The sequence below is a fragment of the Streptomyces sp. NPDC003691 genome (assembly GCF_053981115.1).
In genome coordinates this window covers 1-57,671 of sequence record NZ_JBSFNQ010000031.1, presented here as the reverse complement: position 1 = coordinate 57,671, position 57,671 = coordinate 1, and the positions used below count along the sequence as shown (strand labels likewise).

Genomic DNA, 57,671 nt, shown 5'->3' with positions numbered 1-57,671 from the left:
AGGCGGAGAGTGCCGCCTCGTACGAGACCAGTTCGGTGATGGTCACAGGAGAAACTTTCCCTCTCAGCCCAGCAGGACGTCGTCGTCGCCGAGGCGCTTCAGCTCGCGCACCAGCAGGGCGATGCCCGTGACGATGGCGGCACCGGTGATCACGGCGTCGACGAGCCGCAGCGTGTCGTGCTCGTCGCGGGCGCTCCGGACCTGCTTGTAGACACTGAGCGCGCCGAACGCGGTCGTGCCGATGGACAGGTAGGTGCCCGCCTTCGACTTCTTGAAGCCCTTGGCCTTACTGAACGCGCTCACAGCGACGGTGCCTCCTCCAGCAGTGGGTGTCCCCACTTTTCCACGAACGCGGCCTCGACGGCGGCGCCGACCTTGTAGAGGCGCTCGTCCTTCATGGCCGGGGCGATGATCTGGAGGCCGACCGGCAGGCCGTCCTCGGGCGCGAGTCCGCAGGGCAGCGACATCGCGGCGTTCCCGGCCAGGTTGGTCGGAATGGTGCACAGGTCGGCCAGGTACATGGCCATCGGGTCGTCGGCGCGCTCCCCGATGGGGAACGCGGTGGTCGGCGTGGTCGGCGAGACGATCACGTCGACCTGCTCGAACGCCTTCTCGAAGTCCTGGGTGATCAGCGTCCGGACCTTCTGCGCGCTGCCGTAGTAGGCGTCGTAGTAGCCGGAGCTGAGCGCGTACGTACCGAGGATGATCCGCCGCTTGACCTCGTCGCCGAAGCCGGCCTCACGGGTGAGGGCGGTGACCTCCTCGGCGGACTTCGTGCCGTCGTCGCCGACCCGCAGGCCGTAGCGCATGGCGTCGAAGCGGGCCAGGTTGGAGGAGCACTCGGAGGGCGCGATCAGGTAGTACGCGGAGAGCGCCAGGTCGAAGGAGGGGCAGTCCAGCTCGACGATCTCGGCGCCCAGCTCCCGGAGGAGGACGACGGACTCGTCGAAGCGCTGGAGGACCCCGGCCTGGTAGCCGTCGCCGCGGAACTGCTTGACGACACCGACCCGCATCCCCGCGACGCTGCCGTTGCGGGCGGCCTCGACGACCGGCGGGACCGGGGCGTCGATAGAGGTGGAGTCCAGCGGGTCGTGGCCGGCGATCACCTCGTGGAGCAGGGCCGCGTCCAGCACCGTACGGGCGCAGGGGCCGCCCTGGTCCAGCGAGGAGGAGAAGGCGACCATGCCGTAGCGGGAGACCCCGCCGTAGGTGGGCTTGACGCCGACCGTGCCGGTGACGGCGGCGGGCTGGCGGATCGAGCCGCCGGTGTCCGTGCCGATGGCCAGCGGGGCCTGGTAGGCGGCGAGGGCGGCGCTGGAGCCGCCGCCGGAGCCGCCGGGGATCCGGGTCAGGTCCCACGGGTTGCCGGTGGGGCCGTAGGCGCTGTTCTCGGTCGACGACCCCATGGCGAACTCGTCCATGTTCGTCTTGCCGAGGATGACGACGTCCGCCTCCTTCAGCCTGCGCGTCAGGGTGGCGTCGTACGGCGGGATCCAGCCTTCGAGGATCTTGGAACCGACGGTGGTCGGGATGCCCTCGGTGGTGAAGATGTCCTTCAGGGCGAGCGGTACGCCCGCGAGGGGGCCGAGCTTCTCGCCGGCCGCGCGCTTGGCGTCGACCGCGCGGGCCTGGGCGAGCGCGCCCTCCCGGTCCACGTGGAGGAAGGCGTTGACCTTCTCGTCGACCGCGTCGATCCGGGCCAGGTGGGCCTCGGTGACCTCGACGGCCGTCAGTTCGCCGGAGGCGATCTTCGCGGCGATCTCGGCCGCGGTGAGCTTGATGATGTCCGTCATGACGTTCTTAGTCCTCCCCCAGGATCTGCGGCACCTTGAAACGCTGCTGCTCCTGGGCGGGGGCGCCGGAGAGCGCCTGCGCGGGCGTGAGCGACGGACGGACCTCGTCCGCGCGCATGACGTTCGTCAGCGGCAGCGGGTGGGAGGTCGGGGGTACGTCCTGGTCGGCGACCTCGGCGACACGGGCTACCGCGCCGATGATGTCGTCGAGCTGACCTGCGAAGTGGTCGAGTTCTTCGCCGGACAACTCCAGACGTGCCAGCCGGGCGAGGTGGGCGACCTCCTCGCGCGTGATGCCAGGCATGCGGAGATCCTCATCAGGGTGAGTGTGGGTGTTTGGCCCAATCCTATGGGGCGGCGCCCGGTGCTCACGAAACGGTTTGGCGTCCACGGGGTGACCCGGCTGTTTCGCACCCCGCCCGGCGGCCCGCTCAGGACCGCGCCCTCCCGCCCCGCCCGGCAGGGGCACGGCACGCGCGGGCACGGCGGGAGTACGGGCGGTACGGGTACGGACCCCGCGCCCGGCCGGGGCGCGGGCGCCGGGCGGAGACACCGGGCAGGGCACCGGGCGCCGGGCGAGGCAGCCCCCGGGGCGGCCCGCTCTACCGGTGCGCCCCGCGGGGGAAGGGCGGGCGTCTCCGTCCGTGCGCCCCGCAGGGGATCGCGCGCCCCGCAGGGGCAGGGCGTCAGGTGGGCAGCGGGTCGCCCGGGCGGTGGCCCGCGTTCGCGGCGGCCGGGCGCTCCACGGCGGGCTGGGCGGGCGGCGGGGGTACCGGCTCCGGTGCGGCATGGGCCGCCGTGTCGTCCTGGCGGTGCCAGCCGCGCTCACCGCGGGCCCGCAGCCAGGCCGTCGTCTCGTGCGGCGGCATCGCCGCGGCCACCAGCCACCCCTGCACGGCGTCGCAGCCCAGGTCCCGCAGCCGCTCCCAGGTCTCGTCGTCCTCGACGCCCTCGGCGACCACCAGCAGCCCGAGGGAGTGCGCCAGGTCGACCGTGCAGCGGACGATCTCCGCGTCCTGGGTGTCGACGGCGAGCCGGGCCACGAACGAGCGGTCGATCTTCAGCTCGCTCACCGGGAGCCTGCGCAGATGGACCAGGGAGGAGTAGCCGGTGCCGAAGTCGTCGAGGGACATCCGCACCCCGTGGTCGGTCAGCCCGGCCAGGGTGTCGGCGGCCTGCTGCGGGTCCTCCAGCAGCACATGCTCCGTTATCTCCAGCTGGAGCGCGCCGGCGGGTACCCCGTGGCGCGCGAGGCGCGCGGCGACGAAGCCCGCGAACCCGGGAGTGTGGACGTCGCGCGGCGAGACGTTGACGGCGACCGGGACGTTCAGCCCCTGGGCGCGCCATTTGGCGACCTGCCCGAGCGCGGTGTCGAGTACGTACTCCGTGAGGAGCGGCATCAGACCGGAGGACTCGGCGATCGCGATGAACTCGTCGGGCGGCACCCGACCCCGGTCCGGGTGGACCCAGCGGACCAGCGCCTCCAGACCGGCGACATGGCCGTCGAAGCGGACCTTGGGCTGGTAGTGCAGCTCCACCTCCCTGGCGTCCAGGGCCCGGCGGAGGTCCCCGAGGAGCCCCAGCCGGTCGGGCGTGTTGCTGTCCCGCTTGGACTCGTACACCTCGACGCCGGTCCGGTCCCGCTTGGCCTGGTACATCGCGACGTCGGCGCGGCGCAGCAGCCCCTCCGCGTCCTGCGCGTGCTCGGGGAAGACGGCGACCCCGGCGCTCGCCTCCAGGACCAGCGTGAGCCCGTCGAGGTCGAGCGGGGAGGACAGCTCGGCGGCCAGCTGCCGGGCGACCCGCTGGGCGCTGGTGATGGAGTCCGTCGTCGGCAGCAGCACCGCGAACTCGTCGCCGCCGAGCCGGGCCGCCTCGGCCCCGCGGGGCAGCGCGGGCCGCAGCCGCTGCGCTATCTGGAGGAGCAGCCGGTCACCGGCGAGATGGCCGAGGGTGTCGTTGACGGAGCGGAAGCGGTCGAGGTCGATCAGGACGAGGGCGGCGCGCGAGCCGCCGGCCTCCGCGTCCTCCAGGGCGGTCCAGGTGCGCTCCAGCAGCCACTGCCGGTTGGGCAGTCCGGTCAGCGGGTCCCGGAGCTGTTCCTCGGCCCGCAGCCGGGCGATCCGGAGCGTGGAGTCCAGGGCGATCAGCGGTACCGCGAACAGCGGCAGCAGCAGCGGCCGGGAGACGGCGACCACACAGATCAGGGGGGCGATGCCCAGCAGGGCGACGGCGACCAGGCCCTGGCGCACCAGCGCGGTCCGGGCGATGGTGGGCACTCCCTGGGGCTGCGGGGTCCGCACGTACCACAGCAGCAGCCGGGTGACCGCGAGGTACGCCGCGGCCGCGAGGACCACTTCCACCGCGGCCCCGATCCCCCAGTCCAGTGGTGACCAGGGGTTCTCCACGCTGGGCGTGCGGCCGGACAGGGAGAGCACCAGGCCCGCGGCGCCGACGCCGAGGACATCGGCGGAGCCGTGGAGCAGTCCGCTCCGCCGCCGGTTGCGCCGGACGGCGCCGACCAGACCGACGACGGCGATGCTGACCAGGGCGGCCGGGACCCAGCCGTAGAGCAGCAGGACGGCGAGGGTGAGCGCGGCGCCGGAGCCGGTACCGCCCCACCAGCGGTCCCGGCCGAGGGCGACCAGATGGCCGACGACGATCCCGGTGAGGACGGCGAGGGACCAGCCGGTGGTGGCGTCGGGGAAGAGCGCCCGGCCGTCCGCCACCGCCGCGGCGACCCCGGCCCCGACGGTGATCGCGGCGGCGGCCGTCGTGGCGGCGGGCAGTCCGGGCGCCAGGCCCGCAAGTCCGCCTGTCAGGGCCGCGATCCCCCGCAGCCTCGGGACCGGGGCGGCGCTCTCGGTGGGTTCCATTCCCGTCCCTCTCACAGCCGGCAGTGCCGATCGTTCCGCGATGGTTCCGGTGATTCCCGTGGTTCCCGTTCTCATGCCACCACGACTGAAATCCCATCACTCGGCCGTGCACGACAGGGCGCACGCCTCAACAGTAGGCCGCGGCGCGCTCCGACGAGCGGCGCTCTACTGCTCTTGCCCGAATGCGACCCGGTCACCCTTATCCATCTGCTATGCGCTGAACGGGTGACTGTTACCGGTCGTTCCGTCCCCGGGCGGAACGTCTTGTTCCCGCCCTGTACAGCCGGTGCGTACGAGGAGCGGGCGCCGGGCGCGCGCCCGGCGCCCACCCCCGTATCACGCCTCTGCCGGCACTGCCGCCTCACGCGCCGCTTCGGGCCCCTGCTCCAGCAGGACGACGAAGCCGCTCTCGTCCAGGACGGGCACCTTGAGCTGCATCGCCTTGTCGTACTTGGAACCGGGGTTCTCCCCGACCACCACGAACCCCGTCTTCTTCGAAACGGATCCGGTCACTTTCGCGCCGAGGCTCTGGAGGGCTTCTTTCGCGCCATCCCTGGTGTAGTTCTCCAGGGTTCCGGTGACGACGACCGTCAGGCCCTCCAGGGGACGCGGGCCCTGCTCCTCGTCGGCGCCCTCCTCCTCCATCCGCACCCCGGCCGCCCGCCACTTGCGCAGGATCTCCTGGTGCCACTCCTCGGCGAACCACTGCTTGAGGGAGGCCGCGATGATCGCCCCGACGCCTTCGGTGGCCGCCAGCTCCGCTTCGTCCGCCTGCTCGATCCGGTCGATCGACCGGAACTCCCGGGCCAGCGCCTCCGCCGCGACCGGGCCGACATGGCGGATCGACAGACCGGTGAGGATCCGCGCCAGCGGCCGCTGCTTGGCCGCCTCGATGCTCTCCAGCAGCGCCAGGGTGTTCTTCTTGGCCTCGCCCTGCTGGTTGGCGAAGACGGTCGCCGTCTTCTCCTCGCCCGTCTTCGGGTCCCGCTTGGGCAGTCCGCTGTCCTGGTCCAGGACGTACGCCACGATGGGCAGCAGCTGCTCCACGGTGAGGCCGAACAGGTCGCCCTCGTCCTTCAGCGGCGGTTCGGCCGGCTCCAGGGGTCTGGTGAGGGCGGCTGCCGTGACATAGCCGAAGTGGTCGATGTCGAGGCATTTGCGGCCCGCGAGATAGAAGAGCCGCTCCCGCAGCTGCGCCGGGCAGGACCGGGCGTTGGGGCAGCGCAGGTCGACGTCGCCCTCCTTCATCGGGCGCAGCGGCGTACCGCACTCGGGGCACTCGGCGGGCATCGCGAACTCCCGCTCGGTGCCGTCCCGCAGGTCCACGACCGGGCCGAGGATCTCCGGAATGACATCACCGGCCTTGCGGAGCACCACCGTGTCACCGATGAGAACACCCTTGGCGCGGACCACGTCCTGGTTGTGGAGGGTGGCGAACTCGACCTCGGAGCCCGCCACCTTCACCGGCTCGACCTGGGCGTACGGCGTGACCCGGCCGGTGCGGCCGACCCCGACCCGGATATTGACCAGCTTGGTGTTGACCTCCTCCGGCGGGTACTTCCAGGCGATCGCCCACCGGGGGGCGCGGGAGGTGGAGCCCAGCCGCCCCTGGAGCGGGATCTCGTCGAGCTTGACGACGACACCGTCGATCTCGTGCTCCATCGAGTGGCGGTTCTTCCCGTAGTACGCGATGAACTCGCGGACGCCGTCGAGGGAGTCGACCACCTTGTTGTGGCGGGCGGTCGGCAGCCCCCACTCGTGCAGCAGCTCGTAGGCGTGGGAGAGGCAGTCGATGGTGAAGCCGTCGCGGGCGCCGATGCCGTGGACCACCATGTGCAGCGGGAGGGTCGCGGTGACCCGGGGGTCCTTCTGGCGGAGCGAACCGGAGGCGGAGTTCCGGGGGTTGGCGTAGGGCTGCTCCCCGGCGGCGACGCGGCGGGCGTTCAGCTCCTCGAAGGCGTCCATCGGGAAGTAGACCTCGCCGCGGATCTCCACCAGATCGGGGACCCGGTCGCCGGAGAGCCGCTCCGGGATATCGGCGATGGTGCGGATATTGGGGGTGATGTCCTCGCCGACCCGGCCGTCGCCGCGGGTCGCCGCGCGGACCAGCCGGCCCTTCTCGTACGTCAGGTTGACGGCCAGGCCGTCGACCTTCAGCTCGCACAGGAAGTGGAAGCCGGGGGTGCCGACGTCCCGGGCGACCCGCTCGGCCCAGGCCGCCAGCTCCTCCTCGTCGAAGGCGTTGTCGAGGGAGAGCATCCGCTCGCGGTGCTCCACCTTCGCCAGGTCGGTCTCATAGGCGCCGGCCACCTTCTGGGTCGGCGAGTCGGGGGTCCGCAGGGCCGGATACCGCTCCTCCAGCTCCTCCAGGGACCTCATCAGCGCGTCGAACTCCCCGTCGCTGACGACGGGCTGGTCCTTCACGTAGTACCGGAAGCGGTGCTCCTCGATCTCCCCGGCGAGCCGCGCGTGGTCCTCGCGCGCCTGCGGGGGCAGATCGGCGCCGGCCTGCGCCGCCGCCAGGTCCGTACCCTCCCGCGGGGCGTCCTCCGCGCCGCCGTCCGCGGGCTGTTGCGTCCGCTCGATGCCCGTCACCGTCGTGTCCTCCTGATTCGCCGGCTCTGGCCGGTCACCCGTCACGCTGCGCCCGCCGCCCCCACTACCACCCCGAGTGGTTACTCAGGGTTGTCCGCGAGCGAACGTGCGGCCCGGACGCAGTGGGCGAGTGCGGCCCGGGCGTACGCCGGTGAGGCACCCGCCAGCCCACAGGTCGGGGTAATGACCACGGAACCGCTCAGCGTCCCCGGATTCAGCCCCAGCCTGCGCCACAGCGTCCTGACACCCATGACGCTACCTGCCGGGTCCGACAATCCGGTGTCGGTGGAGGGCACGACTCCCGCGAAGAGTGTCGTCCCGCCTTCCACCGCTTCCCCGATCGCCTCCTCGTCACGCTCGGTGAGGAGTCCGAAGTCCAGCGAGATGCCCGCGGCCCCGGCCCGGCGCAGCAGGGCGACGGGCACGTCCGGCGCACAGGAGTGGACGAGGACGGTCCGGTCGCCGATCACCTCGCGCAGCGCCGCCTCCACCACCTGCCGGTCCACCGCCCGGTGGGTGCGGTAGCCGCTCGCGGTGCGGACCTGTCCGCGCAGTACGGCGGTGAGGGAGGGCTCGTCGAGCTGGAGGACGACCCGGGCGCCCGGGACCCGCCGCCGTACCTCGGCCAGATGCGTACGGAGCCCCTCGGTCAGGGAGGCGGTGATGTCGCGGCAGGCGCCGGGGTCGCCGAGCGCGGACTCCCCGGTGCGCAGTTCCAGCGAGGCGGCGAGCGTCCAGGGGCCGACCGCCTGGACCTTCAGCACTCCCTCGTAGCCCTGGGTGAACTCCTCCAGGGCGTCCAGGTCCTCGCCCAGCCAGGAGCGGGCCCGGCGGGTGTCCCGGCCGGGCCGGTCGCTCACCCGCCAGCCGCTGGGCTCGACATGGGCGTACATCTCGACGAGCAGGCCGAGGGTCCGCCCGATCATGTCGGCGCCGGGGCCGCGGGCGGGCAGCTCCGGGAGATGGGGGAAGGCCTCGAAGGACCCGGTGACGGTCTTCGCCGCCTCACGGGCGTCGCCGCCGGGCAGGGATCCCACTCCGGTGGCCGCGCCCCGGGGGAAGTCGCTCTTCTCGCTCACCCCGGAAGGGTACGTGCCCGCCCGGGCCCGCCCCGCTCCGGACCTGCGCCGGGGCGGAGGCGGGGGCGGGCCTGGGACGGGGACGGGCGGGGCGGCGGGCGGCGCTCAGCGGCCGGGGCGCACGCTGAGGTCGTTGATCTCGGCGTCCCGGGGCAGGTCGATCGCGGTCAGCACCGCCGTAGCGACCGATTCCGGGGCGATCCAGCGGTCGGGGTCGTACTCCCGGCCCTCCTGGGAATGGACCTTGGCCTGCATGGGGCTGCTGGTACGGCCGGGGTAGACGGAGGTCACCCGGACACCGTTGGCGTGCTCCTCGCCGCGGAGCGAGTCGGCCAGGGCCTTGAGCCCGTGCTTGGAGGCGGCGTACGCGCTCCATTCGGGGTGGGCGTTGAGCCCGGCGCCGGAGTTCACGAAGACGACGTGCCCCTGGGTGACGCGCAGTTGCGGCAGGAAGAGCCGGGTCAGCTCGGCGGGGGCGATCAGATTGGTGTTGAGCTGGTGGTGCCAGGCCTTGGGGGTCAGCTCGCCGACCGGGCCGAGGTCGACGACGCCCGCGCTGTGCACCAGCGTGTCGATCCGGTCCGGCACCTGCTGGTGCGACAGGGCCCAGGAGATCCGGTCGGGCTCGGCGAGATCGGCCACGAGGGTGCGGGCGCCGGGGTACCGGGCCGCGATCTCGCGGGCGCGCCCGGCGTCGCGGGCCAGCAGGACGAGTTCGTCGCCGCGGTCGTGGAGCCGCCGGGCGACGGCGGCGCCGATGCCCGAGCCGGCCCCGGTGATCAGGTGCGTGGTCATGACGGCCATGCTCGCACTCCGCGCCGGGCCCGGGCCACCGGGTGCCGGGGCGGTCGCGTATCCGGGCCACCGGGTGCCGCCGGGGCGCGCGCCGCGGCGGCCCGCTCCGGCGGTGCGGTCAGCGGCCGAGGGCCTCTTCCAGGTACAGCAGCGCCGGAAGCGGCTCGTCGGCGAAGAACACCAGATCGGCCAGGGGGACCGGAAGGAAGCCCTCCGCGTCCATCCGCCGGAACTGGGTCTTCAGCCCGTCGTAGAAGCCCGCGGTGTTGAGCAGCACCACCGGCTTGTCCGTATGGCCGTGCTTCTTCAACTCCAGGATCTCGGTGGCCTCGTCGAGCGTTCCGGTACCGCCCACCATCACCACCACGGCGTCGGCCTTCGCCAGCAGCAGTGCCTTCCGCTCCGCCAGGTCCCGGGCGACCACCATCTCGTCGGCGTCGGCGCGTGCGGAGGCGGAGAGAAAGTCCACCGAGACCCCGACGAGCCGGCCGCCCGTCTCCCGTACCCCGTCGGCGACGACCTTCATCAGCCCGCTCTCGGAACCGCCCCACACCAGGGTGTGACCCCCCTTGCCGAGCAGTTCGGCGAACTCCCGGGCGGGACGGGTGTACCGCTCGTCGAGGTCGGCGGCGGAGAGGAAGACACAGATTCTCATGGCGCCACCGTACGGGACGCCCTACCGCTCCGACCAGCGGAAACAGGGCCGGAGCACGGGTCGGGCGGGGCGCGCGGGCGGCCTGAACGGGGTACGGCACGGGGGGGCGGCGACCGGGAAAGGGCAGCAGCGGGGCGGCCGTTCGGGCGCCCGGAAAGGACGTGCCGGAAGCCGGCCCGGAAAATTTTTCCGCGCAGCGATGAGTCGGGCACCGCGGGCCGGTCAGCACTCGCATGGAGAAGACGATCCGGACTCTCGAACGGGTACGGTCCGCGGACGGGACGCCCCTCGCGTACGAGCGGCGCGGCGACGGCCCCCCGCTGGTCCTGGTGGGCGGTGCCCTGGCGACGGCCGCGAGCGACGCGGCGCTGGCCGGCCTGCTCGCGGCGCGCTTCACCGTGTTCACCTACGACCGGCGCGGGCGGGGCGGCAGCGGTGACCGCGCCGGATACGCCGTGGAGCGCGAGATCGAGGATCTGGCCGCCGTCGTCGGCGCGGCGGGCGGCCGGGCCCGGGTGCACGGTACGGCGTCGGGCGGCGCGCTGGCGCTGCGGGCGGCGGCCGCCGGCGTACCCGTCGCGCATCTGTCGGTCTACGAGCCTCCGTACGATCCGGCGCTGCGGCCGGGGCGCGCGCCCGGGGCGCATGTGGCGCGCACCCGGGAGCTGGTGGCCCGGGGGCGGCCGGGGGACGCGCTGGCGCTCCACCTGCGCCGGATCGGGACGCCCGACGAGCTGGTGATGCGGATGCGCCGCTCGCCGGTCTGGCCCGGTCTGGAGGCGGTGGCGCACACCCTGCCGTACGACGACGCGGTCACCGGTGACGGTTCGGTCCCGCTACGGCTGCTGCACGAGGTGCCGGTACGGGTGATGGTCACGGACGGCGGGGCCAGTCCCGCGGCGGTGCGCGAGGCGGCGAAGCTGGTGGCCGACGCGCTGCCGCGGGGCAGGCACCGGACCCTGACGGGGCAGACGCACGAGCCGTCGCCGTATGTCCTCGCGCCCGTCCTGGAGACGTTCTTCGCGCCCTGAGCCGCCCGGCCCGCGTCCGGCCCCGTCCCGGTGGCTTCCCGGGGCCGCGGGGCGCCCTGAGCCGCCCGGTCCCGGCGCTTCCCCAGGAGTCCGGGGCCGGGTGTCCGCCCGGGGTGTCCGCCGACCCGGACCGTTGTCGGGGCCGGGTACGGGCACTCGCTCCGGCGGGGCCGCCGGCCGACGCGGACGGCCCTCCCGGGGTGTCCGTCGCGGCCCCGGGGGCTCAGCCCGCCGGTGCGGCGGACGCGGCCGGGGCGGCGGCCCGCCGGGTGGCGGAGATGGTGGCCGATCCGACGACGCGGGTGCCGTCGTAGAGGACGATCGCCTGCCCGGGGGCGACGCCCCGCACCGGCTCGGCGAAGACGACCCGCAGCTCGCCGCCGGTCACGACGGCCGTCACCGGGGTCTCGCCGCCGTGGGCGCGCAGCTGCGCGGTGTACTCCCCCGGCCCTTCGGGGGCCGCGCCGCACCAGCGGGGGCGGATCGCGGTCAGCTCCGTGACGTCCAGTGCCTCGGCGGGACCGACGGTCACGGTGTTGTTCACGGGCGAGATGTCGAGGACGTACCGCGGCTTGCCGTCCGGTGCCGGACGGCCGATCCGCAGGCCCTTGCGCTGGCCGATGGTGAAGCCGAAGGCTCCGTCGTGGGTGCCCAGCCGGGTGCCGGACTCGTCGACGATGTCGCCCTCGGCCCGGCCCAGGCGGTCGGCGAGGAAGCCCTGGGTGTCGCCGTCGGCGATAAAACAGATGTCGTGGCTGTCGGGCTTCTTCGCCACGGCCAGCCCGCGGCGTTCGGCCTCGGCGCGGATCTCGTCCTTGGTGGTGAGGGTGTCCCCGAGCGGGAACAGCGCATGGGCGAGCTGGCGCTCGTCCAGCACCCCGAGGACGTACGACTGGTCCTTGGCCATATCGCTGGCGCGGTGCAGCTCCCGGCCGCCGTCCGCGGTGAGCACGACGGTGGCGTAGTGGCCGGTGCAGACCGCGTCGAAGCCGAGGGCCAGCGCCTTGTCGAGCAGCGCGGCGAACTTGATCTTCTCGTTGCAGCGCAGACACGGGTTGGGGGTGCGGCCCGCCTCGTACTCGGCGATGAAGTCCTCGACCACGTCCTCGCGGAAACGTTCGGCGAGGTCCCAGACGTAGAAGGGGATACCGATCACATCGGCGGCACGGCGCGCGTCGCGCGAGTCCTCGATGGTGCAGCAGCCGCGGGCGCCGGTACGGAAGGACTGCGGGTTCGCCGAGAGCGCGAGGTGCACTCCGGTCACGTCGTGGCCCGCCTCGACGGCGCGGGCGGCGGCGACGGCGGAGTCCACGCCGCCCGACATGGCGGCGAGCACCCGGAGGGGGCGCTGGGGAGTCGTCTGAGTCATAGCTCTACAAGGGTACGGTCCTCGTGAAACGAGAGCTCGCGAGTATGCGTCGTAGGAGACATGGAGAACGAAGCGGAGCCGGAGAACGGGCGTCCCAGCAGTACCGGTGGGGGCGGTGGTGACCGTGGTCACAGCGGTACGGGCCACGGCGAAGCGCCGGGGGCATCGGACGGACGGGGTGGCGGGGACGGACGGGACGGACGGGACGGTGCCGGCGGGAGCCGGGGCACCGGTCACGGCCGGGGGCGCCGCAGGCGTACGGAGGAGGGCAGGGGCGGTGCGGACGGCCGCGGCGGCCGCCGGATCGGCCGGCGGGGGCTGCTGCTGGGAAGCGCGGCCGTGCTGGTCGGCGGCGGTGTGCTGGCCCGGGAGTCGCTGACGAGCATGTGGTGGCGGGTGCCGGGGATGTCCAAACCGCGCAAGGAGGGGGAGCTGGACTACGCGGGTGCGGAGTGGACCCCGGCGGCACGGGCGAACTGGCGGCTGGCCGACCGCCCAGACGACTACCGCATCGACCGCGTGATCATCCATGTGGTGCAGGGGAGCTTCCCCTCGGCCGTGCGGGTCTTCAAGAACCCCGGCCACGGGGCCGCCACGCACTACATCGTGGGGAAGGACGGCCGGGTGGCCCAGATGATCCGCGAGCTGGATGTGGCCTTCCATGCGGGAAATCGTTCCTTCAACGAGCGCAGCATCGGTATCGAGCACGAGGGTTTCGTCCACCGGAAGAAGGACTTCACGGACGCGATGTACGCGTCGTCGGCGAAGCTGACGGCGGGGATCTGTGTCCGGTACGACCTGCCCGCGGACCGGGAGCACATCATCGGGCATGTGGAGGTGCCGGGGACGGACCATACCGACCCGGGGCCGCACTGGGACTGGGACCGCTATATAGCGCTGGTGCGGGCGGCTCTGCCGGGGGCCCGCGCGGCGGCCGAGAAGGCGGCGGCGGGGGCGGTGAAGTCCTAGGGCGTGGTACGCCGGGGGGGCCGTGGCCCGGGGCCGGGGCGGTTCTCCGGCTCCGGGCCCGGGCCTCGTTCCGGGCCCGGAAAGGACGTACCGGTCAGCGGGGGCGGGGGTTCCTGTTCCGGTTGTGGCGTGTTGTCGCCAGGGGGAGCTGAACGGCCGCCGGACGGGGGATGCTCAGCTCAGACCCGCCGTCCGGGCCCGGTCGACCGCCGGCCCGATCGCCTTCGCAAGCGCCTCCACATCCGCCGTGGTGGAGGTGCGGCCGAGGGTGAAGCGAAGGGTCCCTCGCGCCAGGTCGGGGTCGGTGCCGGTGGCGAGGAGGACATGGCTGGGCTGGGCCACCCCGGCCGTACAGGCCGACCCCGTGGAGCACTCGATGCCCTGTGCGTCCAGGAGCAGCAGCAGCGAGTCGCCCTCGCAACCGGGAAAGGAGAAATGCGCATTGGCCGGGAGCCGGTCCTTGGGGTCGCCGCCGAGGACCGCGTCCGGCACCGCGTCGAGTACGGACCGGACCAGCTGGTCCCGGAGGGAGCCGATCCTGCGGGCGAACTCCGGGCGGCGTTCGGCGGCCAGCCGGCCGGCCACGGCGAAGGAGGCGATGGCGGGGACATCCAGGGTCCCGGAGCGGACATGGCGCTCCTGGCCGCCCCCGTGCAGGACGGGGACGGGGGCGTAGTCGCGGCCCAGGAGCAGCGCGCCGATGCCGTAGGGCCCGCCGATCTTGTGGCCGGAGACCGTCATGGCCGCAAGTCCGGAGTCGGCGAAGCTCACTTCGAGCTGGCCGAATGCCTGGACCGCGTCCGCGTGCATCGGGATGCCGTACTCACGGGCCACGGCGGCGAGTTCGGCGACCGGCATGATCGTGCCGATCTCGTTGTTGGCCCACATCACGGTCACCAGGGCGATGTCGTCGGGGTTGCGCTCGACGGCTTCGCGGAGGGCCTCGGGGTGCACCCGGCCGTAGGCGTCGACCGGCAGGTACTCGACGGTCGCGCCCTCGTGCTCGCCGAGCCAGTCGACGGCGTCGAGGACGGCGTGGTGCTCGACGGGGCTCGCCAGGACCCGGGTCCTGGCGGGGTCCGCGTCGCGGCGCTGCCAGTAGAGGCCCTTGACGGCGAGGTTGTCCGCCTCGGTGCCGCCCGAGGTGAACACCACCTCGCTCGGGCGGCCGCCGAGGGCGTCGGCGAGGGCCTCGCGGGCCTCTTCGACGGTACGGCGGGCCCGCCGTCCGGCGGCGTGGAGCGCGGACGCGTTGCCGAACGCGCCGAGCTGGACAGTCATCGCCTCGATGGCCTCCGGCAGCATCGGAGTGGTCGCGGCGTGGTCGAGGTAGGCCATGGTGGCCTTGATTCTACGAGGCAGGGAGGGGGTGCATCTGCGGCGCGTGGGGGTAAGCCCGGCGACCGGACCCGCCGGGGTGCGGTACGGCGGGCGCACCGGGGCGGGGCGGCCGCCCTCCACGGGGTGCGACCGCGCTCAGCGGGGCGCCTTCGCCAGCTGGCGGGACTGGGCCACCAGCCGGTCCGCGCTGTCCCAGACCTCGGCGTCCTCCTCCAGGAAGCCTCCGGCGAGGTTGCGGGTGGAGATCGCCACCCGGAGCGGCCCGGGGGCGGGGCGGCAGCGGATATGGGCGGTGAGTTCGACGGTCGGGGTCCAGCCCGGCAGGCCGAGGTCGAAGGAGGTGGGCGGGAAGAAGTCGACGGTGGCGAGGGCGGAGAGGGGGTCCGGGTCACGGCCGTCGGCCAGGGCGAACCAGCCTCGGACCTGACCCTTGCCGGAGGGGGCGCCGAGGGCCCAGCCGACGGTGGCGGGGTCCAGCCGGATATCGAGGCGGCCCAGGATCGCCCAGGTGCGGGAGAGGTCGAGGCCGGGGGCGTCGGCGGGGCCCAGGCACTGCTCCCGGGGCGGCAGCGCGGGCGGGACGGCGGAGGTGCGGATGTCGCCGGAGAGCCCGTCGAGGTCGCCGTAGGTGGCGAGCACCCTGATGCGTTCGACCTCCCGGCCGTCCTCGTCCGGCTGGAAGAGCGAGGCCTGCCCGGTGGAGAGGGTGCCGCCGGCCCGGACGGTCTGGGTGCGGATCACCGCGGGGCCGGGGGTGCAGGCGCTGACGAAGTGGGCGGAGAGGGTGAAGGGGTCGGGGTGGGGCAGGGCGTCCCCGAGGGCACGGCCGAGCAGCCCGAGCAGATAGCCGCCGTTGACGGCATGGAGGATCGTCCAGCCCGCCGAGAGACTGGCGTCGTAGACACCGGGTTCCCGCCGGACCACGGCGGTATCGCGGTCGAACTCGCTGTTGCCTATCTGCGCCTGAGCTGCCTGTGCCATGGCCGCACCGTACAACAGGGAAATACTAAGCGGTAGCTTTTGGAGTCGGGGATCTCCGGGACAGGGATCTCCGGGCGGGCCGTGCGGCCGGGCCGGTACGACCGGGCCGGTACGACCGGGCCGGGGAGGATCGGCGCCGAGGCACCGGCATCAGCACCCGGCCTCCCTGCCGCTGCCTCCCGCGTGCCGCACCCCCCGGCCGTGCCGGTCCGGCAGGCGGCCCGTGCGCCCGGCCGCTCAGACCTCCTCGACCGCGGTGGAGCGGCGGTTCCAGGCGCGGGGCGCCCGCCAGTGGAAGCGCATCGCCAGCAGCCGGATGGCGAAGGCGGTCAGCGCGGCCAGTGAGCTGGTCACGGCGTTGAGGGTGTCGAATTGGATGAAGAGGGCGACCATCGTCGCGCCCACGATCGCGGGGACCGCGTACAGATCGCGGTCCCAGCGCAGCAGCGAGGGCACCTCGTTCGCCAGTACGTCCCGCAGTACACCGCCGCCCGCCGCGGTGGCCACGCCGAGCACGGCGGAGGAGGTGAGGCCGAGTCCGTATTCGTACGCCTTGGTGGTGCCGGTGACACAGAAGAGGCCGAGTCCGGCGGCGTCGAAGACATTGACCCCCGACTGGATGCGCTCCACAACGGGGTGGAGGAAGAAGACGAGGGCCGTGGCGACCAGCGGCATCAGGAAGTACCCGAGATCGGTGAAGGCCGCCGGCGGGACGGCCCCGATGATCAGATCGCGGAGCAGCCCCCCGCCCAGCGCGGTGACCTCGGCCAGGACCGCCATTCCGAAGACGTCGAAGTTCTTGCGGACGGCGAGCAGGGCGCCGGAGATCGCGAAGACGAAGATTCCGGCGAGGTCGAGCGCATGCTGGACGGAGGGCGTGAAGAATTCTTGGAGCACCGGACGATTGTGCCGCTTCGTCCGGCCCCCGCTCCGTTCCCCGGCCGCGGACCAGGTCGTCTCTCTCGGATCTTGCCGGGCTCGATCCGAAAGAAACTCCCTACTTCCCGGTGTCCTCCGGGCCCGCCGGGGCACCGGTCTCGCCGCCGGTCTCCGGAGCGCTCTCCGGGGACTCCCCGGCCGGTTCCTCCGCCGCCTTCGGCACCGCGGTGACGATCTCGACCGCCTCCCGCGCCGATGCCAGGGCGGTATCGCCCGGCGCCCGGTCCTCGGCGTTCTCCGGGTGGTGGCAGGCGACCTGCTGCCCCGGGCGCAGCTCGACCAGCGGGGGCTCCTGCGTCCGGCACAGCTCCGTCGCCTTCCAGCAGCGGGTGTGGAAGCGGCAGCCCGGCGGCGGTGCGATCGGCGAGGGGACATCGCCCTTGAGCAGGATCCGGTCGCTCTTGGCCCCGCGCCGCCGCGGGTCCGGCACCGGCACGGCCGACAGCAGCGCCTTGGTGTACGGATGCATCGGCGTCTCGTAGAGCGACTTGCGGTCCGCCAGCTCGACGATCTTGCCGAGGTACATCACCGCGATCCGGTCCGAGACATGGCGGATCACGGAGAGGTCGTGCGCGATGATCACATAGGTGAGGCCCAGCTCGTCCTGGAGGTCGTCGAGCAGATTGACCACCTGCGCCTGGATCGACACGTCCAGCGCCGACACCGGCTCGTCCGCGACCACCAGCTTGGGCTTTAGGGCCAGCGCCCGGGCGATACCGACGCGCTGGCGCTGGCCGCCGGAGAACTCGTGCGGATAGCGGTTGTAGTGCTCGGGGTTGAGACCGACGAGCCCCAGCAGCCGCTGGACCTCCTTCTTCACGCCCCCTTCCGGTTCGATCTTCTGGAGCCGGAAAGGCGCCGAGACGATGGTGCCGATGGTGTGCCGGGGGTTCAGCGAGGAATAGGGGTCCTGGAAGATCATCTGGACGTCCCGGCGCAGCGGGCGCATCCCCGCCGTCCCGAGATGGGTGATGTCGTGCCCCTGGAACTCGATCCGCCCGCCGGTCGGCTCCAGCAGCCGGGTGATCAGCCGTCCCATGGTCGACTTGCCGCAGCCGGACTCGCCGACCACGCCCAGGGTCTCGCCGGGACGGACGTCGAAGGTCAGTCCGTCGACCGCCTGGACGGCCCCGGTCTGCCGCCGCAGCAGCCCCTCGCGGATCGGGAAGTGCTTGACCAGGCCCTCGACCTTGAGCAGCGCCTCGGGCCGGTCGTCCGTACCGGACCGGTCGGCCTGCTGGGGAATCTTCACGTTGTCAGTCACAGCTTGGGCGCAATCTCTTCGGTCCAGATCCGCGTCCGCTCCTCCTCGGCCATGTGGCAGGCGGAGAAGTGCCGGCCGCCCACCTCCTGGAGTTCGGGACGGACGGTGCGCGTCACATTGTCCTTGGGCACGTCGGCGTACGGGCACCGCGGGTTGAAGGCGCAGCCGTCGGGGATGTTGATCAGGCTGGGCGGGGAGCCCTTGACCGGGATCAGCCGCTCGGTCTGGTCGCGGTCGATCCTCGGCATGGAGCCCAGCAGGCCCCAGGTGTAGGGGTGCTGGGGCTCGTAGAAGACCTTCTCGGCCGGGCCGCGCTCGACACAGCGTCCGCCGTACATCACCAGGATGTCGTCCGCGAGTTCGGCGACCACGCCGAGGTCGTGGGTGATGATGACGACCGCGGAGCCGAACTCCTTCTGGAGGTCGCGCATCAGGTCGAGGATCTGGGCCTGGACGGTCACGTCGAGCGCGGTGGTCGGCTCGTCGGCGATCAGCAGCTCGGGGTTGTTGACCAGCGACATCGCGATCATCGCCCGCTGGCGCATCCCGCCGGAGAACTCGTGCGGATAGCTGTCGACACGCTTGTCGGGCTGCGGGATGCCGACCCGGTCCAGCATTTCGATCGCCCGGGTCCTGGCGACCTTCTTGTCGACGTCGTGGTGGACCCGGTAGGCCTCCACGATCTGCCGGCCGATGGTGTAGTACGGGTGCAGCGCGGAGAGCGGGTCCTGGAAGATCATCGCCATCTGCCGGCCGCGGAGCTTGCGCACCTCGTCCGGGTCGGAGCCGAGGAGTTCCCGGCCGTCCAGCCAGATCTCGCCCGAGATCCGGGCCCTGCCGCGGCCGTGCTGCCCGGCGGTGTGCAGGCCCATGATCCCCAACGAGGTCACGGACTTGCCGGAGCCCGACTCGCCGACGATGCCGAGGGTCTTGCCCTTCTCCAGCCGGAAGCTCAGCCCGTCGACGGACTTGACCAGGCCGTCGTCGGTCGGGAAGTGCACGCGCAGATCGCGGACCTCCAGAAACGCGGTCGGCGCGGGGGACCCGGCAGGGGCGACCTCGCCGGGCGCGGTGGCCGGGGCCTCCGCGGCCCCGGGCTTCTTCGACTCGGTCATCCGATCCTCACTCGCGGGTCGACGACGGCGTACAGCATGTCCACGACGAGGTTCGCGACACAGATGAACAGGGCGGCGATCAGGGTGACACCGAGGATCAGCGGAAGGTCCTTGGAGCTGATCGACTCGATGGCGAGCTTGCCGAGCCCGGGCAGGTTGTAGGTGGACTCCGTCAGCACGGCGCCGCCGAGCAGCGCGCCGAGGTCCAGCCCGAGGAGGGTGAGCACGGGGGTCCAGGTGGAGCGCATGGCGTGCCGTCCGATGACGACCCGCTCGGTGAGCCCCTTGGCCCGGGCGGTCCGGATGTAGTCCTCGCCCATGATCTCCAGCATGGTGGCGCGGGTGAGCCGGGCGTACATCGCGGCGTACAGGAAGGCCAGGGTGATCCACGGCAGGATCAGGCTCTGGAACCACTGGGCGGGGTCGTCCGCCAAGGCCGAGTACTCGCCGCTGACCCAGTCGAGCTGCCAGCTGAAGACGGCCAGCGAGATCAGACCGGTGAAGTAGATGGGGAGCGAGACACCGGCCAGGGCGACCGTCATCGCGGCCCGGTCCCAGATGGTGCCGCGGCGCAGCGCGGAGACCACACCGGCGGAGACACCGCCGACGACCCAGAGCAGACAGGCGCCGCCCGCCAGCGACAGGGTGACCGGGATCGCCTCGGTCAGCTGCGGCCAGACGGCCTGTTCGGTACGGAAGGAGTAGCCGAAGCAGGGGGCAGGGCACTTGGTGACGTCGGTGCCGTTGGCGTACTCCCGGCCGGTGACGATGCCCTGGACGAAGTTCCAGAACTGCACCAGTACCGGATCGGCGAGACCCAGCTTCTTCCGGATGCCCTCGATCGCGGCGGGGTCGGCCTGCTTCCCGGCGAAGAGGTACGCCGGATCGGAACCGGCCCACTTGGGGAGCACGAAGAAGATGACGAAGGTCGTCAGGGTCACGACCAACAGCATCATGGCGACGGCGAACAATCGCCGGATGACATAAGCAAGCACTGTGCGCGGCCCGGCGGCGGCCGCGGAGTCCGGGTCACGGACTCCGCGGCCGCCGCCCGAGGCCATCACCTGCCCTTCGGGACTGGCGGGTTGGGCGATGGTGGGGTGGTGCCGGTGGTGACCCGCGCCGTCGGGCTGCGGGTCACCACCGGGATCCTCGGGAGCGGCGGACTACTTGACGACGCCGAGGGTGACGTAGTCGTAGCGACCGCTGTATGCCGCGGTGGAGTAGGCGTTGGTCAGCCGCGAGCTGCGCCAGGTGATGTTCTTCTCGTAGACGAGCGGCATCTGGACGGCGAGGTCCGAGACGGCGTGGTTCATCTTCTTGTAGATCTCACCGGCCTTGTTGGGGTCGGTCTCCAGCAGCGCGTCGTCGAAGAACTTGTTGATCTTCGGGTCGTTCGTCTGCGACATGTTGTAGTTCGCGTTGTCCGCGATGAAGCGGCCGTCGATGATCGGCTGCGAGAAGCCCTGGCCGGTCGGGAAGTCCGGGCCCCAGCCGGTCATGATCAGACCGAGGTTGCGCTGCTTGACGACCGCGGGCGAGCCGGTGATGCTCGACGACTCGGCGCCGTCGATCGGGTCGACCTGGGTCTTGATGCCGACCGCGGACAGCGACTCCTGGAGCGCCTCGGCGGCCTGGACCTCACCCGGGTTGTTGCTGCGGGCGCTGATGTTGGTGGAGAAGCCGCCCGGCTTGCCGCACTTGGTGAGTGCTTCCTTGGCCTTGGCGGTGTCCGGCTTGCCCTTGCGCGCCAGCACGCCGAACGGGTCGTAGTCGTCGGCGCCCTTGACGTCCTTCGGCAGCATGTTGGGGGCGATGTCGCCACCGGCCTGCGGGCCGCCGCGGACCTGCTGGATGGAGGCGAAGTCGGTCGCGTAGATGACCGCCTTGCGGCACTCGATGTTGTCGAACGGCGCGAGGGTGCTGACGATGTCCACGTAGCGGACGAAGGACGTCGTCATGTTGTCGACGTTGTCCTTGTGCTCCTTGAGCGCCTTGGTACGGCCGGCCTGGCCCATGCCCGTGGCGTTCAGGTCGAGGTCGTACTCGCCCTTGATGAGCAGCTCGTCGATGGCCTCGATGTTGGAGTTGATGGTGACCGTGATCTTGTCCGGCAGGGCCGGGCGGATCGGGTCGGACGCCTTCGCCCACTTGTCGTTGCGGACCAGGCTGATGCTCTTCTTCGGCTCGTACTTCTCGAACTTGTACGGGCCCGAGGAGAACGGCTTCAGCTGGTACTGCGCGCCGGTGTCCTTCTCCTTCTTCACCGGCGAGCCGGCCGGCATGGCGAGCATCTGCTCGAAGTCGCCGTTGGCCTTGGGCAGGTTGAAGACGATGGTCTTGTCGTCCGGCGTCTGGATGGCCTTCAGGCCGAGCTTGTCCGGGGTGGTGTCCTTGTACGGGCCCTTGTACGTGTTGGCCGGGTCGAGGACCTGGCGCAGGTAGGCGGGGCCGCCGGGCAGGACGTCCGTCGCCCAGACGCGCTGGATGCCGTACTTGATGTCCTTGGACGTGATCGGGGAGCCGTCCTCCCAGGTGATCCCGTCACGCAGCTTGTACGTGTAGGTCTTGCCGCCGTTGGTGATGACGGCCTTGCCGGCGGCCAGGTCGGGCACCAGCTCGGCACCGGCGGCGCCCGGCTTGGTGGCGTAGCTGACCAGCTGACGCGAGTAGAACCGGGAGAAGTCCCAGGCCATGCCGTAGTACTGGCGGGTCGGGTCGGCGGAGTCCAGGTCCTGCTTGCCGATGAACTTCAGGGTGCCGCCCGTCTTGGTGGACGCGTTGGCGATGCCCTTGGCACCGGCGTTGAAGCCGGCGCCCTTGCCGCCTGCCTTGTCGTCGTCGCCACCGCCACCACACGCCGCGGTGCCCGTGAGGGCGGCCACAACGAGGGCCGCCACGGCGATACGCCCGGGCCTCGACGAACGTTGGGGAGTCATGGTTGTTGCAACCTCCGGAGTAGCGCGGTCCCTGCTCGACGCCGGGAAACCATCGGGGAGCCGCCTGACAGGTCTGGCAGGGGCACGTTCAGTTGTCTGCGGCGGCCGGGCGGGGCCGCCGGGGGTGCTCACCGGGTGCCCTTGGGGTCGAGCGCGTCCCGCACGCCGTCGCCGAAGAGGTTGAAGGCCAGCACCGTGATGAAGATCGCCAGTCCGGGGATCACCATGAAGGTCGGGTCGGACTCGTAGGTCTTGACCGCGGTGGAGAGCATCTGGCCCCAGGACGCGGTCGGCGGCCGGACCCCGGCCCCGAGGAAGCTGAGCGCGGCCTCGGTGAGGATGTTGGTGGGGATCATCAGGGTGGCGTAGACGGTGATCGGGGCCACCAGGTTGGGCAGCAGCTCCTTGAAGAGGACGTAGCGGCGGCCCGCGCCCAGGCTGCGGGCGGCCTCGACGTACTCCTTCTCCCGCAGCGAGAGGGTCTGGCCGCGCACGATGCGTCCGACGTACGGCCAGCCGAAGAAGCCGATCACCGCGACCAGGATCGTGATTCTGACGCTGGAGCCGGTCAGTCCGAAGAGATCGTTGGGCAGCACCGCGACCAGCGAGATGATGAAGAGCAGCTGCGGGAAGGAGAGCAGCATGTCCATCACCCGGCTGATGACCGCGTCCACCCAGCCGCCGAAGTAGCCGGCGACGATGCCGAAGATCGTGCCGAGGGCCACGGCGACGACGGCCGCGAGGAAGGCCACCAGCAGCGAGATCCGGGCCCCGTAGACCACCCGGCTGAAGACGTCGCGGCCGGTGTTCGGCTCGACGCCCAGCAGGTGTTCGGAGCTGATGCCGCCGAAGTCACCCTTGGGGGTGTTGAAGAGCGGGTCCAGCTTGTCCTGGTGGAACTTGTTCGGCGGATGGCCGAAGAGATCGACGATCAGCGGGGCGAAGACCGCGACGAGCACGAGGAAGATGACAACGATGCCGCCTGCCAGCGCCAGCTTGTCCCGCTTCAGGCGGGACCAGGCGATCTGCCTTAGCGACCGCCCTTCGACCGACTTCTTGACTACAGCCGCCGCGACATCGGCGGTCGCGGTCTTCTCCGCGTCCGCGCTCGTGTCGTGCATTGGTGCCGTCATCGTGGTGGGGACCCCTCTCGGCCGGAGGTGACCGGCCCGTACCCGCCGCTGTAGCGGCTTCTTTCACAACATCTGGTGCGCGTGGAGCAGTTGGTACGAGACGTACGTTTGGCCCGGCGGCACGCGGGGACGAATGACCCCTTGGTGCGGGAGTCTTCAACGGTCGCGCGATCACTCGCCAGACCTCCCGGCCAATGGTTGCCCAAACGTGATGCATGGTGAGGGGATCCGTTATCCGGACGGATTCGGCGGCTGAGCGGGACGTCATCTTCCGTGACACCGAGGACAGTTGAGCCAGTTTCCGATTATCGGACAGTTGTCGCCCTGCGATTCGAAGGAACATCGAGGCGGACACTCGATCATTCATCTACCTGAACATGATCTTGACGGGAAACCTTTGGCGGAATAGATCATTCCGAGAATTGCCGAACAGGTGCACGACATTCGGCCGTCCGTCGGCCGGTCAGGGTGTACCGACCACCCGTCCACCGGCCGGAACCCTCCTCGGAATGCTGGATTCCGGGCGAGGGGGCGGTCGTGGGGTGACAGTCCGTCACCACGGGCCCCGGGCCGCGGCGGTCATGGGCGGAGGCCCCGGGGGTGGTTCCGGGCGGTACGGGAGACGGTCCGGCAGGCAGGGTGACGGCCGGGCGGGCGGCCCCGGGGGCGACGGCCTCCGGTCAGCGGCCGGCCGGCGGATAGCCGTAGCCGTCGGCGCCGGGCGCGGCATGCACCTCTCGGTCGTAGAACGGCCGGGCATGGGCCAGCAGCCACATCCCCACGGGGTCGTACTCGTCCGAGAGGGCGACCGTGGACACCGGCAGCCCGTCGGGAACCGCCGCGATGGACTGCTGCATCATCGCCCGCACCGCGTCCACCGAGGGACGGCTGGTGTCGTACAGGTCCAGCCCGATGGCCAGATACGGCGCGCCGAGCGCGGGCTGCACCCAGGCGCGGCGCAGGGAGCGGACGGCCGGGGTGTGATGGGCGTTGCGCGCCAGCAGGGCGTAGAACTGGGGGATGTCCAGCGCCGGTTCGGAGAGCCTGAGCGGGCCCGCGGGCATCCGGTCGAGCCCGGTCGCGATCCGCCGGAGATCCGTCCAGGGGATGCCGACCCCGCCGCCGGGAGCGTGCGGATTGAGCCAGATCCCCCAGCGGTCGGGGTAGAGGGCGCGGGCGATGTCGAGCCCGCTGGCCACCTCGTGGGCGCGGTTCCAGTGGGAGGCGGACAGCTCCTGTGCCGAGGTGACGGCGGGCGCGTAGCCGAAGCCGTCGACCTCCAGATTGCCGTACTGGGCGTCCGGGGAGCCGGGGCGGCCGTTCCACAGGAGCATCCAGACCCGTCCGGCGGCGGGATCGGCGAGGGCGGCGAGCAGTGCCTCGTACGCGTCGTAGCGCCCCGGGGTCACCTGGCGGAGCATGTGCTCGATCTGCCCGGCCGCGGCCGTGCCTGACGCGCTCACCCTGTTCCGCCCCTCTGGTGCTCTGGTCCCGACTGTCGTCCGTACCCCCGGGCCCGCGGGCCGGACCGCCCCCAGCTTACGGCGCGCCCCTTCGTTTGGTGATGTCCTCGGGGGACGAGGCGGGGCGGACGGGCGGTTCCCCGCGGACCGGACGGAGGGCCCGTGGCATACGGGGCCGGGCCCGGCCGACCGGCCGGCGACGGGCCCGTTCACGGACCGGTGGCGGACCGGTGGCGGAGGGTCCGGGCGTACGGGCCGGGCCCTCCGCTGCTCCGGTGCCAAGGCCGTGTCCGCGGAGCCCCGCCCGGCCCGCGACGCCCTCCGGGCGGACGGCGCTACTGTCCGGACCCGGCCTGTCCGCCGGTGCGTGCGCCGCCGCGAAGCCGCAGCTCGCCCTCGAAGAAGGGCCGTACCGCGGTACGGAGCCAGTCGGCCAGCGGGTCCTCGGTCAGGTCCAGGAAGACCAGGTTCACCGGCCAGCGGACCGCACTGCGGCCCAGGGCGCGGCCGAGGGCGTCGAGGGCGGTCTCCGGGGTTCCGGCGGGGAAGAGCTGGACGCCGACGAAGAGGGCGGGGTCGTCGCCCTCGACGGAGGCCAGCGCCCGGCGCGCGGTGGCCACCACACCGGTCGCCGCGAACTCCGCCGAGGCGGCGGCCAGGAAGTCCACCGGATCGTCCTGCCAGTCGGGTTCGAAGAGCCGGACCCGGCCGCCGGCCGCCGGGCCGTCCAGCGGGGTGTGCCCGGACCGGCACAGCTCGGCGACCGCGGGCGGCGGCAGCGGGATCCCGGCGGTCCCGTCCAGGTTGAGCGCGATGCCCACCTGGGGCGGGAGTCCGCGGGCGAACTCGCGGGCGGGCGCGACGGTGTACGAGACATGGTCGCCGACGCAGGCGCGGTACTGCTCCTCGGAGCTGAACACCGGGACGTACGCCGCCCCGTCGATCTCGACCATCGGCAGGTCGAGCTCGCGGCTGTCGGGCCCGCCCCCGTTGGGCAGGGGTATCCAGACCCGGCTGCGGCCGAGCACCTCGACCAGCCGGGCGCCCGCGGCCGGGTCGCCCACGGCGGCGGCCAGGGTCTGCTCCAGCTCGTTGACCGGCCAGGCCGGGTAGGGGCCGCCGTACGGGGGCGGCTGGGCCCCTCCGTAAGGCTGCGGGTCCAGTTGCTCCGGCACGTTCATCCCTGTTCTCGCCCTCTCCCCCGGCCCGCCGGGTCCCCGCTCGGTGTGCGCGACGACTCTAGTGGTGCCGGGCGGGTCGGGGGCGGGGCCGTCCACGGCCACGGGGCCGGGCACGTACCGGCACTCCCCCGGCCGGCCCGGCGTCCCGGGAACGGAACCGTCACGGCACCGGGCAGCCGGGCCCGCGCCCGGTGCTCCGGCGGCCCGGCGACGACCCGTCCCCCGATCCGGCCGACCGGCCGAACCGCCGAACCTCCGATCCGGTATCCGGCTATCCGGCTATCCGGCTATCCGGCGGTGAAGCCGATCCGGGTGAGCGCGGTCGCGGCGGGGCGGTCCAGCAGGATCACCGAGGCACAGCCCGCCGGAGCCCGGCCCGCCTCGGCATCGGCGATCAGCCGCCCCGCGGCCCGCCGGTGGCGGGCAAAGGCGTATCCGGAGACACCGCGCCCGCGCTCCCGCTGGCCCTGCCGGGCCACCTCCGGCGGGACGTCGAGGAGCATCAGATGGAGCCCGGTGCCTCTGCGGCGGGCCTCACGGGCCAGCCAGCGCCGTACCCACGCCTGGGTGCCGCAGTCATGGACGACGACGCTCCGCCCGGAGCGCAGCGCCCGGCGCAGCCCGGCGTAGTGGGCCAGGCGGACGAAGGGACGGTAGAGGGCGTACGGGAGGAACCGGGGCACCGAGGCGTCCCAGCGGTCACGGGTGTCCTGCGAGTCGATCCCGAGCGCGGCAGCGGGCCCTCCGGAGCCGCCCGCCGCACGGTCGGCCGCGGCGGCTACGGCCCCGGCCCCTCCCTGCACCACAGAACCGGAACCGGAACCGGAACCCGCAGTCGCACCGGCACCGGCGGCGACCGCCCTGCCGATCAGGGTGGACTTTCCGCTGCCGGGCAGCCCGGAGACCACCACGAGATCACCCGCCGCGAAGGTGAGGGCCCGCGGGCCCCGGCCCGAGCGGCCCCGCAGATCTCGCAGTACGGGCGGCGCGTGCGCGCCCACCCGCTCCCGCACAGGTGCGCCCGGCTGGGCGGGCACCCCCGCGGTCGTGGCGTAGGCACCGGAGCGCTGCAACGTCATCACACCCTCCTCCCCCATGTCGGATCAACCACACACATGCCCATGGAGCATCAACGGACCGTAAAGAAATGGTAATGAGATGCAAGCGATTTTTCCGGCATTTCCCATCTTGTTCCTTGGATCCGTCTCACGTTCCTCCTGTCGTGTCGCGTGTTTCTCCCGCCTTCGCCCCGCACAGCGGCGTTTTCCCCGGTAAGAGCAGCCCGACACCCGTCCCGGTTCCCGGTTCCGGAACGGCGCGCCGTACGCCGGTCCGTACGCCGGATCCCGCGCGCCCCGCCGCGCGCCGCTCCCGCCGTGCGGCCATGACCAGGGCACCCGTACCACCGTCCGGCCACCGTCCGGCGACCGGCCCGGCGACCGGCCCGGTACGGAGAACAACCGCTCCGGGGCTCCCGCACTTCCCGTTCTGCGTGCAATGATGTGCGCGCCAACTGCATACCGGCCGTTTGAATCCGCGCGGGAGAGACCCGGAGCACGACTCCGGGCGCCGAAGGAGCAAGTTCCTCCCTTGAATCTCTCAGGCCCCGTACCGCGTGCGATGAGGCAGATCTGAAAAGCGGGCCGCGTCCGTCGGCCCCACCCAAGGTGCAAGTCGCGCCCTTTCCGTCGTACGCCATCCGTACGCCGGGTCGCGACGAACCTCTCAGGTTCCGATGACAGATGGGGAGGAACGTCCTCGTCGTCATGGAATCCGTCATGCCTGGGAGAACCCGTCCATGAGCACTGCCCCCCGCCGTACCGCCCTCGACGCCCTGCACCGCTCGCTCGGCGCGACCATGACCGACTTCGCGGGCTGGGACATGCCGCTGCGGTACGCCAGCGAGCGGGAAGAGCACCAGGCCGTACGGACCCGGGCCGGGCTCTTCGACCTCTCCCACATGGGCGAGATCACGGTCTCGGGCCCGGAGGCGGCGGCGCTGCTGGACCACGCGCTGGTCGGCAACATCGCGTCGATCGGCGCCGGCCGCGCCCGCTACACGATGATCTGCCGCGAGGACGGCGGCATCCTCGACGACCTGATCGTCTACCGCACGGGTGACACCGAGTACCTGGTGGTGGCGAACGCGGGCAACGCGCAGACCGTACTGGACGCGGTGACCGAGCGGGCGGCCGGTTTCGACGCGGAGGTGCGCGACGACCGCGACGCCTACGCCCTGATCGCCGTCCAGGGCCCGGAGGCCCCCGGCATCCTGAAGTCCGTCACCGACGCCGACCTCGACGGTCTGAAGTACTACGCGGGGCTGCCGGGCACGGTCGCCGGGGTGCCCGCGCTGATCGCCCGTACCGGCTACACCGGCGAGGACGGCTTCGAACTCTTCGTGGCGCCCGAGCACGCGGAGGGCCTGTGGCGGGCGCTGACCGAGGCCGGGTCCGGTGTCGGCCTGGTGCCCTGCGGACTGTCCTGCCGGGACACCCTCCGCCTGGAGGCCGGGATGCCGCTCTACGGCAACGAGCTGACCACCGCGCTCACCCCCTTCGACGCCGGGCTCGGCCGGGTGGTCAAGTTCGAGAAGCCGGGCGACTTCGTCGGGCGCACGGCGCTGGAGGCCGCCGCCGGGCGGGCCGCGGAAGCGCCGCCGCGCGTCCTCGTGGGCCTGGTCGCCGAGGGCCGCCGGGTGCCGCGCGCCGGTTACCCGGTGGTGGCCGACGGCACGGTGATCGGCGAGGTCACCTCCGGCGCCCCCTCCCCGACCCTCGGCAAGCCGATCGCCATGGCGTACGTGGACGCGGCGCACGCCGCGCCCGGCACCGCCGGGGTCGGGGTCGACATCCGCGGTACGCACGAGCCCTACGAGGTCGTGGCGCTTCCCTTCTACCGCCGCGCCAAGTAGTCCCCCGCTCCCCCTCGCCCCTCGTTCCTTCCCCTCTCCCCCTCCCTGCTTCCCTTCTCTCCCTCCCTTCCCGCGGGACGTGACCAGACGCACGTCGCCGCGCCCCCGGGTCCGTCCATCCGCACCGTCCGCGTACAGGAGAATTCACCCCATGAGCAACCCCCAGCAGCTTCGCTACAGCAAGGAGCACGAGTGGCTGACGGCCGCCGAGAACGGCGTGTCGACGGTCGGGATCACCGAGTTCGCGGCCAACGCGCTCGGTGACGTCGTGTTCGCGCAGCTTCCCGAAGTGGGCGCCCAGGTCGCCGCGGGCGAGTCCTGCGGCGAGCTGGAGTCCACCAAGTCCGTCAGTGACCTGTACTCCCCCGTGTCGGGCGAGGTCACCGAGATCAACCAGGACGTGATGGACGACCCCTCGCTGGTGAACAGCGCACCCTTCGAGGGCGGCTGGCTGTTCAAGGTGCGTGTGGCGGAGGAGCCGGACGATCTGCTCTCCGCCGACGAGTACGCCGACTTCACCAAGAGCTGACGACAGGGATACCTACCGATATGTCGCTTCTCAACACCTCCCTCCACGAGCTGGACCCGGATGTCGCCGCCGCCGTCGACGCCGAGCTCCACCGCCAGCAGTCCACGCTGGAGATGATCGCCTCCGAGAACTTCGCGCCGGTCGCGGTGATGGAGGCCCAGGGTTCGGTCCTGACCAACAAGTACGCCGAGGGCTACCCCGGCCGCCGCTACTACGGCGGCTGCGAGCACGTCGACGTGATCGAGCAGATCGCCATCGACCGGGTCAAGGAGCTGTTCGGCGCCGAGCACGCCAATGTCCAGCCCCACTCGGGTGCCCAGGCCAACGCGGCCGCGATGTTCGCGCTGCTGAAGCCCGGCGACACGATCATGGGTCTGAACCTCGCGCACGGCGGGCACCTGACCCATGGCATGAAGATCAACTTCTCGGGCAAGCTCTACAACGTGGTCGCCTACCACGTGGACGACGCCACCGGCCAGGTCGACATGGCCGAGGTCGAGCGGCTGGCCAAGGAGTCCCGGCCCAAGCTGATCGTCGCGGGCTGGTCCGCCTACCCGCGGCAGCTCGACTTCGCCGCCTTCCGCCGGATCGCGGACGAGGTGGGCGCGTATCTGATGGTCGACATGGCCCACTTCGCGGGTCTGGTCGCGGCCGGGCTGCACCCGAACCCGGTGCCGCACGCCCATGTCGTGACCACGACCACCCACAAGACCCTGGGCGGCCCGCGCGGCGGTGTGATCCTCTCCACGGCCGAGCTGGCCAAGAAGATCAACTCCGCGGTCTTCCCGGGCCAGCAGGGCGGCCCGCTGGAGCATGTGGTCGCGGCGAAGGCCGTCTCCTTCAAGGTCGCCGCCTCGGAGGAGTTCAAGGACCGCCAGCAGCGCACCCTGGACGGCGCGAAGATCCTGGCCGAGCGCCTGGTGAAGGAGGACGTCACCGAACACGGCGTCTCCGTGCTCTCCGGCGGCACCGACGTGCACCTGGTCCTGGTCGACCTGCGCCACTCCGAGCTGGACGGCCAGCAGGCCGAGGACCGGCTCCACGAGGTCGGCATCACGGTCAACCGGAACGCGATCCCGAACGACCCGCGGCCGCCGATGGTCACCTCGGGCCTGCGGATCGGCACGCCGGCCCTGGCCACCCGGGGCTTCGGGGCGGACGACTTCCGCGAGGTCGCCGACATCATCGCGGAGACGCTGAAGCCCGGCTACGACGCCACGGCCCTGCGCGCCCGGGTGACCGCCCTGGCGGACCGGCACCCGCTCTACCCCGGCCTGTAGTAATCCGCCCCTCTCATACCTATGTATGAGAGAGACGGACATCGGGGGCATCGCGCACACTGAAGGGTGAGCCGGTGCCCCCGCCGCACTCCCGAACCCGACCGTTCCCGTCCCAGAGCCTTACCCCTGCCCCACCCGCACCACCGCAAGCGGCAGACAACGGCGTCTACCCACCACCAGGAGTTACACGTGGCCATCTCGGTCTTCGACCTGTTCTCGATCGGCATCGGCCCGTCCAGCTCGCACACGGTCGGCCCGATGCGGGCGGCGCGGATGTTCGCCCGCCGGCTGAAGAACGACGGCCTGCTCGCCCATACCGCCGCCGTACGCGCGGAGCTGTACGGCTCCCTCGGCGCCACCGGCCACGGCCACGGCACCCCCAAGGCGGTCCTGCTCGGCCTGGAGGGGAACTCCCCGCGCACCGTCGATGTGGAGACCGCCGACGAGCAGGTGGAGCGAATCAGGGAGTCCGGCCGGATAACCCTGGTCGGCGCCCACGAGATCCCCTTCGACTTCGACGAGGACCTCGTCCTGCACCGCCGCAAGGCGCTGCCGTACCACGCCAACGGCATGACGATCCGGGCGTACGACGCCGACGGCGAAACGGTTCTGGAGAAGACGTACTACTCCGTCGGCGGCGGCTTCGTCGTCGACGAGGACGCGGTCGGCGAGGACCGCATCAAGCTCGACGACACCGTGCTGAAGTACCCCTTCCGCACCGGCGACGAACTGCTCCGGCTCACCCAGGAGACGGGCCTGTCCATCTCGTCCCTGATGCTGGAGAACGAGAAGGCCTGGCGCACCGAGGAGGAGATCCGCGGCGGCCTGCTGGAGATCTGGCAGGTCATGCAGGCCTGCGTGGCCCGCGGTCTGGCCCGCGAGGGCATCCTCCCGGGCGGTCTGAAGGTCCGCCGCCGGGCCGCGAAGACCGCCCGCCAGCTGCGCGCCGAGGGCGACCCGGCGGCCCGCGCGATGGAGTGGATCACCCTCTACGCGATGGCGGTGAACGAGGAGAACGCGGCGGGCGGCCGGGTGGTCACCGCCCCCACCAACGGCGCGGCGGGCATCATCCCGGCGGTCCTCCACCACTACATGAACTTCGTCCCGGGCGCCGACGAGGACGGCATCGTCCGCTTCCTGCTGGCCGCGGGCGCGATCGGCATGCTCTTCAAGGAGAACGCCTCCATCTCCGGCGCCGAGGTCGGCTGCCAGGGCGAGGTCGGCTCGGCCTGCTCGATGGCGGCCGGCGCCCTCGCCGAGGTCCTCGGCGGCACCCCCGCCCAGGTCGAGAACGCGGCCGAGATCGGCATGGAACACAACCTCGGCCTGACCTGCGACCCGGTCGGCGGCCTGGTCCAGATCCCGTGCATCGAACGGAACGGCATGGCGGCCGTCAAGGCGGTCACCGCGGCCAAGATGGCCATGCGCGGCGACGGCAGCCACCTGGTCTCCCTCGACAAGGTCATCAAGACCATGAAGGAGACCGGCGCGGACATGTCGGTGAAGTACAAGGAGACGGCGCGGGGCGGGCTCGCGGTGAACATCATCGAGTGCTGAGCCGTTCCGCCGGGCAGTCCCTGACCTGAACGTCTTCCGCGCCGCGAGCCGTACCGGCTGTACGGGAACGCGGCGGATCCGTCATGAAGGGACGTACCGCACCATGATCCTGGTCCTGTGGGACATCGACCGGACCCTTCTCTACGTCGGCGACATCGACCGGCTGGTCTACCGCACCGTCTTCGAGCGGGTGGTCGGCCGCGCCCCGGAGCGGCTTCCGGCGAAGGGGACGGGTGTCACCATGCCGGTGGCGGTGAAGGAACTCCTCACCGTGAACGGTGTCCCCGGAGAGCAGGTGGACGCCTTCGCCCGGCGGATCATCGGTCTGATGCCCGGGGAGTTGGAGCGGCACCGGGAAAGGATGCCGACGGACGGGCTGCTGCTCCCCGGCGCGGTCGAGTCACTCTCTGCCGTGCGAAAGTCGCCCCGTCTTCTGCCGTCCGTCGTCACCGGAAATCTTCGGGCGAGCGCGGAAATCAAGCTCTCGGCGTTCGGTCTGATCGGCCTGGTCGATCCGGCGGTCGGCGGGTACGCGTCGGACGATCCGCACCGCCCAGCCCTGGTGGGCGTTGCTCAGCGGCGCGCCGGGGCCGGGTACGGCCACAGCTTCGGCCGGAGCAACACCGTCATCGTCGGGGACTCGCTGGAGGACGTCCGTACGGGACGCGAAGGCGGAGCCCGGGTGATCGGCGTGGCCTCCGGGACCACCTCGGCAGCCGACCTGGCCGACGCGGGCGCGGACCATGTGATCCGCGACCTGACCGACCCTTCGCGGCTGCTGCGGCTCATCGGAACCGAGGCCGTGTAGGGGGACGCCAATGCGCCCCGCGGTCGCGGGCCGTGCCGTGCCGTCCTCAGGACGTACGGTCCGGGCGGGCGTCGTCCAGCAGCTCCGTGAGGAGGTGTCGCACCCGGCGCTCGATCTCGTCGCGGATGGGGCGGACGGCTTCCAGGCCCTGGCCCGCGGGGTCGTCGAGGGTCCAGTCGAGGTAGCGCTTGCCGGGGAAAACGGGGCAGGTGTCGCCGCAGCCCATGTCGCACCCCGGCCGCCACCGCTCCGGCCGGCGGCCGCGGCACCGCGGCCGGGGGCTGCGGCTCGTGATCCGCGGCAACCTGGAGACGGCTGTCGGCCGGGGCGCGCGGCAGACGGTTCCGGCTAGAGCACGACGGCGCCCAGGGCCAGGACGAAGGCGAGGGCGGTGAGGCCCTGGACCAGGGTGGCGGCGGTCTGGGCGCGGTAGGCGGTCTTCACATCCATGCCGGAGAACTGGGAGACGACCCAGAAGTACGAGTCGTTGACATGGCTGACCACCATGGCACCCGCGCCGATCGCGAGGACCGCCATGACCTGGCCGATGGGTATGGAGCCGAGCATTCCGTCGAGCCCCAGGGCGGGCAGCAGCGGCTGGGCCAGGGTCGAGGTGATGATCAGGGCGGCGGTGCTGCTGCCCTGGGCGGTCTTGAGGAGCGCGGCGAGGCCGAAGAGGACCAGGAGCGCGGTAACACCGCTGACCGATGAGCCGTCGCCGATGAGCGAGGCGATGTAGTCGGCGATCGGGGTGCCCTTGATGACGGCGCCGAACGCGCCGCCGGCGCCGGTGATGACGAGGATCGGCGCGGCGTCCACGAGCCCCTCGGCGACCCAGGTCGTCAGGGCCTTGGCGTCACGCCGGGGCGGCAGCAGGGCCAGGGCCAGCAGTACGCCGATGAGCAGGGCGTTCACCGGGTTGCCGAGGTCCGTGAGGAAGGCCCCGAAGGCACCGCCGACCAGGGTGCCGCCGTCGGCGGGGAAGGCGGCGACGGAGCCGACGGCCATCAGCGCGATCGGTACGACGATGGGGGCCAGGGCGCTGCTCATGGACGGCAGCCGGTCGAACTGGGCCTTGTACTCCTCGAAGGTCTGCCGGGCGTCGGGGAGCTTGCTCTCCAGGTCGCCGGTGCGGCGCAGGGCCCAGACCAGGCCCGCCGCCGCGGCCACCAGGGAGACGGGGATGCTGAAGAGGATGACCCAGATCAGCCCGTCGGAGCCGATGCCGACGTTGCCCGCGGCGGCGATCGGGCCGGGTGTCGGCGGGACGAAGGTGTGGGACGCGTACAGACCGGTGGCGAGCGCGGTGCCCAGTACGACGGGGTTCTTGCCGGTCTTGCGGGCGATGGAGCGCTGGAGCGGGGAGAGCACGACATAGCCGGAGTCGCAGAAGACCGGCACCGAGACGACCCAGCCCATCAGCGACATCGCGAGGGCCGGATGGCGTTTGCCGACGACCTTGAGGACCCCTTCGGCGAGGGTGACCGCCGCCCCGGTGCGTTCCAGCACCTTGCCGATGATGGTGCCGAAGAGGATCACGAGCCCGATGCTCGCGAGGATGGAACCGAAGCCCTCGGCGATGGTTCCGGCGAGATTGTCGACGAACTTCCGCTCGGCGCCGGTGGCGACGCCGACTCCCATGGCCAGCAGCCCGAAGGCGTAGGTGGCCAGCACGATGGCGAGGAACGGGTGCAGACGGAAACGTCCGCACAGAAGGATGATCAGGCCGATGCTCGCCGCCAGGGCGGCGAGGAGTGCGGGACCGGCGGTGCTCATGGAACTCCTACCAGGGACGGGACGGGGGTGCGGGGGCGGGGGCGGATGCGGGGACAGCGGACTGCTGACTGGCGGCTGACGGCTGACGGCTGACGGCTGACGGCTGACGGCTGACGGTCCCGACTGCCGACTGCCGGGACCGTCAGCGGGCCGGGACGGGGCGGGGAGTGTGCAGCCGGAGGGTCTGTTCCGCCGCGTGGGCCAGCAGTCCGGCGGCGGACTCCGTCATGGCGTCGAGGGTGCGCGGGCCGTCCGCGATGCTGAACGCGGCGGTCAGCCCCGCCCCGTACAGCTCGGTCAGCGGCGGGACCACCTGGCCGGCCAGCGCCACAACGGGGATGTTCCGCTCGGCGGCGAGCCGGGCGACGTGCGAGACGACCTTCCCGTCGGCGCTCTGCCGGTCGAGCCTGCCCTCACCGGTGAGGACCAGGTCCGCGCCGGTCAGGGCTTCGGGCAGGCCGACGCTCCGGGCGACGAGTTCGCAGCCGGGCTGGGCGGTGGCGTCCAGTACGGCGAGCATCCCGCCGCAGGTACCGCCGGCCGCTCCGGCGCCGGGCCGGTGGTGCACCCGGGCCCCGAGCTGCTCGGCGAGGACGTCCGCGAAGCGGACCAGGCCCCGTTCGAGCAGCCGTACCTCGGCCGGGCCCGCGCCCTTCTGCGGGCCGAAGACGGCGGCGGCGCCGCGGGGCCCGATCAGGGGGTTGGTCACATCGCAGGCGATCTGGAAGCGGGTGGCGCGGACCTCGGCGGGGACCCCGGAGAAGTCGATGCGGTCGAGGGCGTGGAGGGCGCCTCCGCCGGGCGGGAGTTCGGCTCCGGCCGCGTCGAGGAAGCGTACGCCCAGCGCCCTCAGCAGGCCCGTACCGCCGTCTGTGCTGGCGCTGCCGCCGACGCAGACGAGGAGGGAGCGGGCTCCCCGGCCGATGGCGTCGGCGATGAGCCGGCCGGTGCCCTCGGTGTCCGCGCGCAGCGGGTCGAGCCGGTCCGGGGGGACGAGGGGGAGCCCGGAGGCGGCGGCGAGTTCGACGACGGCAGACGAGGAGTCGGCGGCGAGCAGATAGCGGGCGGTGACCGGATCGCCGAGCGGGCCGACGGCCTCCCTTACGACCTCGGAGCCGCCGGTGGCGGCGCCTATGCAGTCGAGAGTGCCCTCCCCGCCGTCCGCCATCGGCACCCGTACGGTCTCGGCCCGGGGCAGGGCGCGGAGCACTCCGGTCTCCATCGCGGCGCAGACGGCCGCGGCGGACAGGCTGCCCTTGAAGGAGTCGGGAGCGATGACAACGCGCACGGAAAGCACCCTTCGGGATGAGGGAGAGACAGAAAAAAAGGGGGGAGGAAGAGGTACGAAGAGGGGGATAGCGGGCTCGCCATGAGCCGTGTCGGCACTCTAGGCACTCCCGTCGCCGCCGAATACTGGCGCGGGGAACGGATTCCGCCCCGGGTTCGCCGCCCGTTCCTATGCGCCGTGCACAAAGCGCCGGGTGGCGACGGCCGTCCGAGGGGCCGTACGGGAGAGACTTATGGGAAAGAGGTACGGGGCCGGGCCGGACGGTCCGGTACGGGAGGAGGGTCAGTCGATCTCGGCGAGGTGCAGCGCCACCTGGAGGGCGACGGCGTCCTGGAAGACCCTCGGGTCCTTGCCGGTCAGCTCGGTGATCCGGCCGAGGCGGTAGGCGAGGGTGTTGCGGTGTACCCGCAGCCGGTCGGCCGATTCGGCCGCGGCGCAACCGTGCGCGAAGTAGACGCGCAGCGTCCGGCGGAGTTCGGGCGAGAGCGGTCCGAGGACACGCTCGGCGGACGCGCCGCGGACATCCCGGTCGAGGCGGGCGAGGAGTACCGGCAGTTCGAGATCGGCCAGGTGTACGGAGCCGGTGAACGGTCGGCGTACGGCGAGGCGGGCGAGTCCGGCCCGTTCGAGCAGGGTGGCGAAGTCGTTGGCCGGGGCGGCGTCGAGTACGCCCGCCGCGGGGTCCGACTCGCAGAGGCGGAGCAGCCGGTAGCGCAGGGAGACGGAGGCGGGGCCGCCGGTCACCGTCCAGACCGTGCCGCTGCCGTCGTCGGCGATCAGCGCGGACCGTTCGTCGGTCTCCAGGATCCGGTAGCGCTCCCGGGGCTCGGCCGCGGCAGCCAGGGCGTCCGCGCGGACGGCGAAGAGGGTGTACGGAGGGTCGACGCGGCAGCCGCCCAGTTGCTGGCCCTGGCGCCAGTCCTCCTCGGTCAGGCTGCCGGCCAGCAGATCGTGTACGAGGCGGCGCCGCACCTGGTGCCGCCAGCCGGCCTCACCGGCGAAGGTCTCCCGCGCCACCATCAGTTCGGCGAGCCGGGCGACCGCGCGGGCGATCTCCCCGACCTCGTCGGGTTCGCCGCGCACTCCGACGACGCCGACGATACGGCCGTCGGCCCGCAGGGGGAGATTGACCCCGGCCCGGGTGCCGCCGAGGGTACGGGCGGCGCCCTCGGTCAGGGAGAGCGGGGCGCCGGTGCGCAGCACTCGCAGCGCGCCCTCGTGGACACTGCCGAGCCGGGTGCGGTCACTGCTGGCGACGATCACACCGTGTTCGTCCATGATGTTCACGCGGACGCCGAGACGGGTCACGACGTCGTCGACGATCGACTGGGCGACGGCTTGGGCGAGCATCCACGGAATATAGTCCGCCGCCGCCTCCGGCCGGTCCGGACCGCGACGCGCCCGGACACCGGCTCGCCCGGACGGCGGCTCGCCCCGGACGCCGACCCGCACGGACGGCGGCTCGCCCGGGCTGTGCACCACCCGGACGGCGACTTGCCCCGGCGGTGACGCACCCGGTGGGCGCGGGGGCCGTCCGGGGCCGGGCGCCCCGCGGCCCGTGGGTACGGGGCGGGGCGGCCGGCGCGACGGCTCGGACCTCCGGGGCCGGGGCGCCGGGGCCGGGCCGCCGGGGTCAGGCCTTCTTGAAGGAGTCCCAGAACTCGTCGAAGGTCAGCATGCCGTCGCCGTTGCCGTCCTTGGACTTGATGACCGCCTCGGCGACCGTCTCGGTGACGTTGAAGTCCCCCAGCTGCGCCATCACGCTCTTGTACTCCGTCGCCGTGATCAGACCGTCGCCGTCGAGGTCGTACCGGTCGAACGCCTTGCGGGCCTCTTCGATGTCCGCCACTGCTTCCGCCCCTTTTCCTGGTACTCGGTTGGTGGAAGTCAGATTATCCGGGAGGCCCTGTGGACAACTCCGAGGGGCGGGGCGGGAAGCGGTTCATGATGGGGCCATGAGCGACGAACTGTGGCAGATCCTGGAGGCCGCCGAGCGCGGGCAGTTCCCGGAACCGGACGGGCGGACCGTGGTGACGGGCCAGCCGAGCGCGCGGGACGCCGGGGTGCTGGCCTTCAGCGCGCATTCGGTCGTCTTCACGGACGAGGATCCGGACCGGGTACGGGAGCTGTTGGCGGCGACCCCGTCGGATCCGTTCGCGGTGGCGATGAACCCGGTCTTCCTGGCGGCGATGCTGGAGCGTACCGGCCGCCGGATGAGCACCATCGACATGATGACCGTGGCGCCGGCGCTGCCCGGGAAGCCGGAGCTGCCGCTGCGGGAGATCGACGATCCGGCGCATCCGCGGGTGGCCCGGGCGCTGAACTACCGGGACGGCGTGCGGGTATGGGCCGCCGACGGCGGGGTGGTGCTGCTCGGCAGGGGGCTGGCGGGCCGCTGGGAGTGTGCCGTCGAGGTGGACGAGGAGGCCCGCGGCCGGGGGCTGGGGGCGGCGCTGGCCCGGGCGGCGCGGCAGTTGGTGCCCGGGAGAGCGGTCTGGGCCCAGATAGCCCCGGGGAACGCCCGCAGTGTGCGGGCGTTCCGGTCGGCGGGATTCTCTGTGGTGGGCTCGGAGGCGCTGTTCTCGGCGGTGTGGCAGCCGTCGTAGCGCCTCCTGGTTCCTCCGGTGGGGCGGGCCGCTCAGTGTCTGCCGGTTCCCGCGGGGCGGACGGGAGAGGGGTGTCGGAGCGGTGAGGCGACCGGGCGATCCGGCGGTCAGACGGCCGGGCGGTCAGGCGGCCGGGACGGGGACCGGGCGCTGGGCCGGGGCGGAGTGGAGCGCGGCGACGGGGGCCGGGTGGGTGGTGGCCGGGACGGGGGCGGCGGGGATCTTCTGGACGGCGGCCGCCGGGTAGCCCGCCCGCCAGGGCACGTAGTACGGGTTGTCCCGGCACTCGTTCATGATCTCGACCTTCTTCTCCTTGTCGACCGGGCAGACACCGACGATGAACTGCCGGTCCACCCCGCCGGGGAAGGCCACCTCGACCTGGTCGGCGTACTTGTGGGTGTCGCCGATGGTCTTGTTCACATCGACTCCGCCGGGGGCGTCGATGTAGTAGTTCCACCCGTTCTTCCAGGACTTGTAGAGGTCGTGGTTGTAGGTGGTGGAGACATAGGGGGACGGCTGGTTGACCAGGACGTACTTCTCGATGTCGTACTGGCCGTCCAGGGGCGCCTTGGGGTGGAAGCCCTGCTCGAAGACGATCTCGGGGCCGCGTCCGTCGGTGCGGTAGAGCTGGAGGCAGTTGGTGCGCCAGGAGGGAGCGGGGGTGATGCGGTTGATGTCGACGCGCTTGTCGGCGGCGGCGTACAGGCGGTCCTCGACCGCGGGACAGGAGTTGGCCGGGGCGGCGAGCGCACCCGGGGCCGCGGCGGCGGTCCGGGCGGCGGCCGCGGGAGCGGCGGGACCGGCACCGGCGGCACCGGCGGCGGTCGCGGCGGGGAACAGCGCGGCGGAGACCGCGAGGGCGATGACGGCGGTACGGCGCCGGGGGCGGGACGGGATCATCATGATGATCACCATCCCGGCCCGTCGGCACCGTGCGGTGAAACGTCACCCGGATGTGGGCGGGTTGGCCGCCGGCCTTGACCGCGGCTCAGCGGAAGACGCCGGTGTGCCCCAGGGAGTAGCGGCCGGGCTGGGGGTAGAAGGCGAGGCCGTGGGGGCCGTCGCCGACCGGGATGCGGGCCAGCTGGCGGCCGGTGGCGGTGTCGATGGCGTACACCTCGGAGTCGTACCGTCCGGAGAGCCAGAGCACCTTGCCGTCGGCGGAGACACCGCCCATATCGGGGCTGCCGCCGTCGGGGAGCCACCACTTCTTGGTCAGTTTGTTCCGGGTGAAGTCGAAGACGGAGACGGAGCCCTCGCCCCGGTTGGGGATGTACATCTCCCTGGAGTCCCGGCTGATGTAGAGGCCGTGGGCGCCCTCGCCGGTGGGCAGCAGGGTCGGCGTGGTGAACTTCTCGCCGTCCAGGACCCAGATGCCGTGGGCCATCATGTCGGCGATGTAGAAGGTCTTGCCGTCCGGGGAGATCTTCACGTCCTGCGGCATCGCGCCGTCGAGGGGCAGCTTCTGCTGGCCGACGACCTCCATCCGGGCGGTGTCGACCTTGAGCAGTTCGCCGGAGAACTCGCAGGAGACGACGAAGTACCGTCCGTCGGCGGAGAAGTCGGCGTGGTTGACGCCGTAGCAGGTGACGGGGGTGGTCTTCTTCCGCTCCATGGTGTGGGGGTCGCGGAAGACGAGTTCGCGGTCCATGGAGGCCATCACCACGGCGTATTTGCCGTCGGGGGTGAAATACAGGTTGTACGGGTCGTGGACCTCGACCTCCTTGCCGGCCTTTCCGGTGGCGGGGTCGATGGGGGTGAGGGTGTGGCCCCGGTTGTTGTTGACCCAGAGGGTCTTCAGGTCCCAGGAGGGCACGACGTGCTGCGGCTGGATGCCGACCGGGATGGTCTCGACGACCTTGTAGGTCGCCGGGTCGATCACGGAGACCGTGTTGGAGTTGGTGTTGGGGACATAGACCTTCGTCGGGAAGTCCTTCACGACGGGCGAGAGCTTGTTGGGCCGGTCGGCCGCGTAGAGGTCCTTGGGGTCGAGGACCGGCGGCATCCCGGGCAGTCCGGCCGGGACCACCGGCTTGGCGGGTTTGCGGGCGGCGGCCGCGCCGGTCTTCTCCGAGGTGGTGGAGGTGTCGGTACCGCCGCCGCAGCCCGCGATCAGGGCGAGCACGGCGCCGGCGAGCAGCGCCCGGGTACGGCGGGCGGGCCGCCCGGTGCGGCGCCGGACGGACGTCGGGCAGTGGGGAGGGTGCATCAGCTCAGCAGCTCCGTGGTGGTCACCGCGCGCAGGCCGCGGCGGTGGAGGTCGTCGAGGAGGGCGGGCAGTGCGGCGACCGTGTCCGCATAGCCGAAGTGGAGGCTGACCACCGATCCGCGGTGGATCTGCCCGGCGACCGTACGGGTGACGGCCGCGGCGCCGGGCGAGGTGGCGTCGAGGGAGTCGAGGTCGTAGGAGAGGACATGCGGATATCCGGCGCGGCGGGCGAGCCGCACGACGAGCGGGGTCGCGGTCCGGGTCCGGGACGGCCGGAACCAGGTGCCGATGGAGCCGGTCAGCCTGCGGAGCCGTTCGGCGCAGGCGTTGATCTCGGCGGAGGCATCGGCCTCGGGCAGTTCGTTGACCGAGACATGGTTCATGGTGTGGTTGCCCAGGTCGTGGCCGCCGTCGAGGATTCGGCGGGCCATCTCGGGGTGTTCGTCGAGCCAGCTGCCGACGGCGAGGACCGTGATCCGGGCCCCGGCGCGTTCGGCTTCGGCGAGTACCGCCCGGGCGGTGGCCGGGTCGCCCGCGCCGTGGAAGGTGAGGGCGATCCGGTCCCGGTCGGCGGGGCCGTGGCTGATCTGGTCGGGCTGCCCCGGATGGCGGCGGGGCGCGGGAGCCGCGGGCGGGCGGCCGGCGGCCCGGGCCGCCGGCCCGGTGGCGGGTCCGGTCGCCCGGCCGGTGGCGGGTCCGGCGGGCGGGGTGGGCGGCGGGGCGGCGGGAGTCCGGCCGCCGTCGGCGCAGCCGGCGGCCAGGGCACCGGCGGCAGCGGTCCCGACTGCGGCCCGCAGGGCGCGACGGCGGTCGATCGGGGTCACAGTAGAGGACGTTAAACAGAGATTGCTATGAAAGTACCGATTCGCCCGTTTTAGGTAGTTTCGCGAGCGGGGGGCGTTGTTGCCTCACCATAAAAACACTCGCCCACATCGAGGATTCAGCAAGATTTACGAGGCGAGTGCCCCATCTCACCTGAGATTCTCGCGGGAGATGTACCTTTTCGCAGAGTTTGACCGCTTTGCATATTTGGGAGTTGTTTCCCGGTCTGCCATAGTCGGGGGAACGACCTCCTCCGACCCGAGCCCGGTCGTCATCAGTGCCGGTGGAAACACCCCCCTGTCCACCGCGCTCCCAGGAAGCCCCCCGCTCGCCGCACACCGGCGCCCCGGGGGCTTCCGGGGTTCCGGGGCCGGACGGCCACCGTTCCGGAGCGGGTCCGGACCCGCTCCCACAAGGGCATCAGGGCGGAGTGACGCCCCGCTGCGGCACCCTCATCTCGAACCAGGTCGTCTTGCCGCGCGGCAGCAGGTCCACGCCCCAGCGGTCGGAGAGCTTGTCGACCAGCATCAGCCCCCGCCCGCTGATGTCCATCGGCTGAACGGGCAGCAGACAGGGCAGCCCCCGCGAGGGATCGCGCACCTCGACCCGGATCCAGTTGGGGCGGCGGGTCATCCGCAGTCCGAAGACCCGGGCACCGGTGTGCCGGACCGCGTTCCCCACCAGCTCGGAGACGAGCAGGACGGCCGACTCGGCGGTCTGGGCGGAGAGCGCCCACTGGCGGACGATCACGGAGTGGGTCAGCCGCCGGGCGGTGGCCGCGGATTCGGGGCGCGACGGAAGCCTCACCTCGGCCAGCGAAGGGTCCCCGAACAGCTCCAGCGCCTTAAGGCCCTGCTCGTCCTCGATGGCGGTCATCCAACGGATCGCGGTCACGCTGTCGCGTTGCCGCGGTTGTTCCGCACCTTCGAGGCCCGCCATGCCCCCATCATGGCCGCTGAGCGCGGATTCCGTGGCCTTTCCAGCGGAATAGAGCCCCCGGAACTGCACATTCCGGGGGCTCTCGGCGGCATATGTCAGTGGCCCCATGGAGTGAGTCGTGCCCATCCTGAGCTGCGTTGACACCCTGTCAACAGGGCGCCGCGGCGGACCGGGCGAACCACCCGCTTAAGGCGCACATAAGACTGCCTTAAGGAAACGACAAGGTCCGGGGCCGCCAACCGGCCGGGTCGGAGAAGCCGGTTCAGAGGTCCTCGGTGCCGGTGAAAACCGCCTTGCCCGGGCCGTCCGTGACAAAGCTGCTCATCCCGCGCTCCTTGTCCTCGGTCGCGAACAGCCCGGCGAACCAGTTCCGCTCGACCGCGAGACCGGTGTCGATGTCCGTCTCCAGGCCGACGTCCACGGACTCCTTGGCCGCCCGCAGCGCCAGCGCCGGGCCCTTGGCGAGCCGGGCCGCCCAGGCGTGCGCGGCCTCGTAGACCTCGGCGGCGGGGACGACCCGGTCCACCAGGCCGAGCGCCAGGGCCTCGTCGGCCCTGACCTGGCGCCCGGTGAAGATGAGGTCCTTGGCCCGCGAGGGACCGATCAGCCGGGACAGCCGCTGAGTGCCGCCCGCCCCGGGGATCAGCCCGAGGAGGATCTCGGGCTGACCCAGCTTCGCGTTGTCGGCGGCGATCCGGTAGTCGGCACAGAGGGCCAGTTCGCAACCGCCGCCCAGCGCATAGCCGGTGACCGCGGCGACCACCGGCTTGGGGATCCGGGCGACGGCCGTGAACGCCTCCTGGAGCGCCCGCGACCGGGCCACCATGCCCGCGTGGTCGATCTCCAGCATCTCCTTGATGTCCGCCCCGGCGGCGAACACCTTCTCACCGCCGTACAGGATCACGGCCCGGACGTCGGGGCGCGCTCCGGCCTCCTCGGCCAGTTCCCGCAAGCGGTCCTGGAGGGCGATGTCGAGCGCGTTCATCGGGGGGCGGTCGAGCCGGATCGTACCGACGCCGCCGGCTACTTCGAGGGAGACAGTGCTCATACGAGGAGGCTAACCGGGAGGGGCCGCGGGGCAGGCCGTGCGTTGGCTCACAGCCCGCCCCGGGGCGACGGCCCGCCCGGCGCCGAGCGGACCGTTCCGGTTCCCGCGGTGCCGGGCGCGGCCGGCGGGGGCCGTTCCGGCTCCCCCAGTGCCGGGCGCGGCCGGCGCCGGATCAGCGCTTCCATTCCTCCCAGGTCATGTTCCAGCCGCTCAGCCCGTTGTCGGGCGAGACCGTCTTGTCGTGCGAGTTGACCACTTCCACCACATCACCGATCAGGGTGCGGTCGAAGAACCAGCCGGCCGGGGTGTCCCCGCTGCCGCCCTTCACATCGCGCAGCCCGACGCAGCCGTGGCTGACGTTGACCGAGCCGAAGATATCGGCCGATGCCCAGTAGTTGCCGTGCAGGAACGTGCCGGACCGGGTGAGCCGCAGGGCGTGGGGCACGTCCTTGATGTCGTACTCGCCCTTGCCGTCGGAGTCGGTGAACCCGACGGTCGCGCCGTTCATCCGGGTCACGTCGTGCATCTCGCTCACGACCATCTTCCCGTTGTACGTCATCGAGTTCGGCGCCCCGGCGGTGATCGGCAGGGTCGCGATCAGGCTGCCGTCCTTCCGTACTTCCATCGTCTTGGCCTCGGCGTCCACCACGGAGGTCTGCGCCCGGCCGATGGTGAAGACGACCGTCTTGTCCTGGATCCCGTAGGCGCCGGGGGCGGCCTCGACGTCCAGCAGCCCGATATCGACGGTGACCTTGGTGCCGGGCGTCCAGTACTGCTCGGGCCGGAAGTCGAGCCGCTGGTCGCCGAACCAGTGTCCGGCGATCTCGACCGGCGGGTCGGAGGTCACCCGGATCGCCTGCTGCACCGCGGCCCGGTCGGTGATCTTCCGGTTGAAGTCGAAGGAGACGATCATCCCGGTGCCGACGGTCGAGCGGTGTTCCGGCTTGAAGTAGCCGATGAAACGGCTTTCGGGAACCTTGGTGGTGAAGGTGGTGTGCCGGGCGGTCCGCCGCCCGTGGCCGTCGAGGGCGACCACATCCACGGAGTACTTGGCGGCGAGCCCCAGCCGGGTGCCGTCGGCGGGCCGCCAGCGCAGCCCGTCCCGGGTGATCGCGCCGGGTACGGCGGTGGGCGCCTCGTTCTCGATCCGGTTGACGGTGACGCGCTCCAGCCGCCCGCTGGTGAGCCGTACTTCCAGCCGGCTCTTGGGATCGACGCCCCGGGCGCCGTCCTCCGGGGTCACCCGGATCACCTCCCCCGACACGAGCCGCGGCGGTACGACCCCGGATTCGCCTCCGTCGTCCCCGCCCGGGGCACAGCCGGAGAGCCCCGCCAACAGTCCTGCCAGTCCGGCACGGGCCACGGCGATCAGCGCGCCCCGGCCCGTCCGCTTCAGTGCGTCTCTCACGCCCGTCCAACGACCGCGGGCCCGCCGGGGAAACGAAGCCGGGCAGGTGGGACGGCCGACCGGGGCACTCCGCCGGGCTGGGCGGCCGGAAAACCGGATGAGCCGCGTCAGCAATGAACCGTACTCTCGGTCCTGATGCCCACTTACCCTTCCCCCCAGGAGAACGCCGCCGCCGGGGCACCGCCCGGGCCCGCGGCCGCCGACGTCCCCCCGGAGCGGAAACGGTCCGTCGTCCGGGTGCTGCTACGGCTGTGGCCGTACGTCCGGCCGGTGCGCGCCCGGCTGTTCACCGCCGCGGGTGTCGCGATCGTCGCCTCGTGTCTGAGTCTGGTGTTCCCGCTCGTCCTGAAGTGGATCGTCGACGGCCCGGTGGCCGGCCGCGATCCGGGCGGGGTCTGGCTGGGGGCGCTGGTACTGCTGCTGCTCGGCATCGCGGAGGGGCTGCTCTTCGGGTTCCGGCGCTGGCTGGTGGCCCGGCCGCTGGCGGGTGTCGAGGCGTCGATGCGGGCGGACATCTACCACCGGCTCCAGCGGGTTCCACTGGCGTTCCACGACCGCTGGCCGTCGGGCCAGTTGCTGTCGCGCGGTACGGGTGATCTGAACCTGATCCGGATATTCCTGTCGTTCCCCCTGACCTTCCTGCTGGTCAACGGGGTGACCATTCTGGTCGGCCTGGGGATCCTGCTGGTCCAGGAGTGGACGCTGGGCCTGCTGCTGATGCTGCCGTTCCTTCCCATGATCGTGATCTGCTCGTTCTTCGAGGCGCGGTACTCCCTCGCCTCCCGGCGCGCCCAGGACCAGGCCGGGGATCTGGCGACCATCGTCGAGGAGAGCGTCCTCGGTATCCGGGTGGTCAAGGGCTTCGGCCGCCACCGCAGCCAGGAGCGGTCGTTCCACGGCCTGGCGGGGCAGTTGCGCGGTACGGAGCTGCTGAAAGCCCGGATGGTGGGAAGCATCTGGGCGGCGATCACCGTCATCCCGGAGACCGCGGTCGGAGCGGCACTGGTGATCGGCACGGTCCAGGTCGCGGACGGCGAACTGTCGGCCGGCACGCTGGTGGCGTTCCTGTCCACGGCGCTGGCGCTGCGCTGGCCGGTGGAGTCGATGGGCTTCCTGCTGGCCCTCTGCCAGGAGGCGGCGACCGCGACGGAGCGGTATTTCGAGGTGCTGGACGAACCGGAGGAGTCCGGGGCGGGGGCGGGTCCCGGAAGGCGTTCGGGGGCGCGTTCCGGATCCGGGCCGGTTGCCGGTGCCGGCTCCGCTCCGGGTTCCGAGTCGGGTGCCGGTGCCGGTGTTCGTTCCGGTGCTACGGATCCGGCGGAGGGCCCCGGGAACGCACCCGCCGCCCCGGCCGGGCTCCGGTTCACGGGAGTCGCGTTCCGCTACCCCGACGCGCCCGCGTCGGCCGCTCCCGTACTCGACGGTGTCGACCTGCATATCCGTCCCGGCGAGACCATGGCCCTCGTCGGGGCCACCGGCAGCGGCAAGACGACCCTGACCGCCCTGGTGCCCCGGCTGCACGAGCTGACCGCCGGACGGATCACCGTGGACGGCAGGGACATCACGGAGATGCCCCGCGAGCGGCTGCGGGCGCTGGTGTCGGTGGCGTTCGAGGAGCCGACGCTCTTCTCCGCGACGGTCGCCGAGAACGTCCTCATGGGGACAGGCGGCACGGATTCCCGCGGTACCGGCGGCACGGCCGCGGACGGCCCGGAGCCCGGGCCGCCCGGCGCGCTGGACCGGGCCCTCGGTATCGCCCAGGCCGATTTCGTACCGTCGCTCCCCCGGGGCGCCGATACCGAGGTCGGAGAGCAGGGGCTGACCCTGTCGGGCGGCCAGCGGCAGCGGCTCGCGCTCGCCCGCGCGGTGGCGGCCCGGCCCCGTTTCCTGGTCCTGGACGATCCGCTCTCCGCGCTCGACGTCCACACCGAGGCCCGGGTGGAGGCCGCACTCCGGCACGTACTGAAGGACACCACCGCCCTCGTCGTCGCGCACCGGCCGTCGACGGTCATGCTCGCCGACCGGGTGGCACTGCTGTCCGGCGGCCGGATCGCGGCGGTGGGCACCCACCACGAACTGCTGCGGACGAGCGCGGAGTACGCCTGGCTGATGTCGGGCGCCGAGCGGACTCCGGCACCGAGGGCGGGCGCCGAAGCGTCCGTCCGGCCGGCCCGGTCCGCCGCGGACCGCGGAAAGCAGCCGGAGCCGATGGAAGGAACATGTCCATGAGCCAGCAGACCCGGCCGGCCGGGACCGGCGGCGACCCCTTCGACCAGGACGACCTCCCCACCGCCCGGGGCGCCACCCGTGCCCTCCTGCGCTCGCTGCTCTCCCCCTACCGCGGCCGGGTGGTGCTGGTGGCGGTGCTCCTGCTGCTCCAGCAGGCCGCGGTCCAGGCGGGTCCGCTGCTGGTCGCCTACGCGATCGACCGGGGCGTCCCGGCGCTGCGCGACGACGACCACGGGCCCCTGATCGCGGTGGGCGCGGGCTATGCCGCGGCGGCCCTGGGCGCCGGACTGCTCCAGTACTTCTTCGTCACCTCCACCGGCCGGCTCAGCCAGGACGTCCTGGTCGACCTGCGGGCGCGGATCTTCCGGCACGCCCAGGCGCTCAGCGTCGACTTCCACGAGCGGTACACGTCGGGGCGGCTGATCTCGCGGTCGACGGCGGATGTGGAATCGCTGCGGGAACTGCTGGAGGAGGGCCTCCAGGAACTGGTCAACGTCCTGCTGGCGTTCGTCTACATCGGGGTCCTGCTGCTCTGGCTCGACCTCGGCATCGGTGCCGTCGCGGTCCTCACCTTCGTTCCGCTGTCCCTGCTGATCCGGCTCTACCGGCGGCGCTGCGCCGTGGTCTACGGCCGGAAGTCGACGGCGATGGCGGCGGTCATCGTGAAGTTCACCGAGACCATGAACGGCATCCGGCCGGTACGGGCGTTCCGCCGCGAGCGGGCCAACGACGAGGCGTTCCGGCGGCTCAACGCCGAGCACTGCCGCAGCAACGGCGACGCGATGCTGGAGCTGGCGCTGTTCGTGATGGGCTCCCGGCTGGTGGCCAACACCGCGGTCGCGGCAATGGTGCTCTGGGGCGCCTACCGGGTCGCCGACGGCACCCTGGCGCTGGGCGTCCTGGCGGCCTGCGCGCTCTATCTGCGGCGGCTGTACGACCCCATCGACCGCCTCGGCATGTTCCTGAACTCTTACGAGTCGGCGGCGGCCTCGCTGAAGAAGATCGCCGGACTGCTGGCGCAGACACCGTCGGTACGGGAGCCGGAGCACCCGGTTCCGCTGCCGCCGCGCGCGGCGGACCGGCCGGGCCGCGAGGCCGTCTTCGAAGGGGTGCGGTTCGCCTACCGCACCGGCGGGGAGGTGCTGCCGCGCTTCGATCTGACGATTCCGGCCGGGCAGACGGTGGCGGTGGTCGGCTCGACGGGTGCGGGCAAGTCCACCCTCGCCAAACTGCTGGCCCGCTTCTACGACCCCACCGAGGGGCGGGTACTTCTCGACGGTGTGCCCCTGGACCGGCTGGAGACGGCGGAGCTGCGGCGCGGGGTGGTGATGGTCACCCAGGAGGCGTTCCTGTTCTCCGGGACGGTCGCCGAGAACATCGCGGTGGGCAGCCCGGACGCGAGCCGCGCGGAGATCGAGGCGGCGGCGCGGGCGATCGGGGCGCACGAGTTCATCACCGCCCTGCCCGACGGCTACGACACGGACGTCCGCAAGCGCGGCGGCCGGATCTCGGCGGGCCAGCGGCAACTGGTCGCCTTCGCCAGGGCGCTGCTGGCCGACCCCGCGGTGCTGATCCTCGACGAGGCGACCAGTTCGCTGGACGTCCCGGGCGAGCGCGCGGTGCAGCGGGCGATGGACACGGTGCTCCGCGGCCGTACGGCGCTGGTGATCGCGCACCGGCTGTCCACGGTGGAGGTCGCGGACCGGGTGCTGGTGATGGAGCACGGCCGGATCGTCGAGGACGGGCAGCCGGGGGAGCTGGTCATGGCGGCGGACGGCCGGTTCGCCGGGCTGCACCGGGCCTGGCGGGAGAGCCTGGTCTGAGCCGCGGTGCCGGGGTCCCGGGGTCCCGGGGTCCCGGGGCGGCGCCGCGGGTGCGGGGCGGCGTAGGCGGCGCCGGGGGTGGTACGGGGCGGCGGACCGCGGGGGCCTTCGAGCGGACCGCGGGGGCCTTCGGGCCGGCCGCGCCCGGCCCCGTACTCCCGCCGGGGCAGGCGGCGGCCACCCGGTGTAAACCGGTCATCCGCTCCGGCCGGGTCCGGCCGTCGTCCGGCGGCCGGACCACCTCCCCCGGCCGGCGGGGACGGTCCGCGCCCCCGGCCGGACGGTGCCCGGACCCGGGCCGGACCACGGTCGGGACCCGGGGCGGATACCCGCACGTTGCCCGGCCTTTACCTGCCGATGGCGGCCTCTCCGGCCCTCGGGTCCGGCGTCCGCTGAGCGAACCGGCCCCTTCGGTCAACGGACGCATTCCGGTCAACTTCTTGACGCGCTCCTGACAGAATCCCGCCACTCCTGCGACTCTTCACCCCGGTCGGCACGCCCTGAACATCCGTTCACCGGACACCGGTCCGGCCGGGCATCCGCTCCCGTGGACGGGCGTACGGGGAACGGGCGCCGCTCCCGGCGGTCTCCGGCAGGCCGGCCGACGGCACCACCGCACGGCAGCCCGACCGCACCACACCGCACCACCGCAGCGCACCGCAGCCCGACCGCACCGCACCGCACCGCACCACACCGCAGGAACGACGCACCGCAGCACCGCTCGTACGCAGTACCTCCGCCGCTCTGCCGCTCTGCCCGGGCCGGCGTCCCGCCGCCCCCGGTACCCCCCTCGCAGAAGGAGTCCGCGTGAGACCCCTGCCCCGCCGAGCAACGACGGCCGGCGCCCTCGCCGCCACCACCGCCCTGCTCGCCCTCGGCCTCCAGGCCGGCGTGCCGGCCGCCGCCGCCCCCACCGGCGCCGACCGGGCCCCGTCGGCCGCCCCGGCCGGAAAGGCCGACCCCGGCGCACTTCCCCGTTCCCTCTCCCCCGCCCAGCGCACCGCCCTCGTCCGGGCGCAGTCCGCCGAAACCCCGGCCGCCGCCCAGCGGCTCGGGCTCTCCGCCGACGAGAAGCTCCTGGTCCGCGATGTGGCCCAGGAGCGGGACGGCACCCTCCACACCCGTTACGAGCGCACCTACCGCGGACTGCCCGTCCTCGGCGGCGACCTCGTCGTCAGCGAGACCCCCTCGGGGGCGACCGAGACCGTCGCCCGTGCGTCGCGCACCGCGCTCACCGGACTCGCCACGACCAGCGCACGGATCACCCCGGCCGCTGCCGAGAGCCGGGCCCTGGGCGCCGCCGCCGCCGAGGGCGCGCGCAAGGCGGACGCCGCGGCCCCCCGGAAGGTGGTCTGGCTGGCCCAGGGCAGCAAGCCGGTGCTGGCGTACGAGACGGTGGTCGGCGGGCTCCAGCACGACGGCACCCCCAGCGAGCTGCATGTCGTCACCGACGCCGGTACCGGCGCCGAGCTGTTCTCCTGGCAGGCCGTGCACACCGGAACCGGCAACACCCAGTACAGCGGTCAGGTGACCCTCGGTTCCGTCCAGTCCGGCGGCAGCTTCCAGCTCACCGACAGCGGGCGGGGCAACCACCGCACCACCAATCTCAACCGGGGCACCAGCGGCACCGGGACGCTCTTCAGCGGACCGGACGACATCTGGGGCAACGGACAGCCCGCCGACACCGAAACCGCGGCCGCGGACGCCGCCTACGGCGCCGGGCTGACCTGGGACTACTTCAAGAACGTCCACGGGCGTTCCGGGATCCGCGGCGACGGCGCCGGTGCCTCGTCCCGGGTCCACTACGGCAACAACTACGTCAACGCCTTCTGGCAGGACTCCTGCTTCTGCATGACCTACGGCGACGGCGCGGGCAACGCCAAGCCGCTGACGTCCATCGACGTCGCCGCCCACGAGATGACGCACGGCGTCACCTCCAACACCGCCAGGCTGGTCTACAGCGGCGAGTCCGGCGGTCTCAACGAAGCCACCTCCGACATCTTCGCCGCCGCGGTCGAGTTCCACGCGAACAACCCGAGCGACCCGGGCGACTACCTCGTCGGCGAGAAGATCGACATCCGGGGCAACGGCACCCCGCTGCGGTACATGGACCGGCCCAGCCGGGACGGCTCGTCCAAGGACGCCTGGTACTCGGGCATCGGCAGCATCGACGTCCACTACTCCTCCGGCCCGGCGAACCACTGGTTCTATCTGGCCTCCGAGGGCAGCGGTGCCAAGACCGTGAACGGCGTCGCCTACGACTCCCCGACCTCCGACGGCCTGCCCGTCACCGGAATCGGCCGGGAGAAGGCGGCCCTGATCTGGTACAAGGCGCTCACCACCAAGTTCACCTCGACCACCAACTACGCGGGCGCCCGGGCGGGCACCATCGCGGTCGCCACCGAGCTGTACGGGGCGAGCAGCGCCGAGGTGAAGTCCGTCACCGACGCCTGGGCGGGGATCAACGTCGGCGCCCGGCCGGGCGGCGGCAACCCGGGCGGCCCGTCGTTCGAGAACACCACCGATGTGCCGATCCCGGACAACGGTGTGCCCGTGATCTCCCCGGTGACCGTCACCGGTGTCGCGGGCAACGCACCGGCGACCCTGCGGGCCGAGGTCGACATCGTCCACACCTGGCGCGGTGACCTGGTCGTGGACCTCGTCGCCCCGGACGGTTCGGTCTACAACCTGAAGCCCTTCAACTCCGGCGACTCCGCGGACAACGTCCAGGAGACGTTCACCGTCAACGCCTCCTCGGAGGTCGCGAACGGGGAGTGGCGGCTGCGGGTCCAGGACCGGGCCCTGCAGGACACCGGGTACATCAACAGGTTCAAGCTCACCTTCTGAGCCTGCCGGGCCCGTTGCCGGGCCTGCCGACGCCCCCCGGGGGCGTCCGTCCGACCCGCGCCCGGGAGGGGAGCCGTACACCGCCCCCTCCCGGGCGCGCCACCGTGCCGGGCGGACCTCCGTACCGGTCGCGCCACCGTGCCGGGCGCGCCGCCTAGGGTGGAGCCGTGACCACTCCCGCCGACTCCGCCGTACCCGCCCTTTCCCCGGCCTCCGGGGCTCCGCGGGTGCGGGTCCTGCTCGCCGACGACGAGACCATGATCCGCGCGGGGGTACGGGCCATCCTGGCGGCCGACCCCGGTATCGAGGTCGTCGCCGAGGCCGCGGACGGCCGGGAGGCCGTCGAACTGGCCCTGTGCCACCGGCCGGACGTGGCGCTGCTCGACATCCGGATGCCGGGCACCGACGGCCTGCGGGCGGCGGAGGAGCTGCGCCGGGCCGCGCCTTCGGTGGGCCTGATCGTGCTCACGACCTTCTCGGAGGACGAGTACATCGCCCGGGCCCTCGCGGCCGGGGTGAGCGGTTTCCTGGTGAAGTCGGGGGACCCGCTGGAACTGCTGAGCGGGATACGGGCGGTGGCCGAGGGCGCGGCGTTCCTCTCCCCGGCCGTCGCCCGGCGGGTCATCGACCGGTTCGAGGGCGGCAGGCTCTCCCGTACCGCCGAGGCACGGCGGCGGCTGGCACCGCTGACCGGCCGGGAGAGCGCGGTGGTCGCCCTGGTCGGCGCCGGACTCTCCAACGCGGAGATCGCGGGACGGCTCCATGTCGTCGAGGGCACGGTGAAGGCGCATGTCAGCGCGGTGCTGGCGAAACTGGGCCTCAGGAACCGGGTCGAGCTGGCGATTCTGGCGTACGAGGCCGGAGCCGTCGCCCGGAACCCGGACCCCGCCGCGGGCCCGTAACAGGACCCGCCGGTCCGGCCGGTCCCCGCGCCCCGGGTGCCGGGACGGGTCCGTGCCCGCCTGCGGCAGAGTGGGAGGCATGCGCCGTGACCGGATCCGCCGTACCGCCCTCGACCTGCTGCTCTGGGCGGTCGTCAGCGCGCCCGTCCTGCTCAACGGAGGCGGCGGGGACGGCGGGAGCCGGGGCGGTACCGGTGGCTGGGTCCGGCCCTGGACCGGGGAGTGGGCGCACAGCGGCTGGGCGACCGCCGCCGGGGTGGCCCTGCTGGGCGCCGCGGTCGCCGCCGGGCGGCGGTACCCGCCGGTGGCGCTGGGTACGGCGCTGGGCCTCGGCGTCCTGTACAGCACCCAGCTGATCACCCCGCAGTACAGCGTGGCCCTCGTGGTGTTCGCCTATCTGGCGGGCCGCCGCTCGCCCCGGGACCGCCCCGTCCTGGTCCTCTTCGCCGCCGTCACCGCTCTCGGGCTGCTGTTCACCCTCGCCGCCGGGGACCGGCCGGGTGTCTGGCTGTTCCAGGTGGCGGCGGTCCTGCTGGCCGCGGTGGTGCCGTGGCTGCTGGGCCGTTCCGTACGGCAGTACGCGGAGCTGGTCCGGGCGGGCTGGACCCTGGCCGGCCGGATGGAACGCGAACAGCGGGCCCTCGCAGACCGGGAGAGGCTCCGGGAGCGCTCCCGGATCGCCGGGGACATGCACGACTCCCTCGGCCACGACCTGTCGCTGATCGCCCTGCGCGCGGCGGCTTTGGAGATCGACCGGGACCTGTCCGAGCCACAGCGGGCCGCCGCCCGGGAGCTGCGGCTGGCGGCGGCCGGGGCGACCGAACGGCTGCGGGACGTCGTCGGGGTCCTGCGCGCCGACGAGGAGGGCGCGCCCACGGCACCCCGGGACGAAACCGTACGGGCGGTGGTGGAGCGGGCCCGGGACTCGGGGCTCTCCGTGCGCCTCGACGAGACACCGGACCGGGGCCCCGAAGCGGCCGGACCGGCGCCGCTGCCGGAGATGACCGGGCGGGCCGTCCACCGCGTCGTCCAGGAGTGCCTCACCAACGCGGCCCGGCACGCCCCCGGCGCGGAGGTCGCCGTACGGGTGGCGCGCGGGGACGGCGAGGTGCGCGTCACCGTCGCCAACGGCCCCGCGGCCCGTCCGGCGGGGGAAACGGCGTCCGGCGGCACCGGACTGGTCGGGCTCCACGAACGCGTCCGGCTGGCGGGCGGCACCCTGGTCCACGGCCCCGCGCCGGACGGCGGCTTCACCGTCACGGCGCGGCTGCCCGCGAACGCGTCGGCACCGGCCGCTCCGGCCCCGCCGACGGCCCCGCCGGAGGCCGCACTGGAGACCCCGTTGGAGACCCCGTCGGAGGCCGCGCCGGATCCGGGCCGGTCACCGGCGCCCACCGCCGCCCGCGAACTCGACCGGGCCCGGCGCCGCGTCCGGCGGGGGCTGCGGCAGGCAGTCCTGGTCCCGGTGGCGGTGGCGGCGGTGCTGGGGATCCTGATGGCCGGGTTCGACCAGTACACGAGGATGCGGACGGTCGTACCGCGCGCGGTCTACGACGCGATACGGGTCGGCGACCTCCAGCCGGCGGTGACGGCGCGGCTGCCCGGGCACGCGCTGCCCGGCCGCCCGGCCGGTACCGGGCCGGAGCCGGTGGCCGCCGACCACTGCCGCTACCACCGCGCGGACCTGTTCAGCGACACCCCCGCCTACCGCTTCTGCTTCACGGCGGGCCGCCTCTCCTCGAAGACGCTGGTCACGGACGTCCCCAACGAGGAGCACCGGGACGCTGCGCACTGAGCGTGCCGGGTGGGTGCCGTCGCACCGGGAGCCTCCCGCCCCGGGGCCCGGGTCAGCGCGCTCCCGGCCAGGTCACCAGGCCGAGATCCGCCGGGGAAGCGAGCAGCGGGTGGGCCGGGAGGACCCGGATCGTGTAGCCGAAGGCGCCCGTACGGTCCAGCGGGAGCGGGCCCTCGTACACCACCCGGCCTTCCAGGTCCGGGCCGCCCGCGGGCTTCAGCGGGCAGGGACGGGCCTCGGTGATCGCGTCGTCCGCGTCGACGCGACCGGCGACGGCCTGTACCTCCACGTCGTCCGGGGTCAGCTCGCCGAGCGCCACCCGCACCCGCAGGGCCAGCACCGTGCCCAGTTCGGCGGTCCCGGCGGGGGCGTGCTCCACCGCCTCCACATGGTCGACGGCCACCTTCGGCCAGGCGCCGCGCACCCGGGCCTTCCAGGTGCAGAGACGTCCTGCGGTCTCCGCGTCCAGGGCCCGGTGGGCGCGGGCCGCGGGGCCGTAGAGCCGTTCCACGTACTCCCGGACCATCCGTCCGGCCAGCACCTTCGGGCCGAGGACGGCGAGGGTCCGGCGGACCATTCCGATCCAGTGGTGGGGCAGTCCGCCCGGTCCCCGGTCGTAGAAGCGGGGCGCGACCCGGTTCTCGATCAGCTCGTAGAGCGCGGCCGCCTCCAGATCGTCCCGGCGGTCCTCGTCCATGGTGGACGCGGCGGAGGTGCCGTCGCCGTCGGCGGTGGGGATCGCCCAGCCGAAGTCCGGTTCGTACCACTCGTCCCACCAGCCGTCGAGGACGGAGAGGTTGAGACAGCCGTTGAGCGCGGCCTTCATTCCGCTGGTGCCGCAGGCCTCCAGCGGGCGCAGCGGATTGTTGAGCCAGACGTCGCAGCCCGGGTAGAGCTTCTGCGCCATGGCCATGCCGTAGTCGGGGAGGAAGACGATCCGGTGCCGGACCCGCGGGTCGTCGGCGAACCGCACCAGCTCCTGGACCAGGCGTTTGCCGCCGTCGTCGGCGGGGTGGGCCTTGCCCGCGACCACGATCTGCACCGGCCGTTCCGGGTGGAGCAGCAGCGCCCGCAGCCGGTCGCGGTCGCGGAGCATCAGGGTGAGGCGTTTGTACGAGGGGACCCGGCGGGCGAAGCCGATGGTGAGGACGTCGGGGTCGAGGACCCCGTCCACCCAGCCGAGTTCGGCGGCGCCCGAGCCGCGCTGCCGCCAGGAGGCCCGGAGCCGGGACCGTACCTCCGTCACCAGTTGTTCGCGCAGTTCGCGGCGGAGTTCCCAGATCTCGGCGTCGGGGATGTCGACGACCGCGTTCCAGAGGTCGGAGCCGCCGACGGTGAGCGCGTCCTCGGCGCGGGCCGCGCCGATCCGGCGGGCGCCGAGCCGGAAGACCTCGGGGGCGACCCAGGTCGGCGCGTGGACGCCGTTGGTGACGGAGGTGATCGGCACCTCGTCGGCGTCGAAGCCGGGCCAGAGGCCCGCGAACATGCCGCGGCTGACCGCGCCGTGGAGGGTGGAGACCCCGTTGGCGCGCTGGGCGAGCCGCAGTCCCATCACGGCCATGTTGAAGACCTGCGGATCGCCGCCGGGGTAGGTCTCGGTGCCGAGGCGGAGGATCCGGTCGACGGGGACGCCGGGCAGCGCGCCGCGGTCGCCCAGGTGGCGGGCGACGAGTTCGCGGTCGAAGCGGTCGATCCCGGCGGGGACGGGGGTGTGGGTGGTGAACACGGTGCCCGCGCGGACGGCTTCCAGCGCGGCGTCGAAGCCGAGTCCGTGCTCGCCCGCCTCCCGGATGCGTTCGAGGCCGAGGAAGCCGGCATGGCCCTCGTTGGTGTGGAACACCTCGGGTTCGGCGTGGCCGGTGATCCGGCAGTACGCCCGGACCGCGCGAACGCCGCCGATGCCGAGCAGCATCTCCTGGAGGAGCCGGTGCTCGCTGCCGCCGCCGTACAGCCGGTCGGTGACATCGCGTTCGGCGGGCCCGTTCTCCTCGACGTCGGAGTCGAGCATCAGCAGCGGGACCCGGCCGACCCGGGCCACCCACACATGGGCGCGCAGGGACCGTCCGGCGGGCAGCGCGAGGACGATCTGCGCGGGCCCGCCGCCGGGCTCCCGCAGCAGGGTGACGGGGAGCTGGTCGGGGTCGAGGAGGGGGTAGTGCTCCTGCTGCCAGCCGTCGCGGGAGAGCGACTGGCGGAAGTAGCCGTGGCGGTAGAGGAGTCCTACGCCGATGAGGGGGGCGCCGAGGTCGCTCGCGGCCTTGAGGTGGTCGCCGGCCAGGATGCCGAGGCCGCCGGAGTACTGCGGGAGGGCGGCGGTGACCCCGAACTCGGGCGAGAAGTAGGCGACGGCGGTGGGGAAGTCCGCGGCCCGGGGGTGGGTCTGGTACCAGCGGCGGCCGTGCAGATAGTCGTCGAGGTCGTCGGCGGCGTCCGTCAGCCTGCGCAGGAAGCGCCGGTCCGCGGCCAGCTCCGCGAGCCGCCCGGCCGGTACCGTCCCCAGCAGTTGGACGGGGTCACCGCCGCAGGCCCGCCAGCCGTCGGGGTCGACGGCCTGGAACAGGTCACGGGTCTCGGTATGCCACGACCAGCGCAGATTGCGCGCCAGGTCGCTGAGGGGGCGCAGGGGTTCGGGCAGGACGGGGCGCACGGTGAACCGGCGGATGGCCTTCACGCCCCCACGATCGCAGCCACGACCCCGAACCCTGCGGACGCGCCCCCCTCCCCGCGTGTTCTCCTGCCGAGGGCGTTGGGGGGCGGGTCCTTGCGGGGCCGGCCCGCCCCGGGGGCGCGGGGGGCGCGGGGCCGCCGGGGGCGCGGGGGGCCGCCGGACCCCGGGCGCGGGCCTGGGCCAGGGCCGAGGCCCGCCCGGGGCGCAGGTCCGGAAGCCGCCCCGGGACCGCACCGAGGCGAAGGGCGGGGCGGTCCCGGGGCGGCATCCGGGAGCCGGAGGCGGGTGCGGCCCGGAGGCGTGTGTGCCCGGGGCGGGACCCCGCGGGGCCGCCGGGGCGCGGGCCCGGACCGGGCCCAAAGGGCGGGAGACTCGGGCCCGGTCCCGGAAACCGGTGACGCGGCCGGGAACCGGGGTCGCGTCCCGGGGTGCCCCGGAGTCCGGTGACACGGCCGCCCGTTCCGGGCCCGGGGCTCCGGAGCGGAGACCACCTGCCCCCGGGGCGTGCGGCCGGGGCCTGGCCGGGGCCCGGCGGCCCGGGGCCGGTACCTGCCCGCAGACGGAACCCCGCGCGGGGGCCGGGCCCCGGACCGGGGCGGGACCCCGCGGGGCCGCCGGTTAGATAGTAGATGTACGGTCGTGAGACATGGTGCGGATCTCGAAGCGGCGCATGCGGAGCGGTGCGCCCGCCCGACCCGACCGGAC

At 72.7% G+C, this 57,671-nt stretch carries 44 protein-coding genes, 2 pseudogenes and 1 riboswitch (1 of these 47 running past the window's edge); of the genes and pseudogenes, 13 read left to right on the top strand and 33 right to left on the bottom strand.

The features are described 5' to 3' along the window. From gatB to ACWDR0_RS17000, 9 genes are all read right to left on the bottom strand, one after another. Positions 1-46, bottom strand: the 5' portion of a protein-coding gene (gene gatB / locus ACWDR0_RS17040) for an Asp-tRNA(Asn)/Glu-tRNA(Gln) amidotransferase subunit GatB (protein ID WP_456352479.1). Its footprint begins 1,466 nt before the window's first position; only the first 46 of its 1,512 coding nucleotides appear in the window; its start codon is at positions 44-46; its stop codon lies beyond the left edge, outside the window. A 17-nt stretch (positions 47-63) separates the two neighbouring features. Next, on the bottom strand, positions 64-303 hold the full coding sequence (locus tag ACWDR0_RS17035) for a hypothetical protein (protein WP_456352478.1): 240 nt from the start codon (positions 301-303) through the stop codon (positions 64-66). Beyond that, positions 300-1,793 (bottom strand): Asp-tRNA(Asn)/Glu-tRNA(Gln) amidotransferase subunit GatA, encoded by a 1,494-nt coding sequence (gene gatA, locus ACWDR0_RS17030; protein WP_456352477.1) that lies wholly within the window; start codon positions 1,791-1,793, stop codon positions 300-302. Before gatA ends, ACWDR0_RS17035 begins: the two co-directional genes overlap by 4 nt. Positions 1,794-1,800: 7 nt before the next feature. Continuing rightward, complete coding sequence (gene gatC / locus ACWDR0_RS17025) at positions 1,801-2,097, bottom strand: Asp-tRNA(Asn)/Glu-tRNA(Gln) amidotransferase subunit GatC (protein ID WP_006346410.1); 297 nt, start codon at positions 2,095-2,097, stop codon at positions 1,801-1,803. A gap of 382 nt (positions 2,098-2,479) precedes the next feature. After that, complete coding sequence (locus ACWDR0_RS17020; protein WP_456352476.1) at positions 2,480-4,669, bottom strand: putative bifunctional diguanylate cyclase/phosphodiesterase; 2,190 nt, start codon at positions 4,667-4,669, stop codon at positions 2,480-2,482. Positions 4,670-5,005: 336 nt separating this feature from the next. After that, on the bottom strand, positions 5,006-7,192 hold the full coding sequence (ligA, locus tag ACWDR0_RS17015; RefSeq protein WP_456352495.1) for an NAD-dependent DNA ligase LigA: 2,187 nt from the start codon (positions 7,190-7,192) through the stop codon (positions 5,006-5,008). 152 nt (positions 7,193-7,344) lie between these two features. Continuing rightward, the gene (locus tag ACWDR0_RS17010) at positions 7,345-8,343 is read right to left on the bottom strand and encodes a methionine synthase (RefSeq protein WP_456352475.1); all 999 of its coding nucleotides are present in this window, start codon (positions 8,341-8,343) and stop codon (positions 7,345-7,347) included. A 105-nt stretch (positions 8,344-8,448) separates the two neighbouring features. After that, the gene (locus ACWDR0_RS17005) at positions 8,449-9,147 is read right to left on the bottom strand and encodes an SDR family oxidoreductase (protein ID WP_456352474.1); all 699 of its coding nucleotides are present in this window, start codon (positions 9,145-9,147) and stop codon (positions 8,449-8,451) included. Positions 9,148-9,256: 109 nt separating this feature from the next. Next, positions 9,257-9,793 (bottom strand): LOG family protein, encoded by a 537-nt coding sequence (locus ACWDR0_RS17000; protein ID WP_456352473.1) that lies wholly within the window; start codon positions 9,791-9,793, stop codon positions 9,257-9,259. A gap of 233 nt (positions 9,794-10,026) precedes the next feature. Here ACWDR0_RS17000 and ACWDR0_RS16995 point away from each other — a divergent pair, with 233 nt between their 5' ends. Further along, positions 10,027-10,824 (top strand): alpha/beta fold hydrolase, encoded by a 798-nt coding sequence (locus ACWDR0_RS16995; RefSeq protein WP_456352472.1) that lies wholly within the window; start codon positions 10,027-10,029, stop codon positions 10,822-10,824. Between the two features lie 223 nt (positions 10,825-11,047). On the opposite strand, the gene mnmA is transcribed toward ACWDR0_RS16995, so the two are convergent. Next, positions 11,048-12,193 carry a tRNA 2-thiouridine(34) synthase MnmA gene (gene mnmA, locus ACWDR0_RS16990; RefSeq protein ID WP_456352471.1) on the bottom strand — a complete coding sequence of 382 codons (1,146 nt, stop codon included), beginning with the start codon at positions 12,191-12,193 and terminating at the stop codon, positions 11,048-11,050. 303 nt (positions 12,194-12,496) lie between these two features. Here mnmA and ACWDR0_RS16985 point away from each other — a divergent pair, with 303 nt between their 5' ends. Beyond that, positions 12,497-13,162, top strand: a complete 666-nt coding sequence (locus tag ACWDR0_RS16985; protein ID WP_456352494.1) for an N-acetylmuramoyl-L-alanine amidase — start codon at positions 12,497-12,499, stop codon at positions 13,160-13,162. A gap of 174 nt (positions 13,163-13,336) precedes the next feature. Here the strand turns inward: ACWDR0_RS16985 and ACWDR0_RS16980 are convergent, their stop codons facing one another. The 11 genes from ACWDR0_RS16980 to ACWDR0_RS16930 all read right to left on the bottom strand — a co-directional run bounded on the left by ACWDR0_RS16980 (position 13,337) and on the right by ACWDR0_RS16930 (position 26,597). After that, a complete protein-coding gene (locus tag ACWDR0_RS16980) occupies positions 13,337-14,500 on the bottom strand; it encodes a cysteine desulfurase family protein (protein ID WP_456352470.1) in 1,164 nt (387 codons plus the stop codon). Between the two features lie 138 nt (positions 14,501-14,638). Beyond that, on the bottom strand, positions 14,639-15,484 hold the full coding sequence (locus tag ACWDR0_RS16975) for a thioesterase family protein (protein ID WP_456352469.1): 846 nt from the start codon (positions 15,482-15,484) through the stop codon (positions 14,639-14,641). 237 nt (positions 15,485-15,721) lie between these two features. Beyond that, positions 15,722-16,381: a trimeric intracellular cation channel family protein gene (locus tag ACWDR0_RS16970; protein WP_456352468.1), complete on the bottom strand. Its 660-nt coding sequence runs from the start codon at positions 16,379-16,381 to the stop codon at positions 15,722-15,724. A 100-nt stretch (positions 16,382-16,481) separates the two neighbouring features. Then, the gene (locus ACWDR0_RS16965) at positions 16,482-17,687 is read right to left on the bottom strand and encodes an ABC transporter ATP-binding protein (RefSeq protein WP_456352467.1); all 1,206 of its coding nucleotides are present in this window, start codon (positions 17,685-17,687) and stop codon (positions 16,482-16,484) included. Then, positions 17,684-18,802: an ABC transporter ATP-binding protein gene (locus ACWDR0_RS16960; RefSeq protein ID WP_456352466.1), complete on the bottom strand. Its 1,119-nt coding sequence runs from the start codon at positions 18,800-18,802 to the stop codon at positions 17,684-17,686. Before ACWDR0_RS16960 ends, ACWDR0_RS16965 begins: the two co-directional genes overlap by 4 nt. Then, entirely contained in the window at positions 18,799-19,773 is a 975-nt protein-coding gene (locus ACWDR0_RS16955) for an ABC transporter permease (RefSeq protein WP_456352465.1), read from the bottom strand. Before ACWDR0_RS16955 ends, ACWDR0_RS16960 begins: the two co-directional genes overlap by 4 nt. 195 nt (positions 19,774-19,968) lie before the next feature. Further along, a complete protein-coding gene (locus ACWDR0_RS16950; protein WP_456352464.1) occupies positions 19,969-21,741 on the bottom strand; it encodes an ABC transporter substrate-binding protein in 1,773 nt (590 codons plus the stop codon). A 128-nt stretch (positions 21,742-21,869) separates the two neighbouring features. Further along, the gene (locus ACWDR0_RS16945) at positions 21,870-22,874 is read right to left on the bottom strand and encodes an ABC transporter permease (RefSeq protein WP_456352463.1); all 1,005 of its coding nucleotides are present in this window, start codon (positions 22,872-22,874) and stop codon (positions 21,870-21,872) included. 680 nt (positions 22,875-23,554) lie between these two features. Beyond that, positions 23,555-24,337 (bottom strand): enhanced serine sensitivity protein SseB C-terminal domain-containing protein, encoded by a 783-nt coding sequence (locus ACWDR0_RS16940; RefSeq protein ID WP_456352462.1) that lies wholly within the window; start codon positions 24,335-24,337, stop codon positions 23,555-23,557. A 335-nt stretch (positions 24,338-24,672) separates the two neighbouring features. Next, a complete protein-coding gene (locus ACWDR0_RS16935) occupies positions 24,673-25,518 on the bottom strand; it encodes an enhanced serine sensitivity protein SseB (RefSeq protein WP_456352461.1) in 846 nt (281 codons plus the stop codon). Between the two features lie 287 nt (positions 25,519-25,805). Next, positions 25,806-26,597 (bottom strand): AAA family ATPase, encoded by a 792-nt coding sequence (locus ACWDR0_RS16930; RefSeq protein ID WP_456352460.1) that lies wholly within the window; start codon positions 26,595-26,597, stop codon positions 25,806-25,808. Positions 26,598-27,047: 450 nt separating this feature from the next. Next, positions 27,048-27,142, top strand: a riboswitch (glycine riboswitch). A gap of 174 nt (positions 27,143-27,316) precedes the next feature. On the opposite strand from ACWDR0_RS16930, the gene gcvT reads away from it, so the two are divergent. The 5 genes from gcvT to ACWDR0_RS16905 all read left to right on the top strand — a co-directional run bounded on the left by gcvT (position 27,317) and on the right by ACWDR0_RS16905 (position 32,606). Next, positions 27,317-28,432: a glycine cleavage system aminomethyltransferase GcvT gene (gene gcvT / locus ACWDR0_RS16925; RefSeq protein WP_456352459.1), complete on the top strand. Its 1,116-nt coding sequence runs from the start codon at positions 27,317-27,319 to the stop codon at positions 28,430-28,432. 151 nt (positions 28,433-28,583) lie between these two features. After that, a complete protein-coding gene (gene gcvH, locus ACWDR0_RS16920) occupies positions 28,584-28,961 on the top strand; it encodes a glycine cleavage system protein GcvH (protein ID WP_456352458.1) in 378 nt (125 codons plus the stop codon). A gap of 20 nt (positions 28,962-28,981) precedes the next feature. Continuing rightward, on the top strand, positions 28,982-30,241 hold the full coding sequence (gene glyA / locus ACWDR0_RS16915) for a serine hydroxymethyltransferase (RefSeq protein ID WP_456352457.1): 1,260 nt from the start codon (positions 28,982-28,984) through the stop codon (positions 30,239-30,241). 189 nt (positions 30,242-30,430) lie between these two features. Further along, the gene (locus ACWDR0_RS16910) at positions 30,431-31,798 is read left to right on the top strand and encodes an L-serine ammonia-lyase (RefSeq protein ID WP_456352456.1); all 1,368 of its coding nucleotides are present in this window, start codon (positions 30,431-30,433) and stop codon (positions 31,796-31,798) included. A gap of 103 nt (positions 31,799-31,901) precedes the next feature. Continuing rightward, entirely contained in the window at positions 31,902-32,606 is a 705-nt protein-coding gene (locus tag ACWDR0_RS16905; protein WP_456352455.1) for an HAD family hydrolase, read from the top strand. A gap of 46 nt (positions 32,607-32,652) precedes the next feature. Here the strand turns inward: ACWDR0_RS16905 and ACWDR0_RS16900 are convergent. From ACWDR0_RS16900 to ACWDR0_RS16880, 5 genes and pseudogenes are all read right to left on the bottom strand, one after another. Then, a pseudogene (locus ACWDR0_RS16900) lies at positions 32,653-32,832 on the bottom strand (phosphotyrosine protein phosphatase); the annotation flags it as partial. 122 nt (positions 32,833-32,954) lie between these two features. Beyond that, the gene (locus ACWDR0_RS16895; RefSeq protein WP_456352454.1) at positions 32,955-34,382 is read right to left on the bottom strand and encodes a GntP family permease; all 1,428 of its coding nucleotides are present in this window, start codon (positions 34,380-34,382) and stop codon (positions 32,955-32,957) included. Between the two features lie 142 nt (positions 34,383-34,524). Continuing rightward, positions 34,525-35,670, bottom strand: a complete 1,146-nt coding sequence (locus tag ACWDR0_RS16890; RefSeq protein WP_456352453.1) for a glycerate kinase — start codon at positions 35,668-35,670, stop codon at positions 34,525-34,527. A gap of 282 nt (positions 35,671-35,952) precedes the next feature. After that, the gene (locus ACWDR0_RS16885; protein ID WP_456352452.1) at positions 35,953-37,020 is read right to left on the bottom strand and encodes a CdaR family transcriptional regulator; all 1,068 of its coding nucleotides are present in this window, start codon (positions 37,018-37,020) and stop codon (positions 35,953-35,955) included. Positions 37,021-37,303: 283 nt separating this feature from the next. After that, a complete protein-coding gene (locus ACWDR0_RS16880) occupies positions 37,304-37,519 on the bottom strand; it encodes an EF-hand domain-containing protein (protein ID WP_456352451.1) in 216 nt (71 codons plus the stop codon). Between the two features lie 106 nt (positions 37,520-37,625). On the opposite strand from ACWDR0_RS16880, the gene ACWDR0_RS16875 reads away from it, so the two are divergent. Beyond that, on the top strand, positions 37,626-38,276 hold the full coding sequence (locus ACWDR0_RS16875) for a GNAT family N-acetyltransferase (RefSeq protein WP_456352450.1): 651 nt from the start codon (positions 37,626-37,628) through the stop codon (positions 38,274-38,276). 255 nt (positions 38,277-38,531) lie between these two features. On the opposite strand, the pseudogene ACWDR0_RS16870 reads toward ACWDR0_RS16875, so the two are convergent. The 6 genes and pseudogenes from ACWDR0_RS16870 to ACWDR0_RS16845 form a co-directional block, all read right to left on the bottom strand. Further along, positions 38,532-39,176: pseudogene (locus ACWDR0_RS16870) on the bottom strand (ADP-ribosyltransferase); the annotation flags it as partial. Positions 39,177-39,264: 88 nt separating this feature from the next. Further along, positions 39,265-40,485 (bottom strand): YncE family protein, encoded by a 1,221-nt coding sequence (locus ACWDR0_RS16865; protein ID WP_456352449.1) that lies wholly within the window; start codon positions 40,483-40,485, stop codon positions 39,265-39,267. Then, positions 40,485-41,309 carry a polysaccharide deacetylase family protein gene (locus ACWDR0_RS16860; protein WP_456352448.1) on the bottom strand — a complete coding sequence of 275 codons (825 nt, stop codon included), beginning with the start codon at positions 41,307-41,309 and terminating at the stop codon, positions 40,485-40,487. The genes ACWDR0_RS16865 and ACWDR0_RS16860 overlap by 1 nt, the downstream gene beginning before the upstream one ends. Positions 41,310-41,727: 418 nt before the next feature. Further along, positions 41,728-42,246 carry an ATP-binding protein gene (locus ACWDR0_RS16855; RefSeq protein ID WP_456352447.1) on the bottom strand — a complete coding sequence of 173 codons (519 nt, stop codon included), beginning with the start codon at positions 42,244-42,246 and terminating at the stop codon, positions 41,728-41,730. 262 nt (positions 42,247-42,508) lie between these two features. After that, positions 42,509-43,294: an enoyl-CoA hydratase/isomerase family protein gene (locus tag ACWDR0_RS16850; RefSeq protein WP_456352446.1), complete on the bottom strand. Its 786-nt coding sequence runs from the start codon at positions 43,292-43,294 to the stop codon at positions 42,509-42,511. A 172-nt stretch (positions 43,295-43,466) separates the two neighbouring features. Continuing rightward, the gene (locus ACWDR0_RS16845) at positions 43,467-44,702 is read right to left on the bottom strand and encodes an Ig-like domain-containing protein (RefSeq protein ID WP_456352445.1); all 1,236 of its coding nucleotides are present in this window, start codon (positions 44,700-44,702) and stop codon (positions 43,467-43,469) included. A gap of 135 nt (positions 44,703-44,837) precedes the next feature. Between ACWDR0_RS16845 and ACWDR0_RS16840 the strand changes: the two genes are divergently transcribed. From ACWDR0_RS16840 to ACWDR0_RS16820, 5 genes are all read left to right on the top strand, one after another. Next, positions 44,838-46,931, top strand: coding sequence for an ABC transporter ATP-binding protein (locus ACWDR0_RS16840; protein WP_456352444.1), 2,094 nt, complete (start codon positions 44,838-44,840; stop codon positions 46,929-46,931). Beyond that, positions 46,922-48,754: an ABC transporter ATP-binding protein gene (locus ACWDR0_RS16835; protein WP_456352443.1), complete on the top strand. Its 1,833-nt coding sequence runs from the start codon at positions 46,922-46,924 to the stop codon at positions 48,752-48,754. Before ACWDR0_RS16840 ends, ACWDR0_RS16835 begins: the two co-directional genes overlap by 10 nt. An 807-nt stretch (positions 48,755-49,561) precedes the next feature. Next, positions 49,562-51,601 (top strand): M4 family metallopeptidase, encoded by a 2,040-nt coding sequence (locus tag ACWDR0_RS16830; RefSeq protein ID WP_456352442.1) that lies wholly within the window; start codon positions 49,562-49,564, stop codon positions 51,599-51,601. A 257-nt stretch (positions 51,602-51,858) separates the two neighbouring features. Next, a complete protein-coding gene (locus ACWDR0_RS16825) occupies positions 51,859-52,503 on the top strand; it encodes a response regulator (RefSeq protein WP_456352493.1) in 645 nt (214 codons plus the stop codon). Positions 52,504-52,582: 79 nt separating this feature from the next. Further along, positions 52,583-54,298, top strand: coding sequence for a histidine kinase (locus tag ACWDR0_RS16820; RefSeq protein WP_456352441.1), 1,716 nt, complete (start codon positions 52,583-52,585; stop codon positions 54,296-54,298). Positions 54,299-54,350: 52 nt separating this feature from the next. Here the strand turns inward: ACWDR0_RS16820 and glgP are convergent, their stop codons facing one another. Next, positions 54,351-56,969, bottom strand: coding sequence for an alpha-glucan family phosphorylase (gene glgP, locus ACWDR0_RS16815; protein ID WP_456352440.1), 2,619 nt, complete (start codon positions 56,967-56,969; stop codon positions 54,351-54,353). Between the last annotated feature and the right edge of the window lie 702 nt (positions 56,970-57,671).

Excerpts from the sequence above, each read along its gene's own strand:
- ACWDR0_RS16855 (WP_456352447.1), bottom strand. The coding sequence starts at position 42,246 with ATGGCGGGCCTCGAAGGTGCGGAACAACCGCGGCAACGCGACAGCGTG.
- ACWDR0_RS16840 (WP_456352444.1), top strand. The coding sequence starts at position 44,838 with ATGCCCACTTACCCTTCCCCCCAGGAGAACGCCGCCGCCGGGGCACCG.
- ACWDR0_RS16975 (WP_456352469.1), bottom strand. The coding sequence starts at position 15,484 with ATGGCACAGGCAGCTCAGGCGCAGATAGGCAACAGCGAGTTCGACCGC.
- ACWDR0_RS16835 (WP_456352443.1), top strand. The coding sequence starts at position 46,922 with ATGTCCATGAGCCAGCAGACCCGGCCGGCCGGGACCGGCGGCGACCCC.
- mnmA (WP_456352471.1), bottom strand. The coding sequence starts at position 12,193 with ATGACTCAGACGACTCCCCAGCGCCCCCTCCGGGTGCTCGCCGCCATG.
- gcvT (WP_456352459.1), top strand. The coding sequence starts at position 27,317 with ATGAGCACTGCCCCCCGCCGTACCGCCCTCGACGCCCTGCACCGCTCG.
- gatC (WP_006346410.1), bottom strand. The coding sequence starts at position 2,097 with ATGCCTGGCATCACGCGCGAGGAGGTCGCCCACCTCGCCCGGCTGGCA.
- ACWDR0_RS16885 (WP_456352452.1), bottom strand. The coding sequence starts at position 37,020 with ATGCTCGCCCAAGCCGTCGCCCAGTCGATCGTCGACGACGTCGTGACC.
- ACWDR0_RS16820 (WP_456352441.1), top strand. The coding sequence starts at position 52,583 with ATGCGCCGTGACCGGATCCGCCGTACCGCCCTCGACCTGCTGCTCTGG.
- ACWDR0_RS16905 (WP_456352455.1), top strand. The coding sequence starts at position 31,902 with ATGATCCTGGTCCTGTGGGACATCGACCGGACCCTTCTCTACGTCGGC.
- ACWDR0_RS16945 (WP_456352463.1), bottom strand. The coding sequence starts at position 22,874 with ATGACGGCACCAATGCACGACACGAGCGCGGACGCGGAGAAGACCGCG.
- ACWDR0_RS16895 (WP_456352454.1), bottom strand. The coding sequence starts at position 34,382 with ATGAGCACCGCCGGTCCCGCACTCCTCGCCGCCCTGGCGGCGAGCATC.
- ACWDR0_RS17000 (WP_456352473.1), bottom strand. The coding sequence starts at position 9,793 with ATGAGAATCTGTGTCTTCCTCTCCGCCGCCGACCTCGACGAGCGGTAC.
- ACWDR0_RS16865 (WP_456352449.1), bottom strand. The coding sequence starts at position 40,485 with ATGCACCCTCCCCACTGCCCGACGTCCGTCCGGCGCCGCACCGGGCGG.
- ACWDR0_RS16980 (WP_456352470.1), bottom strand. The coding sequence starts at position 14,500 with ATGGCCTACCTCGACCACGCCGCGACCACTCCGATGCTGCCGGAGGCC.
- ACWDR0_RS16960 (WP_456352466.1), bottom strand. The coding sequence starts at position 18,802 with ATGACCGAGTCGAAGAAGCCCGGGGCCGCGGAGGCCCCGGCCACCGCG.
- ACWDR0_RS16930 (WP_456352460.1), bottom strand. The coding sequence starts at position 26,597 with ATGACGTTGCAGCGCTCCGGTGCCTACGCCACGACCGCGGGGGTGCCC.
- glyA (WP_456352457.1), top strand. The coding sequence starts at position 28,982 with ATGTCGCTTCTCAACACCTCCCTCCACGAGCTGGACCCGGATGTCGCC.
- ACWDR0_RS16935 (WP_456352461.1), bottom strand. The coding sequence starts at position 25,518 with ATGAACGTGCCGGAGCAACTGGACCCGCAGCCTTACGGAGGGGCCCAG.
- ACWDR0_RS17005 (WP_456352474.1), bottom strand. The coding sequence starts at position 9,147 with ATGGCCGTCATGACCACGCACCTGATCACCGGGGCCGGCTCGGGCATC.
- ACWDR0_RS16825 (WP_456352493.1), top strand. The coding sequence starts at position 51,859 with ATGATCCGCGCGGGGGTACGGGCCATCCTGGCGGCCGACCCCGGTATC.
- gatA (WP_456352477.1), bottom strand. The coding sequence starts at position 1,793 with ATGACGGACATCATCAAGCTCACCGCGGCCGAGATCGCCGCGAAGATC.
- ACWDR0_RS17020 (WP_456352476.1), bottom strand. The coding sequence starts at position 4,669 with ATGGAACCCACCGAGAGCGCCGCCCCGGTCCCGAGGCTGCGGGGGATC.
- gcvH (WP_456352458.1), top strand. The coding sequence starts at position 28,584 with ATGAGCAACCCCCAGCAGCTTCGCTACAGCAAGGAGCACGAGTGGCTG.
- ACWDR0_RS16875 (WP_456352450.1), top strand. The coding sequence starts at position 37,626 with ATGAGCGACGAACTGTGGCAGATCCTGGAGGCCGCCGAGCGCGGGCAG.
- ACWDR0_RS16950 (WP_456352464.1), bottom strand. The coding sequence starts at position 21,741 with ATGACTCCCCAACGTTCGTCGAGGCCCGGGCGTATCGCCGTGGCGGCC.
- ACWDR0_RS16850 (WP_456352446.1), bottom strand. The coding sequence starts at position 43,294 with ATGAGCACTGTCTCCCTCGAAGTAGCCGGCGGCGTCGGTACGATCCGG.
- ACWDR0_RS16995 (WP_456352472.1), top strand. The coding sequence starts at position 10,027 with ATGGAGAAGACGATCCGGACTCTCGAACGGGTACGGTCCGCGGACGGG.